The organism is Thioalkalivibrio sp. ALE17 (assembly GCF_000425605.1).
Taxonomy (GTDB): domain Bacteria; phylum Pseudomonadota; class Gammaproteobacteria; order Ectothiorhodospirales; family Ectothiorhodospiraceae; genus Thioalkalivibrio.
Genome location: NZ_AUDT01000017.1, coordinates 1 through 44119, shown reverse-complemented (window position 1 = coordinate 44119; position 44119 = coordinate 1). Strand labels below are relative to the sequence as shown.

The following is a 44119-nucleotide window of genomic DNA, read 5'->3' as shown; positions in this document are numbered from 1 at the left end:
GTGGGGTTGGTGCCCCCTGTTCCCCGATCCTGCGTTGCGCCGCTTGCGGGTAGAACCACTACCCGCTGCACGACGCGCCTTGTCTCGGAAAACAGGGGGCGCCAACGCGGACGTGCGATTCAATCAGCGTCTCCTTAAAGGCCGATCAGTTCGGCGTGCACACCGGAGGCGGTGACCGTGTCCAGCAGCTTGCGGCTGTTGATGCGTTGCGGGTCGTACTCCACCACCATCAGGTGCGGGCGTTCGTCGTGGCTGGACGCGGCCATCACGCCCGGGAGTTCGCGCAGGGCATCCTGGATGCGTTCGCGGGCCGCGTGGTCGGTGTCTTCGTCGATGTGGATGGTGATATCCGCCATATGGGTGCTCATTGCGGGCTCCTTCGGCCGCGGGGCCGTGTGCCTACAACATGAATATAGACGCTGCCGGAGGCGGCTCAAGCACCGCGCCTGGCTGCCGCCGCCGCGGAGGGCTATGGTGAAGGGATGGATACGAACCGGAGAATCACCATGCGAGCGATCTGGCTGGGGCTGGCCCTTGCCGCGGTGGGCAGCAGTGCCGCGCAGGCCGATGTGCTAACGGGCGACACGCTGCTGGAGGCGGCGAACGCGGAGATCACCAACATCGACCAGGAGGGCCTGCAGGACCTGATCGCCAGCGAGCCCGACCACGTGGTGATTGATGTGCGCACGCGTACCGAGATTGATCACACCGGCGGGCAGATCCGCTCCAGCGAGACGCTGAATATCCCGCGCGGCTGGATCGAGTTCGAGGTGCCGGGCGAGATCCCGGACAAGGACACGCCGATCGTCGTCTACTGCGGCCAGAACCTGCGCAGTGTGGCCGCCGCGCAGACCCTGCAGCAGATGGGCTACACCAATGTGTACAACTACCCCGGCGGTTTCTTCGAGTGGAAAGACGCCGGGCTGCCGCTGTATGTGCTGGACAAGGCCCGCGACTCGTTCCTCTACGACCGCCCGCAGGAGGTGACCGACGGCGTCTGGTCCGCGATCGGCGCGACCCAGCCCTCCACCTACGAGAACTCCGGCCACAACAACAACCTGTCGTTCATCATCACCGACGACGGCGTGGTGGTGATGAACGCCGGCGACAACTACCTGCTGGCCAAGTCGCTGCATCAGGAGATCAAGAAGCTTACCGATCAACCGGTGAAATACGTGGTGCTGGAGAATGCCCAGGGCCACGCGATGCTCGGCATGACCTACTGGCAGGAGCAGGGCGCCACGGTCATCGCGCACAACGATGCCTGGCGCGAGATCGAGGCCAATGGTCAGGCGAGCCTGGAAGCGGCCGCCACCCGCACCCGCGACAAGGCGTTCATGACCGAGCTGGGCACGCCGGACGTCACCTTCGCCACCCGCCTGGACCTGGAGATGGGTGGTGAAACCATTCAGATCCGCTACCTCGGGCCGGGCCACGCGCCGGGCGATATCGCCCTCTGGGCGCCGGAGCGCAAGGCGCTTATTACCGGGGACCTGGCGTTCCATCAGCGCATGCTACCGATCTTCGAATACACCGATACCGCCGGCTGGATCGAGACCTGGCACGAACTGGAGGCCCTGGAGGCCGAGTACATCATCCCCGGCCACGGCGACCCGGTGAACGATTTCGAGGTGCTCCGCCGCTACACCCACGAATATCTCGTGTACCTGCGCGAGGAGGTCCAGCGCATCCTCGACGAGGGCGGCACGCTGAACGATGCCTACAACATCGACCAGACCGCCTACCGCCACCTGGACACCTACGGCGAGCTGCATCGCCAGAACGCCGGCCGCGTGTTCCGCGCCATGGAGTTCGAGGACTTCTGAATCCCAATGCGGAGCGTCCGGGTCCCTCGCCTGTGGGAAGCCAGCCCCTGCCGGCAGGGCGTGGCAAGGCCTCAATCGCCGAGAGGGCTCGGCTCCTACTGGTCTGGAGCCAGCGTTTGCAGGAGGCCAGCCCCCTGGCCGATGCGGCGCTTGCACAACCGCAATCGGCCGGAAGCCCGGGCTCTTGCACGGGCGAGGGCGTACGTGGATCAGCATTTCCCTGGGAAAGTACAGCGCGGGAAGTACAGCGCGGGAAGTACACCGCGTACGTGAAGGTCGGTTGTGCGGAGAATGGGTCCTGGCGAGAAGGCAGTGCCGGGTCGCATGTGGCATTTCCCATATCTTCGCGCTAAATTAGAACGAACGTTCGGTTTGGTATGGGCGATGACAGAGAACCCGAAGCAATCCGTGCGCGGCGCCGCGCTGCGCAAACTGGTACTGGATACCGCGCTCGAGCGGTTCAGTCAGGATGGCTATTTCAATACCTCCATCCATGACATTCGGCGTCAGGCCGGCGTCTCCATCGGCTCGATCTATCACCACTTCGGCAACAAGGAGACGCTGGCCAAGGCGCTGTACGACGCGCTGCTGCAACGCATGGACGCGGGCCTGGCCGAGGTGATGGAGCGCGAGAGCGGTTGCCGTGCGCGCTGCGACGGGATCATCGCGTTCCTGTTCCGGGCCGCCACCGAGGCCCCGCAGACGATGCGTTTCGTGCTCGAGGCGCGGCACCGCGAGTTTCTTCCGGACGAGCCGCCGGTGTGCTCCTCGCAGCCGTTCCAGCGCATGCGCGAGTGCATCGAACAGGGCATGGCCGCCGGCGAGGTCCGGCCCATGGAGATCCCGGTGGCGGCCACCGCCGCGTTCGGTGGCGCCATCCGCCTGTTGCACCTGTACCTCGACGGCGTGCTCGAGAAACCCCTGGCGCACTACCTGCCCGAGACCCAGGAGGCCGCCTGGCGCGCCATCGCGATGCCCTCGGCTAACTGCCCGTAACCCGTTTTTGTACCGAAGGAGAACTCCCGATGAAGATCGTTGCATCCCTGTTCCTGCTGCTGGCCCTGTCGCTGACCACCCTGACCGTCCAGGCCGAAGCCCCCACCGACGCCCGCGCCCTGGACGGCGTCGAGCAGGGCCGCGTCGTGTTCGACCTGAACAACAACGACCCGGAGATGCTCGCGCTGTATTTGATGGTGATCCGCGAGACCTTTGAAGACCTGACCGATCAGGGCGTGGACCCGGACATGATCCTCGCCTTTCGCGGGCGGGCCGTGACCATGGTCTCCGAGGATCGCGAGCGCTTCGAGCTGACCGACTTCGACCACCTGGACGCGATCGAGGAGCACGTGGCGGCACTGAAGGAGAAGGGCGTGCGCATGGAATCCTGCGCCGTGGCCACCCGCCTGTTCGGCGTCGAGCACGGCGAGCTGCTGCCCGGCATCGAGCCGGTGCGCAATACCTTCGTGTCCCTGACCGGTTACCAGGCCCAGGGCTACGCGGTCATCCCGATCTATTGAGCCTGAAGGGTTCGGGTTTCGAGCCCGGGGACGAAACACCCGGGCCTTCACCAAAAAAGGAGGAGAACCACCATGCGAAATCGAATGCTGATCCTGTTGCTGGCCCTGCTGTTGCCGTTTGGCCTGGCCTCCACGGCGAGCGCCGAGGGCCTGGACAATCGCGAGGCCACCCAGGGCATCGAGACCATGCGCGCGGTCTACGACATGCGCAAGTCCGACCCCAACGTGATGCTGGCCTACCTGCGCGGCATCGCCACCAACCACGAGAACCTGCTCAAGGAGGGCGTGGAGCCCGATCTGCGCATGGTCTTTATCGCCGAGGCGGTCAAGTTCATCAACACCGACCCGGAGCCCGAGGTTGCGATCGATCACGCCGACACCCTGGAGGAGATCGCGAAGGCGGTGGACCGCCTCGACGAACTGGGCGTGAAGATGGAGGTCTGCGCCGCCGCGACGCGGGCCTATGGTGTGGACAACGACACCATCCTGGATCCGATCCAGCCGGTGCGCAGCGGCTTCATCGCGGTCATGGGCTACCAGAACCAGGGCTACGCGCTGGTGCCGGTTTACTGAGCACTTGCTGTCCCTGTTGGAGAAAGCTTGTTGTCGCGGAGATGCGCCGGCGGTCTTTTCCCGGATCAGGCAATGTCTCTGGTCGAAAAGCCGGTTCGGTCCCGAGTCGGTTATTGCCGTTCTTCGTCCGTCCGTGTTCTGTCCGGAGTCGTACCTTCTTCCTGCCCCGAGGGTGTCCAGGTTGCGTTTCCCGTAACATGAGAGGCAAATTCGCGAGTTTTTCTCTGTTCTAGAACCTTGCAGGCGTGTTGCGGTCATCTCAAGGCGAGACGCGCAGGCCATCATGCGCAGAGATAAATTGGAACCGCAGCACCCGGACGAGAGTCCTGGCGCTCGGCGCCTCCCTCCCAAGCCTCGGGACTGATGCAATGACCAGCGGTCGAGATTTGCTTGACGGGCTGGCCCACCTCACGGGCATTCGCAATGCTCAGCGTCTGGAATACAGTCTTCTCAAGACACTGGACAGCATTTACCAGTCGGCGCAGATCTGGGCGATCCAGCTCACTGCCGAGGGCCACCCCGAAAGCCTCCATTCCTTCGACCGCAAGCATGACACCGTGACCACGGTGCCGTTCGATCAGGAGCAACAGCCCATACCTGTCTGGCTGCTGGATCAGGCACTTGCGACCGGGGAGCCGTCCGAGGGAACGGACGAATCGGGGCGCCGGGTGTCGGTCTTTCCAATGTCCGGCCTCAAGGAATTCAGTATCTGCCTCGCATTCTCGTTCGATAATGCCAGCGACAGCGAGTCGCTGGACGCGCTCTTGGTGCGTAGCTTCCTGTCGGTGTATCGCAACTTCGTCAAGCTGATTGATGACGCGCAGACGGACGAGCTGACAGGGCTGCTCAACCGCAAGACATTCGAAGACAACTTTCGTGAACTCGCGACAATCGGGCGCAGCACCCATTCACCGGAGCCTGCGGGGGGCCGCCGCGAGGAGCCCGACCCTGAAGAAACTGACGTCTGGCTGGCCGTGATCGATGTCGATGACTTCAAGAGGATCAATGACAGCTTCGGCCATGTGTATGGCGACGAGGTGTTGATCCTACTGGCACGGCTGCTGCAGCAGAGCTTTCGCCAGAATGACTTGGTCTACCGTTTCGGTGGCGAGGAGTTCGTGGTCCTCGCCGAAATCGCCAGTCCCGAGATGGCGGCGGCAACCTTCGGGCGCTTGCAGCGGGCGGTGGCGGACTATGCGCTGCCACGGGTCGGACGTGTTACCACCAGCATCGGGGTCACCCGCTTGCGTCCGTACATGACCGCAAGCGCCGTGCTGGACGAGGCCGATCAGGCGCTGTACTACGCCAAGGCGAATGGGAAAAACCAAGTTTGTCTGTACGACCAGTTGGTTGATTCGGGTGTGATTAAGCCCAACGTGATCGAGGCGGGTGAGATTGAATTGTTCTGACTCCTGCTGGTGGTTGTCGGCTGGGCTCCCTGCGCGTCGCTACCCGCGGGCCAGCCGGCGGTTGAGCGCATAGACCGACAGCGGCGCGAACACCCCGGCAATGCCCAGGGCCCAGGCCAGCGACCACAGGGCCGGTTGCAGGGCCGGGCCGTCGGCGTTCATCAGGGCGCGGGCGGCCTCCGCCAGCAGCGAGACGGGGTTGGCCTGCACGAAGCCCTGCAGCCAGGTCGGCATCGTGTCCACGGGTACGAACGCGGAGCTGACGAAGGTGACCGGGAACAGCGCGGTAAAGCCAAACAGCTGCACATGCTCCGGGTCGCGCGCGATCACGCCCACCAGCACCATCACCCAGGAAAAGGCCACCGCGAAGCTCAGCACCAGCGCGACCATCGCCAGCAGGTGCGCCCACGAGGTCTCCAGGCGGAAGCCGAGCAGGAACCCGACGATCAGCAACAGGGCGATACACAGCAGTTGCTTGACCACGTCCGCCAGGATGCGTCCGGCCAGCGGCGCCCAGCGCGGGATGGGCAGGGCACGAAAGCGATCGAATACGCCGCGGGTCAGGTCGGTGTTCAGGCCGTGGCCGACGTACACGGTCACAAACAGCATGTTCATCACGATCACGCCGGGCAGCACGAACGCCAGATAGTTCTCGGGCGAACCGGCAATGGCCCCGCCGAACACGAACAGGAACAGCACCAGGAACAGGATCGGCTGGATCGAGTAGTCGCCCAGTTCCCAGGGATTGCGGCGTACCTGCACCAGGCTGCGCCAGGCCAGCGCCAGGGTCTGGTCAATGGCGTTCATGCCGCGTCCTCCCCGGCGTCCGGTTCCGCGTGGCCGGCGCCACTGCGCCCGGTCAGGGACAGGAACACATCATCCAGGCTGGCGCCGCGCAGCCCCAGATCGACCACCTCGATCCCGGCGTCGTCCAGGCGCCGCAACACGGCGGGAAGCAGCCCGGCATCCTGCACCGGCGCGCTGATTTGCGCCCCCTCGACCTGGGCCGGGCGTCCCGCGAGCCCGGTGACGATCCCGGCTGCGCGGTCGCTGGTCGCCGGGTCCGCCACTGTCACGTAGAGGCTGCGCGCCCCGACCCGGGCCTTCAGTTCGGCGGCCGTGCCCTCGGCGATCACGCGGCCCTGGTCCAGCACCACGATGGAGTCGGCCAGGGCGTCGGCCTCTTCCAGGTACTGGGTGGTCAGCAGGACGGTGGTACCCGCCGCCTGCAACTGGCGCACCCGTTCCCACAGGTCGCGGCGGGCGCGCGGGTCGAGGCCGGTGGACGGCTCGTCCAGGAACAGGATACGCGGGCGTCCAACCAGACTGGCGGCCAGGTCCAGGCGTCGGCGCATACCCCCGGAGTAGGTCTGCGCGGGGCGTCGCCCGGCCTCCTGCAGCGAGAAGTCCGCGAGCAGCGCGTCCGCACGGGCCCGGGCATCGGCCCGCTTGAGCCCCAGCAGGCGGGCGATCAGGATCAGGTTCTCGCGTCCGGTGAGCTTTTCGTCGACCGAGGCGTACTGGCCGGTCAGGCCGATAATCTCGCGAACCCGCGCGGCCTCGCGGGCCACATCGAACCCGCCCACGCGGGCCGTGCCGGCGGTGGGCGCGAGCAGGGTGGCCAGCATGCGGACCACGGTGGTCTTGCCGGCGCCGTTCGGCCCCAGCAGGCCCAGGACCTGCCCGGTTGGTACCCGCAGATCGACGCCGTCCACGGCCCGTGTGGCGGCGAAGTCCCGTACCAGTCCCTGTACCTCGATGGCGTTCTCCAAACCTGTCTCCCGATCGATCTTCCACGCTCGGACGCGGGCGGGGCGCCCGGGTTCCGCCGCTTCAGTCTCCCTAGGTCTCCTTCGTTGAGGGTTTGTTGAGGGTGTGCGGCTCCTGCCGGGTGTGGGTGCCAGCGTTGCACGGCCTCTGGCCGTGATCTCTGTCGGGACACCCGGCAGGAACCTGCTAATCCCCTTCTGGTCATAGGGAGTTAAAAATATCTTCAAAGCCATATATAGGGAGAGCCACATGAAGAAAACGCTGATGGCCCTTGCGGTCGCCGCCGCCTGCCCGGCTCTGGCGCTGGCCGAACCCCGTGTCGTGGACACCGATCGTAATGTCTTTATTCCCGCCGAAGAGGATGCCCGCGCGGTTCTGCGGGTCGCCGCGGTCTATAACGACGAAGACTTCCGCATCCATTACGAGTACGAGACCGATACGCCCAGCTGGTATCACCAGGTCTGGCGCTACGAGGATGGCGAGTGGGTGCGCTACGGATCCGGCGGCCCGGGGCCGGACGAGCACGGCCTGTACGAGGACCGAATCTCCATGATGCTGGACGACGGCAAGGTGGAGGGTTTCGACCGCATGGGCGGATGGATGACCGCGCACGACGGTATGCGCAGCCTGACCTCCGAGGTGGACGCGGATGCCGTTCGCGAGCATCCCAAGCTGGGCGGCGACCTCGGGCGCAGCGACGTGCGCAAGTACCTCCCGCAGACCCGCGTCACGGAGGATCCGGAAGAGGTCTCCTGGGATCAGGTCATCGATGACGAGGCCCTGGAACAGTTGCAGTCCGACGGTGTGTTCCTCGACCTGTGGCAGTGGCGCTCCCACCGCAGCCACCCGATGGGCTACGCGGACAACAACTACGTGCTGCACTACCGCCTGTCGTCCGAGGGCACCAGCATGTTCACGACCAACTGGGATGACGACGCCGATCAGCCTGCCTGGATGTTCGATCCGGAGCAGCTCGGAGCCCCCGCCCTGGAGTGGGAGGCCCTGATCGCCCGCGAGTACGGCCAGGACGACGCCTATTACATCCACGAGGGCAACGCAATCGCCTTCGATCCGGACCACGACTGGCAGGAAGGCGACGTGATCCCGCAGCGGTTCCTGCAAGAGCCGAGCGGCAGCCGCGGTGCGATCCGTGCCGATGGTGGCTACGAAGACGGCGCCTGGCGGATTGCACTCACCCGCACGCTGGAGGCCCCCAACGCCCGGGACAGCAAGACCCTGGAACATGGCGCGTCCTACAACGTCGCCTTCGCGGTTCACAGTGCCGCGGGCGCGCGCTGGCACCTGGTCTCGCTGCCGATGACCCTGGGGCTGGAAGACGGGGAGGCCGACATCGTCGCCCGCCGCGTCGATGGGGATCTGGACGAAGCCGACCTGGAATGGACCGAGGTGGAGGTGTTCTACCCGGGTCAGATCACCTATCAGTTCCTGCACAGCGACGACCACCCGGGCGGCACGCTGGTGCGCGAGGGCGAGCAGGGCGTGCGTGATCAGCACGATCTCGACACCCTGCCGGGCTTCATCGTCGATATGGAGCAGCAGCTCCTGCGCGACGCAGACTGAGCCGGCGCGGATCGGCACCACGCGCGCTCAGACCCGGACTCGTCTGGTGTCGACACTCTCGGCCGTGGAAGGGGTGCACCCGACGCCCTTGCGCCACCAGACGTGCAGGGCAAGGCACAAAGCCTGACGTCGGGTCTCCTGCGCTCCGTCGTCCCGGACGCCGCGCAGCGGTGATCCGGGATCTCCGCCGGTGGGGCGGGCGCGGTCGGTGGCAAGGCCGGCGTGGGCGCTCCCGGCTCTGCGCTCCGCTGAGGCCGGGATGACGTCGTGTGGGGCTCTGTGCCGGTCGGTCGCGCTTGAGCGGCGGCAGGTGCGTGTCAGGCCGTCTCGGCGTTGCCGGTGGGGGTGGTTTCGCGGCGGATCAGGTAGTCCACGTAGAGGAAGCCGAAGGGCACCACGCCGAGGAACAGCACCAGCAGCCATTTCCAAACCGGCCAGCCGCTCAGGTGGCTGGCCATCACCGACGCCGCGCCGTAGACCATGAACAGAATGCCGTGGACCCAGCCGACATAGGTGACGGCCAGGGGCATGTCCGCGTAGGTGCGCAGCGGCATCGCGATAAACAGCAGGGTAATGAGCGACAAACCCTCGAGGACGCTGATCAGGCGGAAGAATTTCATGGGCGGGACCGGTGGGTCGGGAAACGCGGTGGAGGGTAGCACGAAGCGCGACGGGCGCCACGAAATGGACCCGGCAGTGTGGTCGGGTTAATTCTTGCGCTGGTTGCGCGCGGATTGTGCGTAGTCCCTGGCCCGGGCGCGGATCTCCTCGAAGAACAGCGCCTCCCAGCGGGTGTTGCGCTCGTCCCGTGACAGAGGTCCTGTGTCCTGTTGCTCGCGAGCCAGGCGCGTGTCGGCCTCGGCCTCGGCGTCATCCAGGATCTGCTTGAAGCTATCCCGTGCCGCGGCTGCCTTCGGGTCGATTCCCTGGCGCTGCACGACGTTGGCCAGCAGCGCCCCGCCTTTTTTCCACTTCGACCAGAGTCTCACAGCGACGCTCCTCCCAGTAGTCGTCGGCGTGCATCCGGGGTATACCCGAGGACCGAAGAGGTCCGGACAATCGACATCTTACCGGGCCAAGCGGCCTGTTGGGATTCTGGTCTACCAACAAAAAAGGCCCTCCGAAGAGGGCCTCGTCATCACTACCAGCGAGTGATCAGTTCGAGAAGAAACGCACGTTCGGATCAGCCATGTAGGCACCGACTTCTTCCGGATCGGCCGGCGTAATGCCGTCAAGCAGGTCGGCCTCGGTGTAGTCCGTGTTCGGCAGGAAGATGGCGCAGGTCTCGACGGTCGCGCCGTTGTTGAGCAGGTTCATCATCAGTTGCTGCGCATTCCGGTCTGCCGGCTGCATGGTGGCGCCGTCGAAGTCTTCGGTCGCCATCTTCGCGGCAGGACCGCACAGCAGCACACGGATTTCCTGACCCTGACGCATGCTTTGGTTGGCCAGAACCATGGACATGAACTGGGTGTGATCATCGGCCGAGGTGACACTGACGAACAGCTTGGAGGGCTCGTCCGCCTGTGCGGTCGCGCCTGCACCGGCAAGGGCGATAAGGGCGGAAGCGGCTAGTGTCTTGATGGCTCGCATGGAGTCTCCTGATCGTTTCGAAAGTGGAAGAGTAGAAAATAAGCAGATTCTAAAACATATTGCAACAAGAATGCGTCTAGAATGCGATTACAGTGAGAGCGGTCATGAAAACGTCATCGAATGACGACGTGACCCGGGCGGCTGGAGAATGCGATCCTCGAGGAACGTGGGAGTTCCCCGTGCGCCGAACACAAATTCTGTTGTCGGCGAAGGCCTGGTCTCGTCGCGGGACCAGATAGTCCGGACGATATCTGAACGCCTGCAGGGGCAGGCCCGCGGGCCCTGGAGCGGGCCTCGCGGGTGACCAGAATGCGAGGGTTACGCGATGCGGTAGGCGGAGGCCAGGTCGCGCACGCGCGAGGCGATGTCCGCGACTTCCTGGCTGGCGGTCGCGGTCTGGCGCGAGCCATTGGCGGTGTCACCGGTGATGTCGTTGATCGCGTAGATGTTGCGGTTGATCTCCTCGGCCACGGCGTTCTGTTCTTCCGCGGCGCTCGCGATCTGCGTGGTCATGTCGCTGATCCGGCCGATGGCCTGGACGATGGATTCCAGTGCCTGGCCGGCGCGCTCGGCATCGTTGCTGGTGGCCTCCGCCATCTCGCGTCCGCGACCCATGGCGGTGACCGCATTGCGGGTGCCCGCCTGCAGGGCCTCGATCATCGCCTGGATGTCGGCGGTGGAGTCCTGGGTGCGCGAGGCGAGGGTGCGGACCTCGTCGGCGACCACCGCAAAGCCGCGGCCCTGTTCGCCCGCGCGGGCGGCCTCGATCGCCGCGTTCAGGGCCAGCAGGTTGGTCTGCTCCGCGATCCCGCGGATCACGTCCAGCACCGAGCCGATCTGCTGACCTTTCTCGTCCAGGTTGCGCACGGTTTCTTCGATGGTGGCGACCTCGCCGGACAGGCGGCCGATGTCGCTGACGACGGTACGCACGACCTCGCCGCCCGCGCGCGACTCCTGGTCGGCTTCCTGGCTGGAGGAGGCGGCATCGGAGGCGTTGCGCGCGACCTCCTGAACCGTCGCCGCCATCTCGTTCATCGCGGTCGAGACCTGCTCGGTCTGCGAACGCTGCTGGTCAATGTTGCCGTCGGTCTGCGCGCTGACCGCGGACAACTGCTCGGCGGCCGAGGCCATCTGGTCGGTCAGGGTGCGCAGCTCGCGGATGGAGTCCTGGAACTGGTCGAGCATGCTGTTCAGGGCAGTCGCAGTCGCGCCGATCTCGTCGTCCGCACCGACATTCACCCGGCGCGACAGGTCATGGTCGCCAGCAATCCCCTCCAGCGTCTGGCGCATGTGCGCGATCGGGAGCGCTACCGAGCGATAGGTCCACACCCCGGTAATCACGACCCCGATCAGGACCAGCAGCATCAGGGCGCCGCTGCGCACCAGCACCTGGGTGTAGAACTCCGATACCCGTTCGGCCTCCGCGCCGGCCACGTCGATCTGCAGGTCGACCAGCTCGGTGATCTGGTCGCTGATCGGGTCGATGCTGTCGTACAGCGGGCCGTTGAAGGCATCGAGCTCGCCCTGCACATCGCCCGACATCCCGCCCAGCGCCGCCTCCAGACGATCCAGGTCCGCGTTCGCCGCGCGGAACAGGGAGCGGGCGCCATCGGCGAGTTCCTGTTCCCGGGGCGTCAGCGTCGTGGCCAGGTAGGCCTCCCAGATTGTGGCGATCTCCGTGCGCGCCTCGCGCACGTCGGCCAGGGCCTCTTCCGCGGTCATGCGCCCGGCATCGGCCTTGTTCACGGCATCGATAACCAGCACCGCGTAGTTGTCCGCGATGGTCTTCAGTTGCTGCAGGGGCACGACCCGGTCGTGGTAGATGTTCTGCACGCCTTCTTCGATATTGGCCGTGCCGCGGGCGGCCAGGGCCGCCAGCAGCAGGAGTGCGGCCACGGGCACCACGATGGTGATGACCAGCTTGGATCGAACGGAGAGCGAGCGGAGGTTCATGGGCGGGTCCTTGTATGGCCTGGAAGGGGTAAGCCCGAGGTACCGGGCCGGGGGAATGCCGATCCATGCAGGCGTCCGTGCCCCGGGTATTCCGGGGGCGGGCGTCGTGCGCGGACGGCTGCGGTGTTACCGGCAGGTGCCGCGCCTTGTTCGCGCGCATGGCAGCGGACGCCACCGGCGGCGGCATTACCCTGATGACAGATGAAACGGCCCCGCGCGCCAAACCTTGAGCCACATCAACCGCGCCGAGTGTCCCTCAAGGTGGCGGGACGCTGGTCGGATCGGTGCCCGTGGTCCTGGCCCGGGCGCCGTCTCATTCCGGGTCGCGGTCGCGGTCGCGCTCGCGGTCGCGGCTCGACGCCAGTGTCTCGCGGATCCGCCGTAGATCGCGCACGTACTCCAGCATGGCCATCATGGCGTCGGCGAACAGGTAGGCCCCGAACAGGATCATCCCGGCCGCAAAGAGCCCGGCCAGCGGCCACAGGAGGGCTGCAAGCACGGCCAGTGCCCAGCCGATTGCTTCCATCTGTTCCGCTTCCAGCCCGAATGCGGCTACGGCTGCGCCCGCGAAGGGTTCTGCGGCCGTCAGGGAGATCACCGACAGGGCCACCGCCAACAGGACCACGCCGGTTGCCAGCAATTCGCCCGCCAGCCGCATGCAGACGACAACGCAGGTGATGGCGGGATAGTCCCGGGTATCCAATGCTCCCAGTGCCCGGGCGCGGCGCCACAACAACGCGACCCAGGCGACTACGGCCATCCCGAACAGGATCTGCAGCAGGATCAGGGAGACGAGCGGCCACGGGAGCTCCGGTGTCTCCTGCGCCAGCATCCAGAAGGCCAGCGAGGCCAGCAGTCCGCCGAGGCCCGTCAGGGCGGCGATGCCGCGAAGCGCCCAGCCGGCCAGCCGCTGCAGGGGAAGCGTGCCTTCGGTTCCACCGGTCGTCTCGTCGGTCAAGGGGGCCTCCATGGGGGACGATTGCCCTTGCGATAGTGCCCGAAAATCGCTTCGAGCAGGCGAGAGACCGGTGATTCGGCCGGCGCGTACAACCACGGGGCCCAATGCATGCGGCATGGACTGGTGTGTGGAGGCGCTGCAGGGCCAGCGCGCGTGCGCGTCGGGCTTCGGGCCTTTTGCAATCATGCGGTGTTTCGCGAAATCTATCGGAACCAGGGGCGCCTGCTGAAGCGAACCCCGTGCGCCCTCACAACCCCGACGCAAAAGGAGCCTGCATGGTGAACGAGACGGACGATCCAAAGCTGGAGATCAGCGTCAACGCGGCCCGCGAGCTGGTGGATATTGGTCTGGCGGTGCTGCTGGATATCCGTCAGCCCTTCGAGCTGGAACTGGAGGGCGAGGTGGAAGGGGCGGTCCCGGTGCCCCTGTTCCGCTTGAAGCAGCTACTGGGTCGGGGCCTGTCGGAGGAAGAGCAGGAGCTGCTGGACGCGGACGAGCCGGATGATCGCGACTTCCAGCACTTCATCTCCCTGATTAACCGGCATCACGTCACCCAGGACCAGATCCTGCTGTGCCTGTGCAACAGCGGCCGGCGCAGCCTGCGCGCCGCCGAACTGCTGCGGGACCTGGGGTATACCCGCTGCCTTTCGGTTCGCGAAGGCTTTCGCGAGTGGCCCCGCGACGCCGCTACCGAATAAGGCGCGTACTCGCCTCCCGGCCTCGTTGCTGGCAATGCGCCGGCTCTCGGCGCATTGCGCAAAGGCTTGTCGTTCTGCCCGCCCGTTGGAACGAGCCCGGGGCGTCAAGCCCGGATGGCAGGGATCGGCTGGCCTCAGTGACCGTGTGTCTCGTGCGCGTCCACCGGTTCTTCGAACGCGATGAACAGGATGCAGTCCTCGTCCGAGATGCAGTGGGTGGTGTGTGCCAGGCGCGGCGGGCCATAGGCGTAGGTCCCGGGCTGAAGCACCACCGGTTCCTGGCCGTCATAGTCCACCTGCATCTCGCCCTGAACCAGCACCATGCGTTCGGCGCTGGTGTGCCAGTGATGGGGCGCGGTGCTGTTGCCGGGCAGCAGGAAGAACACATCGGCGTTGGGCTCGGCCGGGTCACCCTGGAGGACGGCCAGGCGGCAGTCGTCGGGCATGAAGGCCGGGCAGGGGTTCCATTCGAGATCGGGGGCGTCCGGCGCCCAGATAAAGGCCTGGCCGTCGTCGGCCGCCAGGCTCGCCAAGGGGGCGGCCAGGGCGAGCGCGGCGGCAGCCGTGGCCAGGTGGCGAAGCGCTCCCGTGGGGCGGATCGAGTGGTCGTACATGAGGCACCTCCTGGGGTCCATGGCTTGGCCGGCCGCGGGCCGTGCGTAGCCTTTTCTCTGTCATGGGCCCCGCCACAGGGATGCGTGCGCGCGGCCTTTATCCAGGATTCTGGCTTGGCCCGGTCGGGGTGGCTTCCACAATCTTGCGGCGGGGGAGCGGATGTTGCGGTTACCACGTCGCACCTTCGCTACTGCGGCAGTGGTTCCGTACGCGCGCACCGAGGGGGCCGTACCGAAGGGGTCAGACCATGCCTTTTGCCCGTCCCGTGTTGCGGGCACAAGAGCCAAGGTCTGCCCCCCCCCGGTTGCCCGTGGGAGCCTGCTTGCAGGCGAAGCTCCTGCCCGTGCTGGATGTAGCAGGGGCCAGAGCCTCAATGGGTTGGCATGAAGCGAAAGGCAAGGTCGGACCCGTTGATTCTGCGGATCGCGCCAGCCTCGAATAACGGTGGGGAGCGAAGATGGGTCTCACGTTCGCGCCTTCGCTATAGCGCTGGACCGTCCCTGGTCCAGCCTTGGCCTTCGCAGCAGACGGCGGCGCGTACTGCTGGCGCCGCCGTCACCCTGTAAACCGGGTCGCTTGCAAGGGGCGCGTTCACCCAGGCGCTGACGTCAGGCCGCCGACCGCCCGGCATGAGAGACCCGTTCGATCCTAACGGGGACCGGTCGGCAGACCGTGTTGCAGACCGGCGAGTGGTCCTGCGCAAACCCGAGCAGGTCGTCCAGTTCTTGCTCGCTGCAGTCCGCGTCGATCTGCATCTGGATGGCGATGTCCTGGTAGCCCGCAGGGACCTCGTCATTAAGCGCCAGAAGACCTTCCAGATTGATCGTTCCTTTCAGCTCGGTCGAAAGCGAATGGATACGAATACCCCGGGCGGTGGCGTGCAGCACGGTCGTCGTGGTCACGCATCCCGCCAGTGCATGGAGCAGGTATTCAACCGGGTTGGCGCCCTCGTTTTTGCCGAGTAGTACCGGCGGTTCCCCGTTGGTGAATTCCCACCCGGTATCCCGCGAGGCGTCTTCGGCACCCGCACCATAGAAGTCCTTGATGGTCGATCGATTCTCGCCTCCGCTGATCCAGGTGTTGCGGGCGCGGAACTCGAACTGCGCGAGTTCGCGGTTGTCCTGCAGGGCCTGCACGGTCGTGGTCATCTGATCCACGTTCAGGCCGTTCATCGTGTTCTGCGTGTTCATGGCTGTTCTCCGTTTGAGAAGGGACCATTGCGCGCCATCGGATGGTGACGCAGCTTTAGGCTATAACCGGGGAATCGACCGCATAAGCGGCAGACGAGCCAGAAGCGTGGCGTTCGTGCCACCGGAGGACGCAGATGAGCCGCTCGGACATGCCTGTCGAGGTGCTGATCGTTGCCGTCCCCGAAACCGCAGGTTCCGCGCTGTACGGCATGGTGGACGTGCTGTCGGCCGCCGGGAATCTCTGGCAACGCCTTCGCCATGAGCCCGTCAGCCAGGCCGGGTTTCGGGTGCGCATCGTCGCCCGCGAACGCAAGCCTTTTCTGTGCGGAAACGACATTCCGGTGCAGCCGCATTGCGCGATTCGCGACCAGCCGGAGGCGTCCATCGTGATCCTGCCCGAGCTGTGGCTGGGCCCGGATGAATCCTTCCATGGTCGGTACCCGGAACTGATGCGCTGGGTTCGGGATTGTTACGAGGGCGGGAAATCCATCTACTCGGCCTGCTCCGGAACCATCATGCTGGCGGAAACGGGCCTCTTGGCCGGGTGTGCCGCCACCTCGCACTGGGGGTATCAGGACCTGTTCCGGCGCGACTATCCGGAAGTACGATTCCTGCCCGAACCCAATCTGGTCCTGGCGGACCCATCGGGGCGGATGGTCAGTGCCGGGGGTACCACGTCCTGGCACGATCTGGCCTTGCATATCATCGCGCGCCATCTGGGCCCGGTGGAGGCCATCCGCATCGCCAAGGTGTATCTACTCAAGTGGCACGATGAAGGCCAGGGGCCTTATACCCCGCTGGTGCTGAAATCCGACCATACCGACGCCCGAATGCGGCAGTGCGAGGACTGGCTGGGCCAGCATTTTGCCGAACACTCCGCGATCCGCTTGCTCACCGAGGAATCCGGCCTGGCCGAACGCACCCTGAAGCGGCGTTTCAAGCAGGCCACCGGCGTATCCCTGGTGCATTACCTGCAGAACCTGCGTATCGAAAGGGCCAAACACCTGCTCGAGACTACGACGATGTCCATCGAGGAGATCAGCTTTGCTGTCGGATACGAGGACGTATCTTTTTGTCGGGAGCTGTTCCGGCGGCTGACGGGCACCACCCCGGGGCGTTATCGCAGGCTCTTCTTTGCCGGCACGGACCTGGATGCCCGGCAGGCCCATCCGGACAAGGCCGCGAGCTGAAGACTGGATAGGGTCAAGATGGGTGTCCCCTCACGCACCTAAGGGGTCAGGCCTTGCCTTTTGCCCCTGTCGTGGCAGGGAGGCAAAAGGCAAGGTCTGACCCCTGTGCCCCACAGACTGTGCCCCAGGTGTCGTGGCAGGGAGGCAAAAGGCAAGGTCTGACCCCTGTGCCCAACCGCCTGCTCCAGCGTCACCCGCTCCAGCCTGCACGCGTGGTTCACCGTGTGTACGCCACGTAGCATTTGCTACACCGAGGAGCCGGATGCGTCAATCGCGCACGTCCGGATCTGTGGGAGCCGCGGGTGAGCAATCACCCGTGGCCACCCAGCCCCCTTTTCGGTTTCTCTACTCGACGTTAGCATGATTAGGGCGCGGACCCAGACGAACCTAGGAGCGCGGAGCCCCGACTTTTCTAACTCGTCGGGCCTTGGGGCCCTTTGGTGCGTGTTCTACTAAAAATTCGACTTGATCTCCAGGTGATACGAGCTTGTCATCTCCTTCGATATCTGCGTAAAACACAAATACGTCCTTTCCTTTTTCGCGCCTAATAAAGCCAAACCCCTTAAGTGGGTCAAAGGTTTTGATCTCTCCGAACTCTGACTGATCGCCCATATCTATTTTATTTCCCAGTAGTCTTTTATCGTGGGTTTATTCGGGTAAGCGGCGACAACTTGACGCCGGAGTGAGCGCGCAAGCCGCTTGTCAGTTCTGGATAAAAGGCCCACCTTGTGGATAGCTCTGTTTACCCTCAGGATATGCCCAATGCGGTCCGTGTTTCTTCTGCTCTTGTTTGCGAGCTTTTTGCACTCAAGGATCAGATTATCTTTTTCTTGGTCGCCGATCTGGGGGAGTATTTTTCGCATTCGGGCGCGAAGTGGTCGGGCTTGGCTGTGTCCAAGTCGTTTAAGCTTGGCGATCTTTCCTGATGCTTGGTTCCACATTGAATGGTATTCAGGTGACGCGGGGTCAGTTGTGAATCGATTCTCACAGTCGTGCACCATTTTTCGGATCGCTCTCCGTTCGTGGCGGGGGACTTTTGGAACGGAGTGTTTAGCCCACAGTCCTGTGACGATGTAATCAGAGTCTCTCTGGTGGACTCTGTCGACACGTGTCTTTTTGTTGTTGAGTTTCAATCCATGTTTTTTGCACATCGCTGCAACCGACCGAATGATTTCGGTGGTCTTGGCGGGCGTCAGCTGTTTTGGGCTTGAAATAGTTATGTCGTCCAGCAGCCGTGTGTACGCGATCGCCTGCCGCTCAAATGAGGCCGCGAGTTGATATTCGGCGTTAAAAAATATGAGATTCGCTAAGTAAGATGAGGTGCACGCCCCTTGTGGCAGGCGGTGATGCCGTACGCAAAGCGTGGTAAGGAGGTCGGAGACGGGTTCGGGAAACCGCAGTAGGTAGCGGAAAATATCATATACGTTCTGGCGCCGTATGTTCGGGTAGAAGTTCTTTATGTCGAGCTTAATGATGGTGGACGCACCCGCATGTGCGGACGCGTTCGAGACATAGTCTCGGGGCTCTTCGAGGTCGCGAATGCCGCCCATAAGGTAAAGTGGGTACTCCACTTTCTCCAAAATGGTACGATTGATTCGTTTTTGTATTTTCTTGAGTGTGAACTTGGGTTCAGAAACGTTTCGTTCTTTCCCGGAAGGTGTGGTGATGGTGAAGTCTGTGTAAGAATCATCTGTCCGGTTGGCGATGTCGGTCAGAATCTTAGGGTGAACGCCGAGCATCCTGGCGAGCGTTTGTACCGAGCCGATGGGCTTGTAAGGGTAATACGGTTTTTTCGCGGATTTCTGAGGCATGAAAAATAAAAAAGCTAGGAGTCGATCATTACAATAGCAGGTGCGAAGACCATACTGTAAGTTTTATGATCAGAAGTAGGAAAGCCGTAATACCGGTCAATCCGCCCTTCTTGCCTGATCCAACCTGCGTTTCGGAATCGTGGCTCTCTCGAGCGGTACGTTCCGCGCTATCTGTGTCCTCTTGTCGAAAAAGGACGGTCACTGACACATGCACGATTGCTCGTTTCATTTGTTACTCCTTATGTTTTTGGCTAAACGACGGATTTCGTTTAGCGCCAGACCAAACATTCAGAGCATCGGGAATTGGTGTATTGGAATCAGGCAGACTCCGTAGCATGTGCGCCAGACAAGAGTCGCCCCTCATTGCGTAGCACGGCGTGCGGCGCGGGTGGGGGGTCCTGTTGGCCGGTCATGATCCCGCAAGGGGATCGCCTAGGGCGTCGTTTTCCCGAGGGTCGAAACGGCATGTGTCAGTGTTGTCAAAGAGCGAAGCAGCTTGGCGGTGTCACCAAGTGTGGTCATCTTCGCACAGGATCCCCTGCAATGGGAAGGGGTGCTTGCGGATTAGTGAGGGCGTGGTGTTCAGCTGGGCTGACTGGTCGCTCCGGCTGAATGGTTGGAAGGGCATGGGATTCCTGTACGGTTTCGAAGCGTAGCTCGCGTCATTGTCATGCGGCGTTAATCGAGAAGGGCTATAGATTTGACGAGCGCATGCACACGAATGCCGGGGCGGAGACCGAGGCGCTCGGTCGATAGCCGCGTCAGTTCCGCCATCAACGTCTGCCCATCGTCCTGCCGGCAAACGGCGAGCACACGAGCGGGTCCGTGGTGCCCAGGCGCCTCATCCAGGGATTCGATGGTGACGGGGAGGATGTTGAGGATGGAGACGTCCTGGGGTGGAGTCAGGGCGATGGAGACGTCGCGGGCGTCGATGCGGAGGCGGGCCTGGGTTCCGGCGCCGTTGGTGGAGCCGGGGGTGGACGGTACGCGGTAGCGGGCCTCGGGCGGGCCGAACGGGTGCAGGCCGTGAGCGTCGGCCGGGCCGAGCGTGCCTTGGAGGACGGAGACGGCGCCTTCGTCGCGGAACAGGGGGGAGTCGGCGCGGGCGAGGGCGTCGCGCAGGGGTTCCAGGCGTTCGAGCTGGCCGTCGTGCATGAAGGCGACGCGGTGGGCGAGGCGTTCGACCTCGTCGGGGGCGTGGGTGACCAGCAGCGTGGGGATGCCGGTTTTGTCCGACAGGCGCGCGAGGAAGGGCATGATCTCGCGCTTGGTCTGGGTGTCCAGGGCGTTCAGGGGTTCGTCGAGCAGCAGCAGGTCGGGGCTGATCAGCAGGGCGCGGCCGAGCGCCACGCGCTGGCGTTGGCCGCCGGAGAGCTGGTCGGCGCGGCGGTCCAGCAGTTCGGTGATGCCGAGCAGGTCGGCGACCTCGTCCAGGTGCAGGCGGCGCAGGGGCTCCGGGGTGCGTTTGTAACCATAGAGCAGGTTGCCGCGTACGGAGAGGTGCGGGAGCAGGGTGGATTCCTGGAACACGAGGCCGACGCGGCGGCGGTGCAGCGGGACGAAGGTCTTGCCGGACTGCCAGGCGGTATCGCGAAAGTGCACCTCGCCGCCGGGCGGGTGCTCCAGCCCGGCGATGATGCGCAACAGCGTGGTCTTGCCGCAGCCGGAGCGGCCGAACAGGGCGGTGACGCCCTCCAGCGGGAAGGCCGTGTCTACGTCCAGTGCGAAGCTGGAGCGTTCCAGACGCGCCTGTATGCGCAGGGTTTCGCTTGTGGGTCGAGTCACAGGCGCACCGTGTCGAAGCGGCGGTTGATGGCATAGACCACGAACAACACGACGAAGGCGAAGATCAACAGGCCCAGCGACAGGCGGTGCGCGGAGGCGAAGTCCATCGCCTCGGCGTGGTCGTAGATGAGGATGGACAGCACCTGGGTCTCGCCGGGGATGGCGCCGCCGAGCATCAGGATCACGCCGAATTCGCCGAGGGTGTGGGCGAAGGCGAGCGTGGCGGCGACGATGAATCCGCCGCGCGACATCGGCAGGATCACGGTGAAGAAGCGGTCCAGCCGGCCGGCGCCCAACGAGCCGGCGATCTCGGTCGGCCGGCGGCCGAGGTTGGCGAAGGCCTGCTGCAGGGGCTGCACGGCGAATGGCAGGGAGTAGATCACCGAGGCGATCAGGATGCCCTGGAAGGTGAAGGCCAGGTGGTTCAGGCCCCAGCTCTCCAGTGTGCTGCCGACCGGGCCGGCCGGGCCCAGCAGGACCAGCAGGTAGAAGCCGAGCACCGTAGGCGGTAGCACCAGCGGCAGGGCAACCAATGCCTGCACCGCGGTGCGCAGGCCGCCGGGGGCGCGGCCATTGGCCAGCCACCAGGCGATGGGCGTGGCGATCACCAGCAGGATCAGCGTGGTGTAGATCGCGAGCTTGAGGGTAACCTCGATCGCCATCCAGTCCGTGGGGCTCAGCTCGAACATGTCGGGTTACTGGGCGGCGGCGTCGGGCAGCTCTTCGCCGGGCATCACGAAGCCGTAGCGGCGCATGATGTCGCGGGCGGTGTGGCCGTTCATGTAGTCGGCGAAGCGGTGGGCCATCTCGTTGTGTTCGCCGCGCCGGGTGATCACGAAGCCCTGGGTGAGCGGTTCGTGCAGGGCGTCGTCGATCAGGTAGTGCGGGTGTTCGGCGAGGTCCGGAAACTCGGCCAGCGACAGGGCGATGATGCCGATCTCCGCACCGCCGGCCTGGATCATGCGCGCGGTCTGGGCGATGTTGTCGCCGTTGACGATCTTCGGCTGCAGGTCGTCCCAGACGCCCACGGACTGGAGCGCCTCCATCGCGCGCACGCCGTAGGGCGCGTGGGTGGGCGAGGCGATGGCGACGCGGCGGATGTCGTCGCGCAGCAGGTCTTCCAGCGTCATCGTGGAGGCATCCATGCGGTTGCTCCACAGCACGATGCGGCCGATGGCGTAGACCTCCGGTTCGGTGGCCGCGTGACCCTCGGCGCGCAGCTTCTGCGGGTAGGCGATGTCGGCGGAGAAGAACACGTCGTACGGCGCACCGTTCATGATCTGCGTGGTCATGCGCCCGGAGGAGCCGTAGGTGACGCGTACCGCGTCGTCCGGGTGCGCCTCGCGGTAGGCGTCCAGGATCTCGTCCAGGGCAAAGCGCAGGTCCGAGGCGGCGGCGATGGTCAGCGGGCCGTTGGCGGCGGCCAGGCCGGGCAGCAGGAGGAGCAGGGTCAGGAGGAGGGCGCGCAGGTGCATGGTGGGGAGAGTTCCCTGTGGGTGCGGGTTGCGGTTGGCTCGGGTGGTTTGTCCGGCGACTGCTTCGTCGCGGTGCTCCTCGCAGTGACGGTGAGGCTGAGGATATGCGGTTCGTTATATTTCAGCTTGCATATCGACTGGCGCAATGATGCGGGGCCGGGGGAGGGCCGTCAAGGCTTGGGTGGTGGTTACGGCTTGTGGTCTTCGGCGAGGAAGTCGGCGAAGGCGTGCAGTTCGTCGCGCAGGGCCTCGCAGGCCTTGCGTTCCATGTCGCGGTAGCGCGCCAATACGGTCTCGCCGAATTCGGTGATCTGCGCCCCGCCCCCGCCGGAGCCGCCCTTGGCGGTGGTGATCACGGGTTCGCGGAAGCTCTGGTTCATGGTCTCGACCAGGTCCCAGGCGCGGCGGTAGGACATGCCGACACTGCGCGCGGCCGCGGAGATCGAGCCCTTGTCGCGAATGGCGTCCAGCAGCATGGCCTTGCCCGGGCCCATCGCGGTGACCTCGCCCAGCAGTACGCGCAGGCGCGGGGCCTGTGTTGGGTCCTTGTGCTCGTCGGAATGCTGGGTGCTCATGCGGGGTCTGGCCTGGGGTTTACCGATGCGGCTACGGGAAGGGCGTGTGATGACGAATGATACCCGGAATGGTAGGAGGCCAGCCCTCTGGCCGATGGGGGCCGATCCGGCGTCCTATCGGCCAGGGGGCTGGCCTCCTACGGGGATATTGAGGGCCGGGGTGCGATACCCCGGCCTCCGGTTCAGGCCTTGCCCTGGAGCTGCGGGATGACGGCCTCGTTTTCCAGGGTGGAGGTGTCGGAGGTGATCTCCTCGCCCTTGGCGATGGAGCGCAGCAGGCGGCGCATGATCTTGCCCGAGCGGGTCTTGGGCAGACCGTCGGCAAAGCGGATGTCGTCCGGCTTGGCGATCGGGCCGATCTGGTCGGCGACCCAGTTGCGCAGCTCCTTGATCATCTCCTCGGCCTCGTTACCGGTCAGGCGATCGCCCTGCAGGATCACGAAGGCGACGATGGCCTCGCCCTTCACGTCGTGCGGGCGGCCGACCACGGCGGCCTCGGCCACCGCCTTGTGGGCGACCAGGGCGGATTCGACCTCCATGGTGCCCATGCGGTGGCCGGAGACGTTCAGCACGTCGTCGATGCGGCCCATGATCCAGAAGTTGCCTTCGGCGTCGCGCCGGGCGGAGTCGCCCGCCAGGTAATACTTGCCACCGAACTTGGGCCAGTAGGTGTCCTTGTAGCGCTGGTCATCACCCCAGACGGTGCGCAGCATGTGCGGCCACGGCTTCTTGATGACCAGATAGCCGCCCTGGTCGGCGCCCAGGCTGTTGCCGTCCTCGTCCACCACGTCGGCGGCCACGCCGGGGAGGGGGCGCGTGCAGGAGCCGGGGACCAGCGTGGTCGCGCCGGGGATCGGGGCGATCATGTTGGCGCCGGTCTCGGTCTGCCACCAGGTGTCGACGATGGGGCAGCGCTCCTGGCCGACGGTGGTGTAATACCACATCCAGGCCTCGGGGTTGATCGGCTCGCCGACCGTGCCCAGCAGGCGCAGCTTGGACAGGTCGTACTGTTTGGGGAGGTCCGGGCCGGCCTTCATCAGCGCGCGGATCGCGGTGGGGGCGGTGTAGAACACGGTCACGCCGTGGTCCTGGCACATTTTCCACCAGCGCCCGGCGTCGGGGACGGTCGGCGTGCCTTCGTAGACGACCTGGGTGGCGCCCACGGCCAGCGGGCCGTAGGCGACATAGGTGTGGCCGGTGATCCAGCCGACATCCGCGGTGCACCAGTAGACGTCGTCGCCCTGCAGGTCGAACACCCACTGGTTGGTGACGATGGCGCCCAGCAGGTAGCCGGCGCTGGAGTGCTGGATGCCCTTGGGCTTGCCGGTGGAGCCGGAGGTGTAGAGCAGGAACAGCGGATGCTCGGATTCCACCCACTCGGGCTCGCAGTCGACGGATTCGCCGTCCACCGCGTCCTCCCACCAGATGTCGCGGCCTTCGTGCATGGTCACGTCGTTGCCGGCGCGCTTGCACACCACGACCTTCTCGACGTCGCCGCCGTTGGAATCGAGCGCCTTGTCGACATTGGCCTTGAGCCCGACGACCTTGCCGCCGCGCTCGCCGCCATCGGCGGTGATGACCACCTTGGCGCCGGAATCCACCACGCGGTCACGCAGCGCGTCCGCGGAGAAGCCGCCGAACACCACCGAGTGGATCGCGCCGATGCGCGCGCAGGCCTGCATGGCGATCACGGCCTCGGCGTTCATCGGCATGTAGATGATGACGCGGTCGCCCTTCTCCACGCCCATGCCCTTGAGGGCGTTGGCCAGCTTGCCGACCTCGTTGTAGAGATCGCGGTAGGTGAGGTGGCGGGTGTCGCCGTTCTCTGCCTCGAAGATCAGGGCGGTCTTGTTGCCGCGCACCTCGAGATGCCGGTCGATGCAGTTGTAGGAGACGTTCATACGCCCGTCGGCGAACCACTGGTAGTGCGGCGCGTTGGAGTCATCCAGGCCCTGGGTGAACTCGGTCTGCCAGTCGATCTGCTCGCGCGCGAGATCGCACCAGAAGCCCTCGTAGTCGGCCTCGGCCTTCTGGTGCAGGGCCTCCAGGTCGGCCGGCTTCAGGCGCGCGTTTTCGGTGAATTCCGCCGGCGGCGCAAAGTGGCGCGTCTCGGTGAGGGTGGACTCGATGTTGTCACTCATCAGGGCCTCCAGATCGATTTCTTGTTTGGGGGCGGGAGTGGCCTGGGGCCAGCCCCGTCAGGGTTTCCATGGTGGGTGCGAGGATAGCATGCGAACCGGGTGCTGGCCGCGCCTACCAGAGCCATGCGGGGCGGAACAGCACGCGCCCGAGCGGCAGCTTGCCGTCCGGCGATTGCCGGCTCAGCAGGGCGGCGAACAGCTCGCCCGCGGCGATGGCGTCGAACAGCGCGTCGTGCGCGCGGTAGGCCGGCAGGTTGTAGCGCGCGCGCAGGGTGTGCAGGCGCAGCCCGTGGGCAGGGATCGGCTGGCCCGCGCGGCGCAGGGCCGTCTCCGCCAGGCGCAGGGTGTCCACGATCGCCAGTGGCGGGCGCACGCAGTACAGCCGCTGGCAGGCCTGTTCCAGGAAGCCGATCTCCAGCGCCGCATGGTGCGCCACCATGACGCGTCCGGCGAGGGCCTCGAACAGGGCGTCCAGCGCCGCATCCAGCGGGACCCCGCCGGCGGCGCGCTGATCGGTGATGCGGTGGATTACCGCGCTGGCCTCCGGCACCGGGCCCTCGGCGCGCACCAGGCGCTGGTCCGCGGTCGCCAGGTCGATGCGGGCGCCGTCCATCGCCACCCAGCCGATGCTGAGGATGCGGTCGCGCTCCGGATCCAGCCCGGTGGTCTCCAGGTCGACCGCGAGGAAGCGGCTGGCCGCGACGGCCTGGCCGGCGCGCGGCAGGGGGGTCTCCAGGGACGTACGCAGCGGGCCCGGCGGGGCCCGGCGCGCGGCGCGCCGGCGGGCCCGGCAGAAACGCCAGTGCCCGGGTGGTCGGCGCCAGTCGGGATGGTTGAGCGGGCAGACCATCAGCTGACGGGGGCCGGGCCGGGCATAGTCGAGCGGTTCATCCGTGGACGCGCTCGGCGTTCGCGAGCGCCGTCTTGCGGGCGTCGCTGACCAGGCGGAAGGCCGTCTTCAGGTGGCTGCGCTCCAGCGTGGACAGCTCGGCCGGGTCCAGCGCGTTGTCCGGGGGCTGGCCGTTGCGGATCTGGTTCGCCTGGTGGCGGGCGCGCAGCTCGGCGATGTAGCGCCAGGCATCGATCAGGTTGTCGGCCGTAGTGTCGCTGATCACACCGGCGCGGGCGGCGGCGCGCAGGCGTTCCACGGTGCTGCGCGCCGCGCTGCCGGCATGCAGGGCGAAGACCCGTGCCATGGCCACGATCGGGAGCAGGCCGCGATTCTTCAGGTCCAGGGTGTCCGCGTGCTCGCCGCTGTCCTCCAGCACGAACTGCCGGAAGAAGCCCAGCGGTGGGGGCAGGTCGCGGGCCTGGTCGGCCAGGGCGCTCAGCAGGGCCTCGTGGCGCGCCCCGGTTTCCAGGGCCCGCTGGCGCAGGGGCTCGAACAGCGTGGCGTCCCCGTGGATCACGCGCATGTCGAGATAGTGGGTGGCCAGCATCGCATCGCGCGCGGCGGGGTGATGCAGCACGCGTTCCATCTCGCGGGACCAGTCGGCGGCGGGGCGGCGCCAGTCCGGGTGGGTGGGGTCGACATCGCCGGGGCAGGCGCGGATGCCGCAGGCATCAAGGCCGGCGGTGACCTGGCGGGCCAGTGCCTCGAACCAGGCGCCAGCCCCCTCCGGTGCGTCGTCGGCCAGGATGAGCGCGGTGTCCTGGTCGGTGAATACGGTCTGTTCGTGGCGGCCCTGGCTGCCGCTGGCCAGCCAGGCATACGCGCAGGGGGCCGATCCCTGGTCACGCTCGCAGAGCTCGATCAGGCGCTGGGTCAGGGTGTCGATCACGGTGGTGATGGTCTGCGTGAGCTGCACGGCATCCGCGCCGGAGTCCACCAGCTGGGCCTGCAGCCGGGGCAGGGCCTGCATCACGGCCTTCAGGCCGTCGAGATCGTCGGCGCGGCGCAGGTCGCGTACCAGGTAGACGGCGCTGGTGCCCTGATGGCGGATCAGGTCGGTGCTGGAGAGCATGCCGGCCAGGGTCCCGTCCGCCTCGTGGACGACGGGGAGGTGGTGGATGTCGTGGCGGGCCATGCGCAGCAGGGCCTCGAAGGCGGGCGTGTCGCGCTGGACGGTGGTCAGCGGGCCGACCATCGACTCGGCCACGGGTTGCCCGGGGTCGATGCCCTTGGCGATGGCGCGACGCAGGTCGGTGTCGGTCAGGATGCCTTCGGGGGCGCCCGGCCGGTCCGGGGCGTGCAGCAGCAGGGCGGAGACGTCGGCGTGGTCCATCAGGCGCGCGGCCTCGCGCAGGCTCAGGGTGCTCGGTGCCAGCACCGGGTTCGGCGTCATCAGCGCGCGGACTGGCGTGGTCAGCAGCCGGTTGTCGTCCCCGTGGCCGTGGGGCGCCCCCCCGGCGGCCAGGGGACGCGGCGCGTCGTCGGCGAGGAACTGGGCGATGGCGCCGTCGCGGGCGGCCAGTTGCCGGGCGCGTTCCAGGGGCAGGTGGTAGACCAGGGCATCCTCGATCACGGGGCCGAGCGGGGTCTGCGGTGACGCGGCGATATGCACCAGATCGCCTTCGCCCAGGCGGTCCAGCAGGGTGTCGCGGGCATCGCGGATCTCCAGGGTGCCGGTGCGCACGATCCACAGGCCGGGCTCGGCGTCCGGCGGGAAGCGGCTGCCCTCGCGCAGGTAGCGCAGGGTGAGCTGACGCACGATCGTGTCCCGGCTGGCCGCCGGCAGGGGGGCCAGGTCCGGGCAGCGATCGAGAAACTCGCGGATCTCTTCGAGTTCGCCGTTCATGCGCGGGTCCGTGTGGCGATATACCCGGGGAGACACCGGGTCGTGGATACGTCGGGGTTCAGGGCGTGGGGCAACCGGCAATCGACCGGGTTCGGGTCGATTGCCGCTTGTCCCGCGGGACATGTGCCAGATAAAAGGGGCCGACCCGGTGCACCCGAGCCGACCCCGTCGTTACTTCTGAAACTCCATCCAGTCATGGTGACGGGAGCCCCGCCATGCCGATGCTGCCAGGCATGACGGGGCCGACCATCAGCTTTCGGTACGCGGTACGCGCACGCTTTCGACCAGGTCCTGGATGTCCTTCGGCGGTTCCTTGGTCATCTTCATCACAATGTAGGCGGTGATGAAGTTGAAGGCCGCGCCGATGGCGCCGAAGCCGGTCGGGTTCACACCCAGCAGCCAGCCGTCCGGATTGTCCGGGAGCATGGCGGTGCCGGAGAAGAAGAACCAGCCCTTGTACGTGAAGATGTACAGCAGGGTGGTCCCGAGACCGACCAGCATGCCGGCGATCGCGCCTTCCTTGTTCATCTTCTTCATGAAGATGCCCATCATCAGGGTCGGGAACAGCGAGGCCGCGGCCAGACCGAAGGCCAGTGCCACCACCTCGGCCGCGAAGCCGGGTGGATTAAGCCCCAGGTACCCCGCGAACAGGATGGCGACCGCCATGGCGATACGTCCTGCCATCAGCTCGTTCTTCTCGCTGATCCTGGGCATGAATACGCCCTTCAGCAAGTCGTGCGAGATGGCCGACGATATGGCGAGCAGGAGCCCCGCCGCGGTCGACAGTGCGGCGGCGATACCGCCCGCTGCCACCAGTGCGATCACCCAGCCCGGAAGCCCGGCGATCTCGGGGTTGGCCAGCACCATGATGTCGCGGTCGAGGGTCACGATCTCGGAGCCTTCCCAGCCGTATTCCTCTTCCGCCATCGCGGCGAACTCTTCGTTGGCGTCGTTGTAGTACTGGATCACGCCGTCGTCGTTCTTGTCCTCGAACGCCAGCAGACCGGTCTGCTCCCAGCGCTCCATCCAGGCCGGCCGGTCCGCGTGGGCCAGGTGGCCTTCCTCGGTGCCGATCTCGCCCGGATGCACGGTGTTGACCAGGTTCCAGATGGCCATCGCACCGACCGCCGGGGCGGTGGTGTAGAGGATGCCGATGAACACCAGCGCCCAGCCGGCGGACTTGCGGGCATCCCGCACGCGCGGAACGGTGAAGAAGCGGATGATCACGTGCGGCAGACCCGCGGTACCGATCATCAGCGCCAGGGTCAGCAGGAACATGTTCATCAGGCTCATGCCGCCCACTTCGGTGTAGGCGTGGAAGCCCAGATCCACCATCGTCTGGTCCAGCGCATCCAGCAGGTAGGTATCGGAACCCTGCAGGGTGGAACCGAGACCCAGCTGCGGCAGCGGGTTGCCGGTCAGGGTGATGGCGATGAAGATCGCCGGCACCGTGTAGGCAAAGATCATGATCACGTACTGCGCGATCTGGGTGTAGGTGATGCCCTTCATCCCGCCGAGCACGGCGTAGATGAACACCACCGCCATCCCGGCGAACAGCCCGGTGGCCAGCGGCACCTCCAGGATGTTGGAGAAGGCGATCCCGACCCCGCGCATCTGCCCGATCACGTAGGTGACGGACATCACGATCAGGGAGATCACCGCGATGATGCGCGCGGCCTTCGAGTAGAAGCGGTCACCGATGAATTCCGGCACCGTGAACTTCCCGAACTTGCGCAGGTACGGGGCCAGCAGCAGGGCCATCAGCACGTAGCCGCCGGTCCAGCCCATCAGGTAGGCGCCCCCGGTGAAGCCGAGGAAGGCGATCAGGCCGGCCATGGAGATGAACGATGCGGCGGACATCCAGTCCGCGGCCGTGGCCATGCCGTTGGCGATCGGGTTGATGCCGCGCCCGGCGACGTAGAACTCGCTGGTCGAACCGGCACGCGCCCAGATGGCGATGCCGATGTACAGGGCGAAGGTCGCCCCGACCACGAGCAGGCTTAGAGTCTGTTGATCCATGACAGGCTTACTCCTCGTGGACGTTGAACTTGCGATCCAGGACGTTCATGCGCCAGGCATAAACGAAGATCAGGATGATGAAGGTGTAGATCGACCCCTGTTGTGCGAACCAGAAGCCCAGCGGATAGCCCCCCAGCTGGAACGCGTTCAGGGGCTGGGCCACCAGGATGCCCAGCACGAACGACACCAGGAACCAGATGGCCAGGCAGATGCCCAGCAGGCGCAGGTGCGCCCGCCAGTACGCCTGCCGGCTCAGGTCTTCTTGTGACATGACGATGCTCCTCTCGTAAGGTTTTGTTGTTTGCCGTGGTCCTTCACAGCTGGTACTGCACCTCAAGCTGTCCCTGCAGCTTGCGGGCCTGCCGGAAACTCTCCTTGAGCACCCGTCCCTCCAGGGCACCCAGTTCTTCCGGCCGGATTCGGTTGTCGTCCTCGCGCCCCTCGCGCAGGGCTTTCTGCTGTGCGCGCAGGCGCAGCATCTGCAGGTAGCGCAGCGCCGCGTGGTAGTCGCGGGCATCGGTTTCGCGCATCACGTCCGCGGTGACCGCCTGGTCCAGTCGGTCGTGGGTGCGCGTCGCCGGCAGCTCGGCGGCCAGCGCGATGACGCGCGCGGCGTCGACGAAGGGTGTGAGCCCCTGCTTCTTGATGTCGATGCCCTCGGCCCCGCTCTTGATCTCGCCGAACAGGCCCAGCGGCGGCCGGAACATCTGCTGGTTGGCCGCCATCTGACGGCGGAACCGGCTGTTGAACGCGGTCTTCTGCAGCAGCCGGGTGCGCAGGGCCTCGACCGGGCCGGCATCGCCGTCCACCGCGCGCAGGTCGAAGAAGATCGTGCTCTTGAGCAGGTGCTCCGGGGTGCCCTGCTCGATCCAGCGGGTAAAGCGTTGATCCCACTCCGGGCCGCTCAGGCAGCACTCCGGATTGCCGGCCATGATGTTGCCGGGGCACAGGGTGAAGCCGCATTCCGCCAGGGCCTGGTTCACGGCCTTCGCGTAGGGCAGCAGGCGCTCGCGGATGGCGTCCGCATCACCGGCCTCGGCATCGAACAGGATGCCGTTGTCCTGGTCGGTGACCAGGGCCTGTTCCTCGCGGGCCTGGGAGCCAAACGCCAGCCAGGTGAAGTCGATGCCCTCGATGCTCGGGTGTTCGCCGCGCAGCAACGCCAGCACGCGGCGGGTGGCGTGCTCGTTGAGGCGGGTGATCAGACGCAGGACCTGATCCGCCTCCGCGCCCTGGCCGACTACCGCCTCGATCAGGCGCGGAACCTGACGCAGGCGCTCGGCAATGGTCGCCACCGAGTCCGCGCGGCGGATCTCGCGGACCAGGCCATCCAGGGTCAGCGGCTGGCTGGTCAGCAGGTCGCGCTCGCCCAGCACCCCGACCAGGCGTCCGTCACGCACCACGCACAGGTGGGTCATGCCGTGCTCCGTCATTGCCTCGATGCCCTCGAACCCGGGGGCGTCTTCGGCCAGGGCAACCGGGTCCGGCGTCATCACGGCGGCGATCGGCGTATCCAGGTCCACATCCGCGAGCGCCACGCGCGCCAGCAGGTCGTGCAGGGTGAAGATCCCCACTGGTCGCTGTTCCGCGTCGACCGCGACGATGGAGCCCACGCGTTCGTCGCGCATCGAGGCGAGGACTTCGCGCAGGCGCGATTCCGGGCGGCAGGTGACGGGCTCGCGCGCAATGCGCAGCGCCAGGGGCGTGTTGAGCTGACCGGCGGACCCGCCGTCGCGGGCGGACAGGGTGTCCAGGCCCTGCTGCAGGCGGTCCAGGAGATTGGCCAGGCGGCGGGTGCAGAAGTCGTTGAAGACCTTCGAGCGTGCCCGCAGGCGGTCGAAGTCCTCCAGGTTCAGTTCCAGGCAGACGGTGTCCTCGGCCGCGCGGTGCACGGTGTGCACGGCGCGTCGCCCCAGCAGGGCACCAATCGGGAAGCATTCGCCGGGGATCAGCTCCCAGGCCTTGCCGGAGAGCTGTTCGTCTTCGCTGGGGGTCTCGCCCCGGATGCGGCCCTGGCGAATGATGTGGAAACGCTGTGCGGGGCCGGCCTCGGGGTCGGTGATGCGGGCTCCCCGGGCATAGAAGCGGCTCTCCAGCCGTGGAAGCAGGAATTCCAGCGCGTCCGCCTCGAGCTGGTCGAACGGGGCGTGGGCGCCGAGGAACTCCCGGGTGCTGTCGAGCGCGTCAGACATGGCGTGGGCGGCATCCCCAAGGTGATCGTGTTCACGTTTCGGGGATTCACTGCAAATAGCGCGCCAATCTTGCTGCCGGGGCGGAACAGTGACTTGCGCCCGGCTGGTTCTTCAGTGTGTTACGTCGCGTAACACCGGTGTTTCTTACCGTTACACCCGCCTCCGGGGTGATGGAGACGGGCGTTTCGCTAAAGCGGGGGCCGGCGCCCGGTGATGAAGAAGACCACGGCCAGGATCAGCCCCACGACAAACAGGATCCAGGCGATCTGCGTGGCGGCTCCGGCGATGCCGCTGAGGCCGAGCGCGCCCGCCACGATCGCGACAATCAGAAACAACAGGGCCCATCCCAGCATCGGTTTTCTCCTTTTCGGTCATCTGAAAATATCAGTGTAGGGCAGAAATTTTGATTCAGTGTGGGGTTTGTATCCGGCTTGGCGCACCCGTTCTCATTTCGGTTTTTCGAATCGCGACGCGGCGCGCATGTTGAGGACGCATTTTGCAAACTGGTACGCGGTGCAATAAGAGCGAGTCCTCGAATGTGAATCCGTTCCCGCGGCGCGCGCTGCGTTTCCATGAGAATGGTTCGGTGAACGACAGGACCCGGGTTGGCCGGACAACACCTTGAGTATTTAATTCACGGGCAGGTGCGAGATGAACAATGACGTGCGAGTAAAAGACGCGGGCGTGGACCCCGGTGCGTATTGGACCCGGCATCCGGTATATGCAGTGGGCCTGGTCCTGGGCCTTGCCGGCCTGCTGGCGGGGTGTTCCGACTCCGGCCCGGCACAGGAGGCCGGCGAGACCGTGGACGAAACGGTCGAGGAGGTAGAGGAGGACCTGCGTGGCTGGGTCGAGGATCTGCGCGAGGAAGAACGCCAGCAGGACGAAGCCGGTGGCGAGCAGGCGCCTTCCGCGAACGAGGACCCGCTGCGCGAACTGGACTGACACCGGGTGTCCTTAACCCGGCACGGGTCCTGCGGGATCCGGGGGCGCGTGTCGGTGGATCAGCGTCGTCCCCGCGCATTTTTGCGGTGCTGATTGTGGTCGGGTTCGCGTTGTGAGTGGGGCGCTTTTGGGGTTTTTGCGGTTATCCGGAGGACATCACAGGTTCGGCCTTTTTGGTTATATGACGGTTCGGGAGAATCGGCGCGCCTTTGGTGATCAACAATGTTTCAAGGAGACGCGCAAATGAAAAAATTCCTGCTTGCAACCGTTGCAGTGGCAGCCTCGGGTCTTCTGGTACCGCAGGGAGTGATGGCGGATCCATCCGACCGGAGCGAGGGGCTGTACATGGGCCTGGGAACGGGTTTCAGCTCGCTGAAGAATGATCGGGACGAGGTCGCTGATTTTATTGGTTCTGGTGCCTCCGACTACCGCCTGGATGATGACGACAACGTCTGGCGCGGGTTCGTTGGATACAATTTCAATCCTTACGTGGGGGTCGAGGGGGTCTACTCCGACCTCGGGAAGGTGAAGCTGCGCGGTGACGAGCAGGGTGCGCACACCGACATCAAGTCGAGTGCCTACGGGGCGAGCGTGCTCGGCAAGCTGCCGATCGGGCAGCATTTCGAGTTCTTTGCCGAGGGAAACACTGGATAATGTACACGCTCGCGTTGACACCCCAGGTTCTCCGAGGCAAGGCGCGCCGTGCAGCGGGTAGTGGTTCTACCCGCAAGCGGTGCAACGCAGGATCGGGGAACCTGGGGTGCCAACCCCCACAAGCTAGTGAAAGACGGGGCCCGGCCGCCCGTTGTTGATCAAAAACGGGCGCGCGCACGGCGTTGCGGTTCCCTTGTGCAGAATGACTGCACGGCAGTCACCGCGCCTTGTTCGCACGCGAAAGCGACTCGAGCGCGAACGCGTACATTATCCAGTGTTTCCCTTGGCGGGTCTCGCCAAGTGGGATGCGGATGTGCGCGGGAACCTGGGGGATGAGAGCCTTACCCTGCGTAACAACGATGGCGTGGACCCGCTCTACGGAGTGGGTGCGCAGGTGAAGCTGGATCGCTTCCTGATTCGCGCCGAGTTTGAGCGCTACGACTTCGACAGCGACTACAAGATCGACGCCTTCACCGCGTCGTTGGGCTGGCGATTCTGACAACCGACCGCGCGGGCTTCGGCAGACCGCACGCGCAAGAAAAGACGCCGCCCCGGGATGTGTTCCGGGGCGGCGTTTTGCGTGAGGGAGGGCGGGGCGGGGGTCAGGCGGCCTGGGCCAGGCCTTCCTGGCGCCCGGGGCGGCCTTCCTTCAGGGTGACCAGCTCCTCGGCACTGGTGGGGTGCAGCGGGATGGTCAGGTCCAGGTCGCGCTTGGTCGCGCCCATGCGCACCGCCACGGCGAAGCCCTGAAGCATCTCGTCGACATTCGCGCCGATCATGTGGATGCCGACGACCTTTTCATCCTCCCCGGCGCAGACCAGCTTCATGGCCACCGGCGGCACCTCGCCCTCGGCGAACGCGCGGTTCAGGCCGCCGAACTGGGTCTCGTAGACGCGTACCGAGTCGCCGTGCTTCTCCACCGCCTGCGGCTCGGTCAGACCCACCATGCCCGCGGTCGGGTGGGTGAAGGTGACTGTGGGGATCTGGTCGTAGTCCACCGGTACCGGCTTTGTCTCCGGGGCATACCAGTGGGCGGCCAGGCGCCGGCCGGCGGCGATCGCCACCGGGGTCAGCGGCCCCTTGCCGATGATATCGCCCAGGGCGTAGATGCCGTCGACATTGGTGGCCTGCCATTCGTCCACCGGGATGATGCCGCCGCGGGCGATCTCGACTCCGGCCTCTTCCAGGCCCATGTCGCTGGTGGCCGGCTTGCGGCCGACGGCCCACAGGACCTTCTCATAGGGGCCCAGCTCCTGGCCGCCCTCGAGCTGGACGGTCACGGCGCCGGGTTTGCCGCCCAGGCCGGCGACCTTCACGCCCAGATGGCGATCGATGCCCTGATGCTCCATGTGCTGGTCCAGCGCCTGCGAGACCATCGGGTCGAACATCTCCAGCACGCGGTCCTCCATGGCGACCACGTCGGTCTTCACGCCCATGGAGCGCAGCATCCCGGCCATCTCCAGGCCGATGTAGCCGGCGCCGATCACGGCGATGGATTCCGGCAGCTCGGTCCATTCGAAGAAGTCGTCGGAGGTCGCGCCCAGCTCGGCCCCCTCCAGCGGCGGCACGATCGGGGCGCCGCCCATCGCCAGCACGATGCGTTCGGCGGTGTATTCGGTTCCGCTGTCGCTGACCACCTGGTTCTTGCCGGTCAGGCGGGCGCGTTCCGGGATGTGGGTCACACCCAGCTTTTCCAGGTGTCCGGACCAGAACTGGTTCAGGTCCTTCAGCATGGCCTGGCGCTTGTTGGCCAGGTCGGCGTAGCGGATGCCCTTGATCTCGACGTCCACGCCGAACTCGCCGGCTTCGCGGGCGTGCGACATATGCTCCGCGGCGTACCAGGTGAGTTTCTTGGGCACACAGCCCTCGTTCACGCAGGTGCCGCCCAGCGGCTTGGGATCGAACACGGCGACGCGCGCGCCGTGCGGGGCGGCGCGTTCCGCCACGGCCAGACCGCCGCTGCCGCCGCCAATCACGATGATGTCGTAGTGTTCCATGTCGATTCCTCGAAGGGTTCGGTGAAAGTGTTACATAACGACCGCGTTGCGCGCGGGCGCCAGGATCTGCCATCCGTGTCCGGACGTCCGCCCGTGCGGGCATCCGGACACGGATGGCCACCCATGTTCCGGGTGACCACCCGGGGCGGGACAGCACCCGCCCCGAGGGGCAGAGACGACTTACGCCGCCTTCTTCTCGCGGGAGATCCACTCCTGCAGATCTTCCGAGCCGCCGATGCGGTGGCCGCCCACGAACACCTGCGGGACGGTCATCGCGCCGGTGGCGGCGCGCAGGCTGCGCAGGCTGGCGTCGCGGCCCAGGATGATCTCTTCGTAATCCAGGCCGGCGTTCTCCAGCATCTCCTTGGCGCTGGCGCAGTACGGGCAGCCCGGCTTGGTGAAGACGACCACGTCTTCGGGGCAGGCCGCATCCGGGGCGACGTGGGCGAGCATAGTGTCGGCGTCGGAGACGACGAAGGGGTCGCCCGGTTCGTCCGGCTCGATGAACTGCTTCTCGATCACGCCATCGCGCACCAGCATGGAGTAGCGCCAGGAGCGGTGGCCGAAGCCGAGGTCGCTCTTGTCGACCAGCATGCCCATCTGCTCGGTGAACTCGCCGTTGCCGTCGGCGATGAAGGTCACGCGGTCGGCCTGCTGGTCGGCCTGCCAGGCCTCCATCACGAAGCCATCGTTGACCGAGATGCAGACGATCTCGTCGATGCCGTGCTCCTTGAGCACCGGCGCCAGTTCGTTGTAACGCGGCACGTGGGCGGAGGAGCAGGTCGGGGTGAACGCGCCCGGCAGGGCGAACACGATCACGTTGCGACCCTTGAACAGGTCTTCCGAGCGCACGTCGTTCCAGTCGTTGTCCTTGCGGCAGCGGAAGGTGACTTCCGGTACGCGCTGACCTTCGCGATTTTCGAGTTCCATGAGTTGTACTCCTTCAGTTGAGTGTTGATTGCCAGAGAAAAGATTTTGTTTTCGGCCGGGCCGATGCCCGACTACGGGACTCAAGATAAGGCCTGGCTAATGATTGATCCAGTGTTTCTTTTCTATTTGATCGTTAGCTTCTGACTATCGTTCTGCCGGTCGCGGTGGTTGCAGCGATTCCATTGCCTGGTCCTAAGGTTGACGCGTTCGCCGGAAATGCGGAAGCTTGCCGCCCCGATTCGGAAACGCCGAATCGCGGACCGCGTTATGGTGGTCCGTATCAGTCCCCTCGCGACGACAGGCTGTGAACCCCGCCAGGCCCGGAAGGGAGCAACGGTAGCAGCTGCGTCGGGCGCCGGGGTGTGGCGGGTGCGGGCCACCACCCTATTTCCCTGCGGCCCGGACCCCTGCGGTGATGCCCGCACCCGGGCGTGCACATGACTCGATCGACGGGGGAGGCATGAGTCACCAGGTTCTGGCCCGCAAGTGGCGTCCCTCGCGCTTCGAGGACCTGGTCGGGCAGCCGCATGTGGTGCGCGCCCTGGCCAATGCCCTCAGCGGCGATCGGCTGCATCATGCCTACCTGTTTGCCGGGACCCGTGGGGTGGGCAAGACCACCATCGCCCGCATCCTCGCGCGCTGCCTGAATTGCGAGACCGGCGTGACCGCCACGCCCTGCGGCGAGTGCCGCTCCTGCGTCGAGATTGCCGAGGGTCGCCATCTGGATCTGATCGAGGTGGATGCCGCGTCGCGCACCCGGGTGGACGACACCCGCGAGCTGCTGGACAACGTCTCCTACGCGCCGACCACCGGGCGTTTCAAGGTGTACCTGATCGACGAGGTCCACATGCTCTCCGAGAAGAGCTTCAACGCCCTGTTGAAGACGCTGGAAGAGCCGCCGGACCACGTGAAGTTCCTGCTGGCGACGACTGACCCGCAAAAACTGCCGGTCACCGTGCTGTCGCGCTGCCTGCAGTTCAACCTGAAGCCGATGCCGCCGGCGATGATCGCCGAGCACCTGACGCGCATCCTCGCCGCCGAGGGCGTGGAGGCGGAGCCGGGCGCGCTGCTGCGCCTGGGCGAGGCGGCCGAGGGCTCGATGCGCGATGCCCTGAGCCTGACCGACCAGGCGATTGCCTATGGCGGTGAACGCCTGAGCGAATCCGATGCCTGCGACATGCTCGGGCTGCTCCCGCGCACGCGCCTGGCCGGCTTGCTGGATGCCGTGTTTGCCGGGGACGGCCCCGGCCTGCTGGCGGGGCTGGCGGAGCTGGATGCCCTGGGCCCCGACTGGTCGCGGCTGCTGGATGAACTGGCCGCGCTGGTGCATCAGGTGGCCGTCCAGCAGGTGGCCGGCACGGCTCCCGGGGCGGGCGAAGAGGCGCTCGTCTGGGCCCGGGAGGCCGCCGACCGGGTCGACCCGGAGACGATCCAGATGGCCTATCAGATCCTGGTGCACGGGGTGCGTGATCTGCCCTATGCCCCGGACGCGCGCATGGGCGTGGAGATGACCCTGTTGCGGCTGCTGGCCTTTCGGCCGGAGCCTGTTCCCGGGCCTGCGGGCGAGTCCGGTGATACCCCGCCGCGTCGGCCGGCCAGTACCGACGGGACCGCGTCGGCGCCGACCACGCGCACTGCATCCCGGGCATCGGCGGCTTCCGCCAGTCCCCCGGCAACTGCCGCCGGCCCGACCGGGCGTGACGGCGCCGCCAGCGCGCCGCCGTCACGCCCCCGCGAACAGGTGAACGAGCCGGCACCGCCGGTATCGCAGGCCGAAGCACCGGCCGGTGACACCGCGCCGCGCCAGGCGCGCGAGGCGTCGCCTTCCACGGCCGGCCCTTCCGCGCCGGAGGCGGCTGCGCCGCCCGTCGCGGCGGATGGCGCTTTCGACTGGTACCGCTTCGCCGAGGGGCTGCCCATGGGCACGGTGCGCGAACTCGCCCGGCACGCCGAGCTGCGCGAGCATGACGCGGAACGCGTGGTGATCGCGGTGGCCCCGGGCACACTGTGTACCGATCGTGCCAAGGGCCGGCTGAAGGATGCGCTGGAGAACGCCCTGGGCCACAGCCTGCGCCTGGAGATCGTCAACCAGTCCGAGCCTTCCGGGGAGACCCCCGCGGCCCGGCTTGCGGCGGCCTCGGCGGAGCGTCAGGCTAGCGCCGAGACGGCCATGCGCGAGGACCCGGTGGTCCAGGCGCTGGGCGAGGAATTTGGCGCCGAACTGGGGGCCGTGCGGATTCGCGAACCCGGCGAGGCCCCCTCGACCGGCGGCGCCACGCCAGACAAGTAACTGAACCAGAAACCGCCGCGTTGCGGGGCAGGAGATCGAACCGATGATGAAAGGTGGCATGGGCGGCCTGATGAAGCAGGCCCAGAAGATGCAGGAAGATATGCAGAAGGTGCAGGCCGAGCTGGCCGAGATGGAGATCGAGGGCCAGGCCGGTGGCGGGCTGGTCAGCGTGGTCCTGACCGGCAAGTACGCGGCGCGCCGGGTCAAGATCGACCCCAGCCTGTTCGAGGATGACCGCGACATGATCGAGGATCTGGTGGCCGCGGCCATCAACGACGCGGTGCAGAAGGTCGAGTCGACCACGCAGGAGCGCATGGGCAGCCTGACCGAGGGCATGGGCCTGCCGGCGGGCATGAAGCTGCCGTTCTGACCGGCCGGGTCGGACGCGTCTGATGGATGCGGAACTGGACGAGCTGGTCCAGGCGCTGCGCTGTCTCCCCGGGGTCGGGGCGAAATCGGCACGGCGCATGGCCCTGCACCTGCTGGAGCGCGACCGCGAGGGCGCGCGGCGCCTGTCGCGGGCGGTCGACGACGCGGTCCAGCGTATCGGGCACTGTTCCGTCTGCCGCACGCTCACCGCGGCCGAAACCTGCAGTCGGTGTGCCGATCCGGAACGCGATTCGCGGGTGATCTGCGTGGTGGAAAGCCCCGGGGACGTGCTGGCGATCGAGTCGGCGACCGATTTCGGCGGGCGCTTTCATGTGCTCCTCGGGCGACTGTCCCCGCTGGACGGCATCGGCCCGGAAGAGCTGGGGCTGAACCGGCTGGAGGCGCGCCTGCAGGCCGAGGGCGTGGAAGAACTGATCCTGGCGACAAACACGTCGGTGGAGGGCGAGGTGACCGCCCATTACCTCGCGGAGATGGCGGCGCGCCACGGGGTGCGCACCACCCGGATTGCCCAGGGTATTCCCAGTGGTGGCGAACTGGAGTACATCGATGCCGGGACCCTGGCGCATGCGCTGTCGGGTCGGCGTGAATATTGATACGTGGTAATATTTTGACCGATACGGGAGTGGCGGCATGACCGATTGTGTGTTCTGCAGGATCGTGGCGGGGGAGATCCCGGCGAAGGTGGTCTTCGAGGACGACGCGGTGCTGGCCTTCGAAGACCTGAATCCGCAGGCCCCCGAACATGTGCTGGTGATCCCGAAAAAGCACATCGCCACGCTCAATGATCTGGACGCGGCCGACGCCCCGATCATCGGGCAGATGACCCGGGTGGCCGCGCAGATTGCACGCGATCGCGGATTTGCGGAAAACGGTTATCGAACCGTGATGAATTGCAACGAACACGGGGGCCAGACGGTCTACCATATACACATGCATGTCCTGGCCGGGCGTGCGCTGAGCTGGCCCCCGGGCTAGGCAAGAAGAACAACAATACGGATCACTGTTGTGACGCGACACGGACTGAACGGTGCAGCCCCGACGAACCCGCCTCAGGTGCAAGGCCTGGGGCGGGTTCGTCTGCGTGGGCCCCGTTCTTCGCTGGTCGCTGGAGTGCTGCTGGTCGGCGGGTTCGCGGTCGCAGCGGCGCCGGCCAGCGCGGACGACCGCTATTCGCTGCTCGCGTCGCCTCAGACGCAGGGGTTCGCGGGTCCGGATGCGGCGATCACCACGCTGCGCGGCGAACCGGAGACCGGTCGCGACAGCGATTCGCGCTACCGGCTGTCGGTCCGCAGTACCGGGGATGCCTCGATCCTCGACGATACCGACAATGCCTTCGCCAGCACGCGCCAGTTCGAGGCGGTGGGCGGTTACCACCAGGAGCTGGGCGGTGGTTTTGGCTACGGCCTGAATCTGGGGCTGGGCATGGAGACCCGGCCGGACTGGAACGACCTCGGCCCCGCCAGCGAGTCCACCGCGTATTTCACCGACTTCAGCTTCGGTCCGACCTTTGCCTCCGGTCGCTTCGACAGCCAGTTCCGGGTGGGGGTGCGCCAGCCCCTGTCCAGCGAGGCCCGTGACCTGGGCTTTGGCTATGGCACGCGCTATCGCGAGACGGGCCGTACTGCCGGCTACCTGAGCCTGGACGGCCGCCTGCGCCTGCAGAACCAGTCCGAGCTCTCCCTGAGCCTGTACTACGACGACTATTCGCTGAACTCGGCGGACAACTGGCTGGCCGATCGCCTCGAGTTCGAGGGTGCAAGCCGCGAGCCGACCTCCTCCGTCATCGGCGTCGAGATGGGCCTGACCTTCTGATCCCGGCCCCCGCCGCTGCCCCCCACACGTTCCACCGCGACTCTCACTGCACGCTATCCACGGTGCGGCCTCCCTGCGTTCCTCTGATTGTCACCACGAAGCTCACGAAGGCACGAAGAAGGGCAAAACCGTGTAACCACAGAGATCACAGAGGACACGGAGTATGGCAAGACGATTGCCGGAATCCTCGAAGGCTGGGTGAAACGCCCCAGAAACCTGGACATTAGGTTTTCGCTGTTACCGTCCCCAAGGTCCACTCCGTGCCCTCTCACTCCGTGCCCTCTGTGTTCTCCGTGGTAGAACGCCCTTGCCCTTGCCCTTGCCCTTGCCCTTGCCCTTCTTCGTGCCTTCGTGCGCTTCGTGGTGAAAACAAACGGCCTTTAGCCGCGGGCGCGGGTCTGGGCGGGGATTTCGGCGGCGAGTTCGTGCCAGGCCTGCAGGCGCTCCGCGGGGAGTTCGCCGGCGTCGATGGCGGCGCGAACCGCACAGCCCGGTTCGGTCTGGTGGCGACAGTCGCGAAAGCGGCAGGCCACCGCCCGTTCCGCGATGTCCGGGAAGCCGCGCTCCAGGGTATCCAGTGACGGGATCTCGGGCGTGAAGTCGCGCACGCCGGGCGAGTCGATCCAGGCGCCCCCGTTGGCCAGCGGGTACCACTGCGCGGTGACCGTGGTATGGCGGCCCTCGCCGGAGGCGGCGAGATCGCCGGTGGCCGGCGCTATGGCGTCGGCGATCCCGTATTGATCGAGCAGGGCGGCCACCAGCGAGGACTTTCCGACGCCGGACTGACCAACCAGGATATTGGTGTGCCCGGCCGCGGCCGCCGCCAGTTCGTCCAGCCCATACCCGGTCCTGGCGGAGACGTACAGCGGATCGAGATCCAGTTCGCGATAGGCGGCCAGCCACTCGGGGGGCTCGGCGGGGCCGGTGTCCTGCTTGTTCACCAGCAGGCGCGGGCGCGCGGGGAGGTTCAGGATCGCGACCAGAAAGCGGTCGATCAAGTTACGCGACGGGGCGGGTTCCGGCGCGATCACGATCCATACGCAGTCGATGTTGGCGGCAATCACCTTGCGTCGCCCGAACCCGTCCCGCCGGACCAGGACGTTGTCGCGATCGAGCTGGCGCGCAACCTGTTCTCCCGCGGCGTCCAGCTCCACGCGGTCGCCACAGGCGAGGTCGCGGAAGCGCCGGTGCAGCCGCAGGCGTCGCGGCGGCTCGTGGTCCACCGCGATGTCGGCCATCTGGTTGTGGCGGGCGAAGACCCGGGCGACCCGGCTCAAGCCGGGACTCCCGGGCGGGGGTTACTCGAACAGGGCATCGATACGCGCGGCACAGATGAAGTCGTTCTCGCTCAGGCCGCCGATGGCATGGGTCGAGAATTCCACCGCGCAGCGGTTGAAGCCGACGGCCATGTCGGGATGGTGATCCTCGACATGGGCAATCCAGGCCACGGCGTTCACGAAGGCCATGGTCTCGTGGAAGTTCTTGAACTTGAAACTGCGCTGGATGCTCTTGCCGGCCTCGTCGATGCCCCAGCCGTCATGCAGTTGCTTAAGGGCGCGCTCCGCGTCCTCCCGCGGCATCGGGTCAGTGAAGCCCTCGCAGGACTGGCAGTGCTTGCTCTTGAGATCACTCATCGAACTGGTAGTACTCCGCGTTGAGATAGGCGACCACGGCGTTGACTTCGTCGTCGAACCAGTTGGTGCCAAGGTTGACGTTGCAGTTGTTGACCTGGGCGACCAGTTCGTCGTGCGAGCCGACCATGCGGTTGTCGCGGGTGTACAGCCCGGAGCCGTCGCCCCCGACCATGTCGGCATGGCAACTGATGCAGTTGTCGCTGTGCAGGTCCTGTCCCACGCGGATGTCGTCGGCCAGGGCCGTGCTCGCGCCGCCCAGGCTCAGCGCGAGCACGGTCGCGGCGGTGGCAATGCTGGTATGGGTATGTCGCATGCTTCCCTCCTTGTGGCGGGGGTTTGGGCCCGTGGTCACGAGCCTTGCAACCATGATGATAGACTCCTGCGACAGATGAAAGGGCAGCCAGCATGCAGGCGTGGGCTGTCCGCCAAGGAGGCACAAGATGGCCGTGAATGCCGAGAACCTGGTCTGGATCGACCTCGAAATGACGGGGCTGGAGCCGCAGACCGACCGCATCCTGGAGGTGGCCACCATTGTCACCGACAAGGAACTGAACATCCTTGCCGAGGGGCCGGTCATCGCGATCTACCAGCCGGCGGCGGTCCTGGAGGCGATGGACGAGTGGAACCAGCGCACCCACGGGACCTCGGGGCTGATCGAGCGTGTGCGCAACAGTTCGTCGGAGACCCGGGATGCGGAACAGGCGACCCTGGAGTTTCTGGCGCAGTACGTGCCGAAGGGGGCCTCGCCGATGTGTGGCAATTCGATTTGCCAGGATCGGCGCTTCATGGCGCGGTTGATGCCGGAGCTGGAGCAGTACTTCCACTACCGCAACCTGGATGTCTCGACGCTGAAGGAGCTCGCGCGGCGCTGGGCGCCGGATGTGATCGCGCAGTTGCGCAAGAATGCTTCGCATCAGGCGCTGCAGGATATCCGCGACTCGATCGACGAGCTGCGCCTGTATCGCGAGCGCTTTATCCAGCTGCCGCCGGCCTCGCAGCACTGATCTGCGAAGTTTGCGGGGGCTTCGTTCGGCCGCCTGCCTTGTAGTGGCTGGGCCTGGTTCGGCATCGGGTGTTTACGGTGGCTTCGGTCCGCCGCCTGCCCGGCGCTGACTCGCCAGCGCGCCGCGAGGTACTTCTTTGCTCGTGCAAAGAAGTACCCAAGAAACACGCCCGACTGCCGCGACCCCGGCCCGCTGTGCGGGCCGGGGCTTCCCTCGCTCCGAGGGTTTTCGCGGGCGGCGCTGAACTCGCTACGCTGCGCTTCGCTCAGACATCCAGCGCCTTTTCTCCCGCGAAAACCCTCTCCACTCGGCGCGACGACAACGGGGGGTCAAGGTCAAGACAACGGCGGTTCTGACCTTTGTGCCAATGGATGGGGGCTGGGTCTGCCGACACCTGGGCACGCTCGGCCTGCGGCCGTTGCGTGCCGCGCCCGCGTAGCGGGCGCCAGGGGCTTTCGAGCGGCATTGCCTATGGTTAGGCGCAAACATGGTGATGCGTTCGGTTTTGACCTTCGCCTCCCGTATGGAGCCCCTCGCGGAGGGCGTGATGGGCCGGCCCGTTTTCCATAAATTCGGGGCGCTGGATGTCTGAGCGGAGCCGAAGGCGCAGCGAGTTCAGCGCCGCCGGCCCAGCACGTCCGGAGCGAGGTTCCCGGGCGAAATCCGGGTGCCCTTCTTTGGGTCCTTTCTTGGGCAAGCAAGAAAGGACCTCGCGGCGCGCTGGCGAGTCAGCGCCGGGCAGTATGCGGACCGGAGCCACCGTAAACACCGAGCGACGAACCAGGGCCAGCCACAACAAGGCAGGCGGCCGAACGAAGCCACCGTTACCAGCGAACGACGAACCAGGCCCGGATCGT

General features: G+C 66.1%; 44 protein-coding genes, 1 other RNA gene and 2 pseudogenes. 19 read left to right on the top strand and 28 right to left on the bottom strand.

Going from position 1 to position 44119, the window contains the following annotated elements; translation table 11 throughout:
* Window positions 1–134: 134 nt before the first annotated feature.
* A complete protein-coding gene (locus H609_RS0110005; protein ID WP_028484875.1) occupies window positions 135–368 on the bottom strand; it encodes an ATP-binding protein in 234 nt (77 codons plus the stop codon).
* 138 nt (window positions 369–506) lie between these two features.
* Here H609_RS0110005 and H609_RS0110000 point away from each other — a divergent pair, with 138 nt between their 5' ends.
* The 5 genes from H609_RS0110000 (at window position 507) to H609_RS0109980 (ending at window position 5325) form a co-directional block, all read left to right on the top strand.
* The gene (locus H609_RS0110000) at window positions 507–1826 is read left to right on the top strand and encodes a rhodanese-like domain-containing protein (RefSeq protein WP_028484874.1); all 1320 of its coding nucleotides are present in this window, start codon (window positions 507–509) and stop codon (window positions 1824–1826) included.
* A 384-nt stretch (window positions 1827–2210) separates the two neighbouring features.
* Window positions 2211–2822, top strand: a complete 612-nt coding sequence (locus tag H609_RS0109995) for a TetR/AcrR family transcriptional regulator (protein ID WP_028484873.1) — start codon at window positions 2211–2213, stop codon at window positions 2820–2822.
* Between the two features lie 29 nt (window positions 2823–2851).
* Entirely contained in the window at window positions 2852–3343 is a 492-nt protein-coding gene (locus H609_RS0109990; protein WP_028484872.1) for a DsrE family protein, read from the top strand.
* A gap of 72 nt (window positions 3344–3415) precedes the next feature.
* The gene (locus H609_RS0109985; RefSeq protein ID WP_026280284.1) at window positions 3416–3916 is read left to right on the top strand and encodes a DsrE family protein; all 501 of its coding nucleotides are present in this window, start codon (window positions 3416–3418) and stop codon (window positions 3914–3916) included.
* 368 nt (window positions 3917–4284) lie between these two features.
* On the top strand, window positions 4285–5325 hold the full coding sequence (locus H609_RS0109980; RefSeq protein WP_028484871.1) for a GGDEF domain-containing protein: 1041 nt from the start codon (window positions 4285–4287) through the stop codon (window positions 5323–5325).
* Between the two features lie 39 nt (window positions 5326–5364).
* On the opposite strand, the gene H609_RS0109975 is transcribed toward H609_RS0109980, so the two are convergent.
* Both H609_RS0109975 and H609_RS0109970 read right to left on the bottom strand, forming a co-directional pair.
* Window positions 5365–6132 carry an ABC transporter permease gene (locus H609_RS0109975; RefSeq protein WP_018866517.1) on the bottom strand — a complete coding sequence of 256 codons (768 nt, stop codon included), beginning with the start codon at window positions 6130–6132 and terminating at the stop codon, window positions 5365–5367.
* Window positions 6129–7097 carry a daunorubicin resistance protein DrrA family ABC transporter ATP-binding protein gene (locus H609_RS0109970; protein WP_028484870.1) on the bottom strand — a complete coding sequence of 323 codons (969 nt, stop codon included), beginning with the start codon at window positions 7095–7097 and terminating at the stop codon, window positions 6129–6131. The genes H609_RS0109975 and H609_RS0109970 overlap by 4 nt, the downstream gene beginning before the upstream one ends.
* 247 nt (window positions 7098–7344) lie before the next feature.
* On the opposite strand from H609_RS0109970, the gene H609_RS0109965 reads away from it, so the two are divergent.
* Window positions 7345–8676: an ethylbenzene dehydrogenase-related protein gene (locus tag H609_RS0109965; protein ID WP_019583208.1), complete on the top strand. Its 1332-nt coding sequence runs from the start codon at window positions 7345–7347 to the stop codon at window positions 8674–8676.
* 317 nt (window positions 8677–8993) lie between these two features.
* Here the strand turns inward: H609_RS0109965 and H609_RS0109960 are convergent, their stop codons facing one another.
* The 5 genes from H609_RS0109960 to H609_RS0109940 form a co-directional block, all read right to left on the bottom strand.
* Window positions 8994–9296 (bottom strand): DUF3817 domain-containing protein, encoded by a 303-nt coding sequence (locus H609_RS0109960; protein ID WP_028484869.1) that lies wholly within the window; start codon window positions 9294–9296, stop codon window positions 8994–8996.
* Window positions 9297–9383: 87 nt separating this feature from the next.
* Window positions 9384–9665, bottom strand: coding sequence for a hypothetical protein (locus tag H609_RS0109955; protein ID WP_028484868.1), 282 nt, complete (start codon window positions 9663–9665; stop codon window positions 9384–9386).
* 166 nt (window positions 9666–9831) lie between these two features.
* Window positions 9832–10266, bottom strand: coding sequence for a DsrE family protein (locus H609_RS0109950; RefSeq protein WP_018876203.1), 435 nt, complete (start codon window positions 10264–10266; stop codon window positions 9832–9834).
* Window positions 10267–10584: 318 nt separating this feature from the next.
* Window positions 10585–12219, bottom strand: a complete 1635-nt coding sequence (locus tag H609_RS0109945) for a methyl-accepting chemotaxis protein (protein WP_028484867.1) — start codon at window positions 12217–12219, stop codon at window positions 10585–10587.
* 313 nt (window positions 12220–12532) lie between these two features.
* On the bottom strand, window positions 12533–13177 hold the full coding sequence (locus H609_RS0109940; protein ID WP_028484866.1) for a hypothetical protein: 645 nt from the start codon (window positions 13175–13177) through the stop codon (window positions 12533–12535).
* 275 nt (window positions 13178–13452) lie between these two features.
* On the opposite strand from H609_RS0109940, the gene H609_RS0109935 reads away from it, so the two are divergent.
* Window positions 13453–13875: a rhodanese-like domain-containing protein gene (locus H609_RS0109935; RefSeq protein ID WP_018866527.1), complete on the top strand. Its 423-nt coding sequence runs from the start codon at window positions 13453–13455 to the stop codon at window positions 13873–13875.
* Window positions 13876–14009: 134 nt separating this feature from the next.
* Here H609_RS0109935 and H609_RS0109930 read toward each other — a convergent pair whose 3' ends face one another.
* Both H609_RS0109930 and H609_RS0109925 read right to left on the bottom strand, forming a co-directional pair.
* Window positions 14010–14489: a cupin domain-containing protein gene (locus H609_RS0109930; protein ID WP_028484865.1), complete on the bottom strand. Its 480-nt coding sequence runs from the start codon at window positions 14487–14489 to the stop codon at window positions 14010–14012.
* Window positions 14490–15098: 609 nt separating this feature from the next.
* Window positions 15099–15680 (bottom strand): OsmC family protein, encoded by a 582-nt coding sequence (locus H609_RS0109925; protein WP_018866529.1) that lies wholly within the window; start codon window positions 15678–15680, stop codon window positions 15099–15101.
* A gap of 134 nt (window positions 15681–15814) precedes the next feature.
* On the opposite strand from H609_RS0109925, the gene H609_RS0109920 reads away from it, so the two are divergent.
* On the top strand, window positions 15815–16870 hold the full coding sequence (locus tag H609_RS0109920) for a GlxA family transcriptional regulator (protein ID WP_018876209.1): 1056 nt from the start codon (window positions 15815–15817) through the stop codon (window positions 16868–16870).
* Between the two features lie 387 nt (window positions 16871–17257).
* Here the strand turns inward: H609_RS0109920 and H609_RS13960 are convergent, their stop codons facing one another.
* The 13 genes from H609_RS13960 to H609_RS13950 form a co-directional block, all read right to left on the bottom strand.
* Complete coding sequence (locus H609_RS13960; protein ID WP_017940506.1) at window positions 17258–17482, bottom strand: retron Se72 family effector protein; 225 nt, start codon at window positions 17480–17482, stop codon at window positions 17258–17260.
* Between the two features lie 2 nt (window positions 17483–17484).
* The gene (locus H609_RS14205) at window positions 17485–18681 is read right to left on the bottom strand and encodes a reverse transcriptase family protein (protein WP_155988724.1); all 1197 of its coding nucleotides are present in this window, start codon (window positions 18679–18681) and stop codon (window positions 17485–17487) included.
* A 678-nt stretch (window positions 18682–19359) separates the two neighbouring features.
* Window positions 19360–20466, bottom strand: a complete 1107-nt coding sequence (gene modC / locus H609_RS0109905) for a molybdenum ABC transporter ATP-binding protein (protein ID WP_028484864.1) — start codon at window positions 20464–20466, stop codon at window positions 19360–19362.
* Window positions 20463–21155 (bottom strand): molybdate ABC transporter permease subunit, encoded by a 693-nt coding sequence (modB, locus tag H609_RS0109900; RefSeq protein WP_018877971.1) that lies wholly within the window; start codon window positions 21153–21155, stop codon window positions 20463–20465. The genes modC and modB overlap by 4 nt, the downstream gene beginning before the upstream one ends.
* A 6-nt stretch (window positions 21156–21161) precedes the next feature.
* Window positions 21162–21941 carry a molybdate ABC transporter substrate-binding protein gene (modA, locus tag H609_RS0109895; protein ID WP_028484863.1) on the bottom strand — a complete coding sequence of 260 codons (780 nt, stop codon included), beginning with the start codon at window positions 21939–21941 and terminating at the stop codon, window positions 21162–21164.
* Between the two features lie 188 nt (window positions 21942–22129).
* Entirely contained in the window at window positions 22130–22516 is a 387-nt protein-coding gene (locus H609_RS0109890; protein WP_019583217.1) for a winged helix-turn-helix domain-containing protein, read from the bottom strand.
* 182 nt (window positions 22517–22698) lie between these two features.
* Entirely contained in the window at window positions 22699–24657 is a 1959-nt protein-coding gene (gene acs, locus H609_RS0109885; protein WP_028484862.1) for an acetate--CoA ligase, read from the bottom strand.
* Window positions 24658–24769: 112 nt separating this feature from the next.
* A complete protein-coding gene (locus H609_RS0109880; protein ID WP_028484861.1) occupies window positions 24770–25381 on the bottom strand; it encodes a 3'-5' exonuclease in 612 nt (203 codons plus the stop codon).
* A gap of 163 nt (window positions 25382–25544) precedes the next feature.
* Complete coding sequence (locus H609_RS0109875) at window positions 25545–27395, bottom strand: putative nucleotidyltransferase substrate binding domain-containing protein (RefSeq protein ID WP_028484860.1); 1851 nt, start codon at window positions 27393–27395, stop codon at window positions 25545–25547.
* A 249-nt stretch (window positions 27396–27644) separates the two neighbouring features.
* Window positions 27645–29414 (bottom strand): sodium:solute symporter family protein, encoded by a 1770-nt coding sequence (locus H609_RS0109870; protein ID WP_018876226.1) that lies wholly within the window; start codon window positions 29412–29414, stop codon window positions 27645–27647.
* Between the two features lie 7 nt (window positions 29415–29421).
* Window positions 29422–29685: a DUF4212 domain-containing protein gene (locus H609_RS0109865; protein WP_018866543.1), complete on the bottom strand. Its 264-nt coding sequence runs from the start codon at window positions 29683–29685 to the stop codon at window positions 29422–29424.
* 43 nt (window positions 29686–29728) lie between these two features.
* Window positions 29729–31606, bottom strand: coding sequence for a DUF294 nucleotidyltransferase-like domain-containing protein (locus tag H609_RS0109860; protein WP_018866544.1), 1878 nt, complete (start codon window positions 31604–31606; stop codon window positions 29729–29731).
* A gap of 188 nt (window positions 31607–31794) precedes the next feature.
* Window positions 31795–31959, bottom strand: a complete 165-nt coding sequence (locus H609_RS13950) for a DUF1328 domain-containing protein (protein ID WP_018866545.1) — start codon at window positions 31957–31959, stop codon at window positions 31795–31797.
* 298 nt (window positions 31960–32257) lie between these two features.
* Between H609_RS13950 and H609_RS0109850 the strand changes: the two genes are divergently transcribed.
* From H609_RS0109850 to H609_RS13405, 3 genes and pseudogenes are all read left to right on the top strand, one after another.
* Window positions 32258–32551, top strand: a complete 294-nt coding sequence (locus H609_RS0109850; protein ID WP_231366583.1) for a hypothetical protein — start codon at window positions 32258–32260, stop codon at window positions 32549–32551.
* A gap of 243 nt (window positions 32552–32794) precedes the next feature.
* Window positions 32795–33190 (top strand): annotated as a pseudogene (locus H609_RS13410) (outer membrane beta-barrel protein); the annotation flags it as partial.
* A gap of 289 nt (window positions 33191–33479) precedes the next feature.
* The gene (locus tag H609_RS13405; protein ID WP_369773658.1) at window positions 33480–33704 is read left to right on the top strand and encodes a hypothetical protein; all 225 of its coding nucleotides are present in this window, start codon (window positions 33480–33482) and stop codon (window positions 33702–33704) included.
* Between the two features lie 103 nt (window positions 33705–33807).
* On the opposite strand, the gene gorA is transcribed toward H609_RS13405, so the two are convergent.
* Together gorA and H609_RS0109835 are read right to left on the bottom strand one after the other, a co-directional pair.
* Window positions 33808–35202, bottom strand: coding sequence for a glutathione-disulfide reductase (gorA, locus tag H609_RS0109840; RefSeq protein WP_018866549.1), 1395 nt, complete (start codon window positions 35200–35202; stop codon window positions 33808–33810).
* 180 nt (window positions 35203–35382) lie between these two features.
* Window positions 35383–36132 (bottom strand): glutathione peroxidase, encoded by a 750-nt coding sequence (locus H609_RS0109835; protein WP_028484859.1) that lies wholly within the window; start codon window positions 36130–36132, stop codon window positions 35383–35385.
* Window positions 36133–36410: 278 nt separating this feature from the next.
* Here H609_RS0109835 and ffs point away from each other — a divergent pair.
* From ffs to H609_RS0109810, 6 genes are all read left to right on the top strand, one after another.
* Window positions 36411–36507, top strand: an RNA gene (gene ffs / locus H609_RS13940) — signal recognition particle sRNA small type.
* Between the two features lie 85 nt (window positions 36508–36592).
* A complete protein-coding gene (gene dnaX / locus H609_RS0109830) occupies window positions 36593–38422 on the top strand; it encodes a DNA polymerase III subunit gamma/tau (RefSeq protein ID WP_028484858.1) in 1830 nt (609 codons plus the stop codon).
* 43 nt (window positions 38423–38465) lie between these two features.
* A complete protein-coding gene (locus H609_RS0109825) occupies window positions 38466–38792 on the top strand; it encodes a YbaB/EbfC family nucleoid-associated protein (RefSeq protein ID WP_018866552.1) in 327 nt (108 codons plus the stop codon).
* 22 nt (window positions 38793–38814) lie between these two features.
* Window positions 38815–39405, top strand: coding sequence for a recombination mediator RecR (gene recR, locus H609_RS0109820; protein WP_018866553.1), 591 nt, complete (start codon window positions 38815–38817; stop codon window positions 39403–39405).
* 37 nt (window positions 39406–39442) lie between these two features.
* On the top strand, window positions 39443–39787 hold the full coding sequence (locus H609_RS0109815) for a histidine triad nucleotide-binding protein (RefSeq protein ID WP_018866554.1): 345 nt from the start codon (window positions 39443–39445) through the stop codon (window positions 39785–39787).
* A 30-nt stretch (window positions 39788–39817) separates the two neighbouring features.
* On the top strand, window positions 39818–40624 hold the full coding sequence (locus H609_RS0109810) for a hypothetical protein (protein ID WP_369772231.1): 807 nt from the start codon (window positions 39818–39820) through the stop codon (window positions 40622–40624).
* A 380-nt stretch (window positions 40625–41004) separates the two neighbouring features.
* On the opposite strand, the gene rsgA is transcribed toward H609_RS0109810, so the two are convergent.
* From rsgA to H609_RS0109795, 3 genes are read right to left on the bottom strand one after another with little or no spacing between them, the layout of a single operon-like run.
* Complete coding sequence (gene rsgA / locus H609_RS0109805) at window positions 41005–41901, bottom strand: ribosome small subunit-dependent GTPase A (protein ID WP_018877985.1); 897 nt, start codon at window positions 41899–41901, stop codon at window positions 41005–41007.
* Window positions 41902–41922: 21 nt separating this feature from the next.
* The gene (locus tag H609_RS0109800) at window positions 41923–42258 is read right to left on the bottom strand and encodes a 4a-hydroxytetrahydrobiopterin dehydratase (protein ID WP_018866557.1); all 336 of its coding nucleotides are present in this window, start codon (window positions 42256–42258) and stop codon (window positions 41923–41925) included.
* Entirely contained in the window at window positions 42251–42571 is a 321-nt protein-coding gene (locus tag H609_RS0109795) for a cytochrome c (protein WP_018866558.1), read from the bottom strand. Before H609_RS0109795 ends, H609_RS0109800 begins: the two co-directional genes overlap by 8 nt.
* 127 nt (window positions 42572–42698) lie before the next feature.
* On the opposite strand from H609_RS0109795, the gene orn reads away from it, so the two are divergent.
* Both orn and H609_RS14305 read left to right on the top strand, forming a co-directional pair.
* On the top strand, window positions 42699–43262 hold the full coding sequence (gene orn, locus H609_RS0109790) for an oligoribonuclease (protein ID WP_028484857.1): 564 nt from the start codon (window positions 42699–42701) through the stop codon (window positions 43260–43262).
* Window positions 43263–43629: 367 nt separating this feature from the next.
* Window positions 43630–43854 (top strand): annotated as a pseudogene (locus H609_RS14305) (hypothetical protein).
* Window positions 43855–44119 lie beyond the last annotated feature (265 nt).

What these genes read in the sequence shown, in the direction of transcription:
- H609_RS0110005 (WP_028484875.1), bottom strand. Translation starts at nt 368, where the DNA reads ATGAGCACCCATATGGCGGATATCACCATCCACATCGACGAAGACACC.
- H609_RS0110000 (WP_028484874.1), top strand. Translation starts at nt 507, where the DNA reads ATGCGAGCGATCTGGCTGGGGCTGGCCCTTGCCGCGGTGGGCAGCAGT.
- H609_RS0109995 (WP_028484873.1), top strand. Translation starts at nt 2,211, where the DNA reads ATGACAGAGAACCCGAAGCAATCCGTGCGCGGCGCCGCGCTGCGCAAA.
- H609_RS0109990 (WP_028484872.1), top strand. Translation starts at nt 2,852, where the DNA reads ATGAAGATCGTTGCATCCCTGTTCCTGCTGCTGGCCCTGTCGCTGACC.
- H609_RS0109985 (WP_026280284.1), top strand. Translation starts at nt 3,416, where the DNA reads ATGCGAAATCGAATGCTGATCCTGTTGCTGGCCCTGCTGTTGCCGTTT.
- H609_RS0109980 (WP_028484871.1), top strand. Translation starts at nt 4,285, where the DNA reads ATGACCAGCGGTCGAGATTTGCTTGACGGGCTGGCCCACCTCACGGGC.
- H609_RS0109975 (WP_018866517.1), bottom strand. Translation starts at nt 6,132, where the DNA reads ATGAACGCCATTGACCAGACCCTGGCGCTGGCCTGGCGCAGCCTGGTG.
- H609_RS0109965 (WP_019583208.1), top strand. Translation starts at nt 7,345, where the DNA reads ATGAAGAAAACGCTGATGGCCCTTGCGGTCGCCGCCGCCTGCCCGGCT.
- H609_RS0109960 (WP_028484869.1), bottom strand. Translation starts at nt 9,296, where the DNA reads ATGAAATTCTTCCGCCTGATCAGCGTCCTCGAGGGTTTGTCGCTCATT.
- H609_RS0109950 (WP_018876203.1), bottom strand. Translation starts at nt 10,266, where the DNA reads ATGCGAGCCATCAAGACACTAGCCGCTTCCGCCCTTATCGCCCTTGCC.
- H609_RS0109945 (WP_028484867.1), bottom strand. Translation starts at nt 12,219, where the DNA reads ATGAACCTCCGCTCGCTCTCCGTTCGATCCAAGCTGGTCATCACCATC.
- H609_RS0109935 (WP_018866527.1), top strand. Translation starts at nt 13,453, where the DNA reads ATGGTGAACGAGACGGACGATCCAAAGCTGGAGATCAGCGTCAACGCG.
- H609_RS0109930 (WP_028484865.1), bottom strand. Translation starts at nt 14,489, where the DNA reads ATGTACGACCACTCGATCCGCCCCACGGGAGCGCTTCGCCACCTGGCC.
- H609_RS0109925 (WP_018866529.1), bottom strand. Translation starts at nt 15,680, where the DNA reads ATGAACACGCAGAACACGATGAACGGCCTGAACGTGGATCAGATGACC.
- H609_RS0109920 (WP_018876209.1), top strand. Translation starts at nt 15,815, where the DNA reads ATGAGCCGCTCGGACATGCCTGTCGAGGTGCTGATCGTTGCCGTCCCC.
- H609_RS13960 (WP_017940506.1), bottom strand. Translation starts at nt 17,482, where the DNA reads ATGGGCGATCAGTCAGAGTTCGGAGAGATCAAAACCTTTGACCCACTT.
- H609_RS14205 (WP_155988724.1), bottom strand. Translation starts at nt 18,681, where the DNA reads ATGCCTCAGAAATCCGCGAAAAAACCGTATTACCCTTACAAGCCCATC.
- modB (WP_018877971.1), bottom strand. Translation starts at nt 21,155, where the DNA reads ATGTTCGAGCTGAGCCCCACGGACTGGATGGCGATCGAGGTTACCCTC.
- modA (WP_028484863.1), bottom strand. Translation starts at nt 21,941, where the DNA reads ATGCACCTGCGCGCCCTCCTCCTGACCCTGCTCCTCCTGCTGCCCGGC.
- H609_RS0109890 (WP_019583217.1), bottom strand. Translation starts at nt 22,516, where the DNA reads ATGAGCACCCAGCATTCCGACGAGCACAAGGACCCAACACAGGCCCCG.
- acs (WP_028484862.1), bottom strand. Translation starts at nt 24,657, where the DNA reads ATGAGTGACAACATCGAGTCCACCCTCACCGAGACGCGCCACTTTGCG.
- H609_RS0109875 (WP_028484860.1), bottom strand. Translation starts at nt 27,395, where the DNA reads ATGAACGGCGAACTCGAAGAGATCCGCGAGTTTCTCGATCGCTGCCCG.
- H609_RS0109870 (WP_018876226.1), bottom strand. Translation starts at nt 29,414, where the DNA reads ATGGATCAACAGACTCTAAGCCTGCTCGTGGTCGGGGCGACCTTCGCC.
- H609_RS0109865 (WP_018866543.1), bottom strand. Translation starts at nt 29,685, where the DNA reads ATGTCACAAGAAGACCTGAGCCGGCAGGCGTACTGGCGGGCGCACCTG.
- H609_RS0109860 (WP_018866544.1), bottom strand. Translation starts at nt 31,606, where the DNA reads ATGTCTGACGCGCTCGACAGCACCCGGGAGTTCCTCGGCGCCCACGCC.
- H609_RS13950 (WP_018866545.1), bottom strand. Translation starts at nt 31,959, where the DNA reads ATGCTGGGATGGGCCCTGTTGTTTCTGATTGTCGCGATCGTGGCGGGC.
- H609_RS0109850 (WP_231366583.1), top strand. Translation starts at nt 32,258, where the DNA reads ATGAACAATGACGTGCGAGTAAAAGACGCGGGCGTGGACCCCGGTGCG.
- gorA (WP_018866549.1), bottom strand. Translation starts at nt 35,202, where the DNA reads ATGGAACACTACGACATCATCGTGATTGGCGGCGGCAGCGGCGGTCTG.
- H609_RS0109835 (WP_028484859.1), bottom strand. Translation starts at nt 36,132, where the DNA reads ATGGAACTCGAAAATCGCGAAGGTCAGCGCGTACCGGAAGTCACCTTC.
- dnaX (WP_028484858.1), top strand. Translation starts at nt 36,593, where the DNA reads ATGAGTCACCAGGTTCTGGCCCGCAAGTGGCGTCCCTCGCGCTTCGAG.
- H609_RS0109825 (WP_018866552.1), top strand. Translation starts at nt 38,466, where the DNA reads ATGATGAAAGGTGGCATGGGCGGCCTGATGAAGCAGGCCCAGAAGATG.
- recR (WP_018866553.1), top strand. Translation starts at nt 38,815, where the DNA reads ATGGATGCGGAACTGGACGAGCTGGTCCAGGCGCTGCGCTGTCTCCCC.
- H609_RS0109815 (WP_018866554.1), top strand. Translation starts at nt 39,443, where the DNA reads ATGACCGATTGTGTGTTCTGCAGGATCGTGGCGGGGGAGATCCCGGCG.
- H609_RS0109800 (WP_018866557.1), bottom strand. Translation starts at nt 42,258, where the DNA reads ATGAGTGATCTCAAGAGCAAGCACTGCCAGTCCTGCGAGGGCTTCACT.
- H609_RS0109795 (WP_018866558.1), bottom strand. Translation starts at nt 42,571, where the DNA reads ATGCGACATACCCATACCAGCATTGCCACCGCCGCGACCGTGCTCGCG.
- orn (WP_028484857.1), top strand. Translation starts at nt 42,699, where the DNA reads ATGGCCGTGAATGCCGAGAACCTGGTCTGGATCGACCTCGAAATGACG.